Source organism: Psychromonas algicola (genome assembly GCF_004378355.1).
GTDB lineage: Bacteria > Pseudomonadota > Gammaproteobacteria > Enterobacterales > Psychromonadaceae > Psychromonas.
Genome location: NZ_SNUB01000008.1, coordinates 57,672 through 115,342, shown reverse-complemented (window position 1 = coordinate 115,342; position 57,671 = coordinate 57,672). Strand labels below are relative to the sequence as shown.

Below are 57,671 nucleotides of genomic sequence, written 5' to 3'. Positions count from 1 at the left end.
AAAACGAGAAACGCCACCAACCGAAATCGGCAAGTGGCGTTGATAAAAATGAAGTTACTGGTTTACAGTATTATCATTTTAGTTCACTTAAAGCTGTGTTTCTTCAGCGTCAGTCACATCACTTGTTGTTAGTGAAATACCGTATGCACCAGAAACAGTTACCATTTGGTCACCTAGGCGACGTAATTGGTTTTTAAGCGTGACAATATTTTGTACACTTGCTTCATTTTCAGGGCGGATTTGGTAATCAAAATGCATTGTTGTCGTTGCTAATGTGTTGATTTTAGCAATTCGCATTTCAATATCAGCCATTAAGTTTGTGATAACCGCTTGCTCTTCTGACGATAATTTATCAATAAAAGCAGGACCTACTTTTTTACCTTTGTATTCACCTAATAATACGTTTTTAATACCTTGATAATTTAAAGCAATATCACGGTGTGTATTATCAGAGAAACATGAATGCTCATCTTCTTCACTTGGCGTTAATACTGCAACAGCAATACGTTCGTTAGCTAATTCTGATTTAGAAAATACACCAACACCTGCAAAAATTTGTTTTAGAGAAGTCGCTTCGTCAATATTTTTAGATGCTTGCTCGCCCGTTAATTGGTCTAATAAAGCAGCGCGGTAAAGACCTTTATCGCCATCAACATCATCTGCCCAAGCACTAGATACTAGCGATAAATCATCAACTAATTTAACAGCAACAGCATTAAGGTAGTCAAGACGACGTTTAGCCAATTTATCTGTTGTAAAGTCTGTAAGTGGACGTTGACCCGCAGTCATTGCACCATTTGTTACAGAGTCTTCGATCATATTGTTGTAATCTTGATCTTGTCCCCACAGCATAAACTCAATAGCGTGGTAACCAGCAGCAACATTAGCATCACCACCATTTGTATTTAATGCGCTAATTGCATCCGGTGTAATTTCAGATACGTCAACAGCAGTTACATCTTCACCACCTGGTGTAAATAAACCTTTAGTATCAATGATGTTACCACTAGTGTGCTTGCTGTTTGCATCTGTAGTGTAATCAATCATGTTTTCATCTAACGGCCAAGAATTAAGTTCGCCTTCTACTGCGCCGTAAGTTTCAGCTACCCAACCTTCTTCAGCATCAATAGGACCATTTGAAAGACGGAAGATTTCAGTTGTTCCATAACTTTCGCGAGACACTAACCATGCAGATTTTGCAGCTTGTAATGTTGCTTTAGTTGGCTTATTTGAAAAAGCATCAATGGCAGCTTGTAACGCTTTTGCATCTTTAAGTGCATCTGCATAGTTAGCAGAAGCAATGGATGCATAAGTAGATAATGCAGTAGGATTGTCATAGTTAACTGTTGACTGTTGAGTTGAACAACCTACTAAACCCGCGATTACTGCGCCTGCAATAAGACTTCTTAACATTGTTTTTTTCACTTTGCCTTCCTTTGTATTCATTAAAAAATTAATTTGATTCGGCCAAACCTTATTAGTAATGATTTCAGCTATCATTTAGCCTGTTAATATGGCGAGTATAAATTATATAAACAGCACAATCAATAATAACTATCATTAAGGTTAAATGTTTTTAAAATAAACAGAAAGCAAACTTTTCTTAGCGAAAGCTATAATTATGAAGATATATTTAGCAGTAGATTGTTCAGCGTTCACTGATGTTCATCAGGATGAGTTTGGTATAAAAATGCTATGGAATTAAACATACAAAAAAGCCCTTTAACCATTTTTACGATTTGGTTAAAGGGCTTTTATTATTTAAGATTTATATTATAAAACTTAAATGTTAGTGTTTATTAAAATGCAAAGATAACTCTGCCTAAGAATTCTTGATCATGATTAACAGAAGCGCTTACGCCAAAAGTTTCAGATAATTTGATACCAGCATCAACTGTTCCTTGGAACTCTTCAATTTCAACACCATCCATACTATGAATATAAACAGGTGCAGCTCCAACCCAAATTTGATCATTCACATTAAATCGAACGGCGATTTCAAATGTAACAAAAGTACTGTCTACAATGTCATTTCCCCACATATATCCAACGCTCATTTTAGGATAAGCACTCAATCTATCGTCTGGGAATTTTAATTTTGAAAATAAGCCAAGTTCAACACTGTCTACATTTTTAAAAAATGCATCTGGACCTTCATCTCTGTCAAATTCAACATCTTCACTCCATGTGCTTTCAATAGTCACGCCTGAGTCAGAGGCACTATTTAATAATAAATAGTTAGCTTCATAATGTTCTAAATCTTGTTTAGCAGCCACTTCGATACGTTGTTGATAAACACCACCTAAATAGCCCCCGAAATTAGCTGAAATATCGATACCTTCGGTGCCACTGCCTAAGTTAACATTAGAATAAGTCGCAACCGGACTCCCCCAACTTTCAGTATTTACAGGGTCACCTTCTGCTGCATTAGCAGTGAATGAAAATAGGCCAATTAAAGAAACAATAGAGACTTTTAATACCGTATTTTTTGCGATGATATGTTTCATTTTTATTTCCAAATAAATAGATTAAATAAACGCTTGCCACGTTTAATTAATGTGTAACTTCCGAATAAAGCGTCTGATTTATTAATCACCGCTTCACTATCTGTTAATTTTTCTCCATTAACCATGACAGCACCATTATTTAAAAATTCGCGAGCCATTTTGTTTGAAGCAGCTAATTCACAACTTGTTAATAACTCTACAATTGAAGCAGATTCTGTGCCAACTTCTGTTGCTGGTAACCCATCCTGCGCAAGTTGTGCAAGGTCAGATTCACTTAAACTACTTAAATCGCCAGAAAATAACGCTTCAGTAATACGTTCAGCAGAAGCTAAACCTTGCTCGCCATGAACAAGTTTAGTGACTTCTTTGGCTAAAATAGTTTGTCCCTGAGGTCGACCTTTAACCATTTTATCTTTTTCTTCAATTTCTGCAATTTCTTCAACAGATAAGAAAGTAAAGTAACGTAAGAACTTATAAACATCTGCGTCTAATGTGGTGATCCAAAATTGGAAAAATGCATAAGGCGATGTCTTAGTCGGATCTAACCATATTGTACCAGACTCAGTTTTACCAAATTTAGTTCCGTCAGATTTTGTGACCAACGGCATAGTTAAACCAAATACTTTTTCTTGGTTCATGCGACGCGTTAAATCAATACCACCGGTAATGTTACCCCATTGATCTGATCCACCAATTTGTAAGGTACAGGCTTTTTCTTTATTTAATGCTGCAAAATCATAAGATTGTAATAACATGTAGCTAAATTCAGTGAATGAAATACCAGCACCTTCACGGTCAATACGTTGTTTTACCGATTCTTTTTGGATCATTGCATTAACGCTAAAGTGCTTACCTACATCACGCAAAAATGAAATGCTGTCCATTTTGCCAATCCAATCAAGATTGTTAACCACTTCAGCGGCATTTTCTTTATCGCCAAACTCAACAAAAGCACTCACTTGCTTTTTAATAGAATCAACCCAGCTTTCGACAACATCATCACTGTTTAACTTACGTTCAGCCGCTTTAAAACTTGGATCACCAATTAATCCCGTTGCGCCTCCCACTAAAGCTAAAGGTTTATGCCCAGCTTCTTGAAAACGTTTAAGAATTAATAACGGTACTAAACTACCGATATGTAAGCTATCAGCTGTTGGATCAAAACCACAATATAAGGTACGGCTTGCACTAGATAAATGTTCATGTAATTCTTCGTCCGCAGTTGTTTGTGCGATTAAACCACGTGCTTTTAGATCTTCGAGTAAGGCATTCATTTGCTTTTTCCTAGCTTGCTACCGATAACATAATAATTATGCGAGATTTTACACAGTTCAACACTATAAAAAAACCTTAGAGTGAAGATATCCCCAACAATATGATAGCATTACAGCATTATTAGTATATTTAAGAGAAAATAACATGAAAATAGGCATCATTGGCGCAATGGACGAAGAAGTTGCGATCCTAAAATCTGCGATGAATAACGTAATAACAACCAAAGTAGCTGGTTGTGAATTTTATCAAGGTGAGCTTAATGGCAAACAAGTTGTCTTAACAAAATCGGGAATAGGCAAAGTAGCAGCAGCCGTTGCAACCACTTTGTTATTAGAAAAATTCTCACCAGATACCATTATTAATACGGGTTCGGCAGGTGGTTTTGATACTAATTTAAATGTGGGTGATATTGTAATTTCAACTGAAGTTAGATTCCATGATGTCGATTTAACCGCATTTGGTTATGAAATTGGCCAAATGGCGCAACTACCTCCGGCTTTTGAAGCAACGCCTTCATTAATCGACATAGCAGAGCAATCAGCAAAAACCTTACCGGCTCTAAATATTGTTAAGGGACTTATTTGTACGGGCGACATTTTTATGGCGGCTCCCGCTAAAACAGAGATTGCACGTAATCACTTTCCAACTATGATGGCATGCGAAATGGAAGCAGCCGCTATCGCACAAGTATGTTATCAATTCTCAGTCCCTTTTGTGATTATCCGTTCACTATCAGATATCGCAGGTAAAAAGTCCGAGTTATCATTTGAAGAGTTTCTGCCTGTTGCTGCTAAAAATGCCTCAATATTAGTAGAAGCCATTGTTGATAGACTCAATTAATGGACGCAACACTTTTATTATTAGAGCAACACAGTGTTTATTTTAGCTTTATGCTAGTTGCACTGTGTTCCTTTTTCTTTTCATTACCTAAAGATCTTAACCCTCTTTCAGCTTTTGCTGTTATTTTTCAGCAAATATCAACAAAAGTAAATTTAGAAACCCGCAGCGATAGCTATAAACGTTTAGCGAGCATCCTGTCTTTTACTATTATATTCAGCCCGCTTGCTCTGATTATTAGCCAATTGTATATTGTTGCTTTTAAACCTGTTGCCATAGATATCATCGTTTTATATGTCTTATTGTCTTGGCATGATCGTATGCATGTTTATCAGCAAATCAATACTGAATTACAATCTAAAAACCTACCTAAAGCGAAGCTTTTATTAGCAGACTTAACGTTAAGAGATACTAAGCCACTTTCTTTAGTCGGCATTAATAAAGCGACCATTGAATCTCTGGTCTTACATATGTCAAATAGCTGGTTTGCTGTCGTTTTTTGGTATTTAACCACTGGGATTTACGGCGCTTTATTTTATCAGTTGATGAGCATTTGTTCCCAACAATGGAATTGTAAACAAGAAAAGCATCAAGCACTTGGTAAGATTCCATCGATTATTGTGCAAACTTTACAGCTGCCAGTACACATTCTATTGAGTTTCACATTTTCTTTCTACGATCGCCCTATTAAGACGCTTTTAGCTAAATTTAAACAAAGTGTTCATTGGCACCATTTTTCATCCGGATTGTTATTAAGTAGCTTTGCCTTAAGCCTGCAAATTCAGTTAGGTGGTGTGCGAATGTATGAATCAGAAAAAGTAACTTATAGTAATTTAGGTTTCAATAGACCGCCTCGAGTAGATGTCATTAATTTGGCGATACAACGTATTACCTTAACCGCTTGGTTCTGGTTAATTTGTATAACAGGCTATGAATTTTTACCAAGTATCTTGGCTTATTTTGGTGGCGCTTATAATTATTAGTGCCTAAGCAATCGTTTCTGTTCCTCAAAAAATCACAATAAAAAAGGCCGTTTACCTAATCAGATAAACGGCCTTTTTATTAAATTAATGCTAATTTAGTTATTTAACTTCTAATAACTCAACATCAAATACTAATGTTGCATGTGGACCAATTGCAGCACCTGCGCCACGTTCACCGTATGCAAGAGCAGCAGGGATAGTTAGTTTGTATTTAGCACCAGGAGACATTAATTGTAATGCTTCAGTCCAACCAGCAATCACACCACCAACTGGGAATTCAGCAGGTTGGCCACGTTCAACAGAACTATCAAAAACAGTACCGTCGATTAGTGAACCGTGGTAATGAACACTTACTGTAGATTCAGCAGTTGGTTTTTCACCAGCACCTTCAGCGATCACTTCATATTGAAGGCCTGATGCAGTAACAACAACCCCCTCTTTCTTAGCATTTTCAGCTAAGAATGCTTCACCAGCTGCACCTAATACTTTAGCTTGCTCTGCAGCTTCTGCTTGCATACGCTCAGAGATCACTTGGAAAGCAGCTTGTAGTTCTTGTTGAGAAACTTTACTTTCTGCGCCAGCAAATGCATCAGCAATACCAGCAGAAACTGCTGAAATATCTAGACCTTCGAAAGGATTAGAAGCAAGTTGCTCACCCATTTGTAAACCGATACCGTAACTTGCTTGTTGTTCTTGAGTAGTATATTCAGACATAAATTTCTCTTAATATTATTAAATTTCTGGGTTTCCCCACCATGGTTAAATAATTATATGGGGAATAAAAATTAAATTTAAAGGGAATTTCTAAAAAAAAGGGGAAAAAGTGAATATCTATGCTTAAGAGTATGAAAAATAGCTTAATACACACTTTTTATTATTTTAATTGTTGTTTAATACCTGCAGTCAATAAAAAAACATGTTCCGATAACGCAGCCACTTTTTGATTTAATTCTCCTAATTTATCCGCGTAGCGTCTTTGTAATTCTGTTTCACCAATTAAACCGCATCCAACTTCACCAGAGACAATAATCACCGAGCATTGAGCTTTTTCTAAAAAGGAGAGTAAGGTCGTTTGCTGTTTTTCGAATAAAATTAGGTTTTCTTGCAAACTATTGTTAGCTGATAAATACCAACCGACCCAAGTAGAAAGACATTCAATTAAAACAACTTGTTTGGGATTATTTAATGAATTAAGCACAGTTAATAAATCTGCTTCTTGATAATCTAACTCATAAGTCGCAATAGGTTGCGTAAAGCGAGATTGGCGAGTTTGTTGATGCTTTTGTATTCGCGCAATGGTTTCATCGCCCATTGCAACACTGGTCGCAATATACGCAGGCTTTAATTGGTCATCTGCTTTTATCATCTCATTTAAGACATTTTCTGCGGCATCACTTTTACCGCTACGAACGCCACCAATTAATAGTTGAATCATAATAAATACCTAGATTGTTCATCTTCCTTCGTCTATATGTAAACACATATTGGAAAGGCACATTCAAACGAAAAAAGGCTTTCCAATTGAAAGCCTTTAAAAATACATCAATCCAACGATTATCTATTGCCAGTATTATTCAGTCAATCAATACCCAAGCTATTTATCAAATAATGGCGCTAATTGTTTATCCCCAAGCCATTGATAACAATGTTTAGCAACATCACTTCGTTTCTTAATAATTTGCTCTTTTTTGGACCCTAACATAATAAAAGCAACAGGCTCTTGTTGTTTGGTTAAACCAAATAATTCGTGTACTTGCGGCAATTCAGCTGCATCAGTGCTGTACCAAATCGCAGCCACTTCTTCTTGTTCTGCTGCCAACAAAATATTTTGACATGCCGCTGCAGCCGCTAATACTTGATCACGACGCGAAACCGCATGAGGTTCAACAACATTAGCTGAAACTAATACAACCATAGGTGCATCTTTCAAATAACTCGTTAAGCGACGAATTCGTCCGGGTTCAATATGTGCGGCATTTTCAAGCCAAGCATTACACATTGATTCACACATAGCGGGCACATGTTCAGTATCTACAACGACAATATGCCAAGGTTTAATATTCCCGTGATCGGGTGCACTCATCACCGCCTGTAAAATACGTTTTAGCTTCACGTTATCAGGTGCTGGATGTTCCATTTCATGTACATGACATGAACTACGTTGATAAATAAGATCTAATGCTGACATCCCTACTTCCTTCTATAACCTAATAAAATTAAACCAATAAAATACAAACCACCGATAATTGACACTAATATTCCACTGGCAATTTCAAAAGGAGCAATCAAGGTTCTACCTAAGCCATCGGCGAGTAATAATAACCAAGCACCGACTAAGCCACTACCTAATAGCAATACCCAATGACGAGTTTGTCCTAACAAACGTAAAATATGAGGTGATAACAATCCAACAAAAGCAATCGCTCCGACAGCAGCAACAGCGGCTGCAGTTAATAACACCACCAGCAAAATAATCAGCAAACGTAACTTCATTAAAGGCTGACCAAGGTGTAACCCCCAATCTTCACCTAATGTAAATAAATCGAGATTTCTAGCCAATGCTAATAAAGCTAAACAGCAAGGCACAGTAACTGCCATTAACAACCAACCAATTTGCGCATCGGCGCCATAAGTGGTGCCTGTTAACCAGAGCACAGTCACCGAAGCCGCACCGGCACCAAAAGTTAATACCATGGAAGCAATGGTTCCGCACCAAGCTGAAATCGCAATGCCTAACAAAGCTAATTGAGAAACACGTAATTGATAGCGCATAGCGATAAATAAAATGCATACCACAATCCCAGCGCCGACTAATGCCCATAAAAATAAATCAACGCGTGATGAATCAGGCCAAATTTGTAATGCCCCAATAATGCATAAAACAGAAGCGGAGGTTGCACCAGAAATATCAGGACTCGCCATTGGGTTTCTAAATAAAGCTTGTAACGCACAACCCGCCATGCCTAATCCAATTCCAGCCATTACAGCAACAGCCATTCGCCATGCAGTAAATTCAAAACCCACTTCACTTGGCCAAAACTTCATCGCAGTTAATACAACTAAGGTTGCAGGAATCGCAATGGCAAAAAACTTGGGTAACTTAATTAACGCCGCTAAACCAAAACCACTTTCCTGCATCGCCATTCCCATCGCGCCTTTTTTACGGGTCAATAAATAAAGGAAAAATGGCATCCCCAACAACACAGTTAAAACACCTGTTGGTAAACGAAAACCTGAAATAGGCAATGAGCGAGAAAATAACTCAGCGGCAATCACTAATAATGCGCCAAATACACTCGCGCAGATAAGTTGTTGTTTGGTTTTATTAAAACCTAACATGCGTGCTATATGTGGTGCCATTAAACCGACAAAACCTAACACACCGACCATGGCCGTGACTAAAGACGCTTGTAAGACAGCAATCAGTAATAAAATGGCACGCCAACGACGCACTGATAATCCCACCACATTGGCAGTATCATCACCTAAACTCAACATATCTAATTGACGATGACAGAATAAAGGTAAAGCTAGTAGTAACAGCGATGGCAATAAAATAATACTCACTAACTGACCATCAGTTTGACCAATATTCCCGCTACCCCATAAAAATAACCCATCCATCCGTTGTTCAGCGTAAATCATAATTGCAGATGATAAGGATCCCACCGCTAAACTCATCGCCATACCAATCAAAATAAGTTGTAACTTTCCACCACCAATGACTTGAGATAGCAATAAAATCAACATTGAAATGACCAATGCAAAAACAAAAGCAGCCATCCAAACTTGCCAAATACTTGGGTCATCCAATACCAGGTTGATCACCATTGCACCTAATAAAGCGCCTGCGCTAATCCCAATAGTAGAAGGAGAAGCAAAAGCATTACCTAAAGATGTTTGTACTACTGCGCCCGATTGAGCCAACAAAGATCCACACAATAAAGCCATTAATAAAGTGGGTAATAATAACTGATAGAAATAAGTGATTTCATAACTATTGGTTAGTACTGTTTCTTGATAGATATTCCAACCAGCAAGACAAAGAGTAAAGCCTATCACAGCAGTAATAGCGTAAATAACACGACGACAAGGTAGTGGCCTAGATCCTTTAAATAAGCTTGATAAATTAGTTAACATTCTGTCTCTCCAATAATACAGCGGTAAAAGCTTGCGCCATTCGGATCACAGAAACAGGACCGCCAAAACTCCATAATGGCGAGACCGTGTAAATATCATTTTTTTGCACAAATTCATGTTCAGACCAAAGAGGAGAAGTCATCATTCGCTCACCTTTACCCGAACTTTCTTGTACTAGAATCAAACCAGTATCTTGCAACATTCTCACTTGCTCTAATTGTAAATGGGTAAAATCTTTACCTGGCAGCGAAATATCCCATTGATAATTCAAGCCTAATGCTTTGATCACTGAAGCCGCTAGGCTTTGCTGTGAAAAAACACGTAAACCGTATCCCATGCCAACAAATTTTCCGTAAGCTAAATTTTTACCTTGGAGGTTGGCAGAGGCTAACACTAAACGTAAGCGCTCTAACTCCTTATCCATTTCAAGTAATTGCTGTTTGGCTAATTCACTTTTACCCACTCGATCAGCGAGTGTTTGATAATTCTCTCGCATCTGCTCCATATAGCGGTAATCTACTTGCTCAAAACGAGCAAATTGCTGTAATAATAAAGTAGGCGCAATGGCACTTAACTCATTAAATAAGCGAGCGTGGCGAAACGGATAACCAACAATAAGGTCAGGATTTTGCTTTAAAACAGCAGGTAAACTAGGAAAAGCACGATTACCAATTTCAGCAACACCATCAGGAAGCATAGGATGGTTGGATTGCCATTTTCGATAACCATTTTTAGAGGTCACCGCCACAGGTTTAATACCTAATGACAATAGCATTTCAGCTGCAGACCAATTTAAAGCAACAACGCGGGGTTGTTCAATTAAGTTAGCAGGAATGGATAAAGGCAACTTTAAAACATCGGCTTGTGTAGATTCTGCTGCTGTTAATGTATTAGACGCTAAAAGACATAGCAGAATGGCAAAAGAGGAAAACCAATGTTTCATCAACCTTCCCTCTTACAGTCAGTTGTTGATGCTACATTTGCCGAAGTTCTAGGCCATAATAATGTTTGCCCTTCTACTTCAACTCGTGCAACAGAGGTATTGTAAACCTTAGAAACACGCTCTGCGGTTAACACTGAATCAACTTCACCAGCAGCAACCACTTTACCTTTTTCAAGCATAATGGCGTGGTGACTAAATTCTTGAGCATGGTTTAAATCATGTAACACCCAAATGATAGTTTTGCCGTATTGTTCATTAAGACGTTTCACAATATGTAACAATTCAACTTGGTGACCAATATCTAGCCATGAGGTAGGTTCATCTAATAAAACAATATCGGTATCTTGTGCCAATACCATAGCTAACCAACAACGTTGAGCCTCACCGCCAGAGAGAGTTTCAATCGGTAAATCAGCAAATTCAAGTACACCGGCTTCTTGCATTGCCCAATGCATTTTTTGTTTGTCTGTTTTGGTTAGAGGTGCAAACCAACGACGATGAGGGTGACGACCAAACTCCACTAAATCAGCAACGGTCAAACCTACAGGCGTGGTATGACGTTGTGGCAACATGGCTAATTTCAGCGCGAGATCGGCTCGGGAATACTGCATTATCCCTTTTCCAGATAATTGAATATCCCCTGCGCTACTTTTTTCCAAACCAGCAATGAGTTTTAATAACGTACTTTTACCTGAACCGTTAGGACCAATTAAAGCGGTTATTTTGCCTTGTTGAAATTCACAGGAAATATTATCTAGAATTAACTTGCCGCCTAAGCGACAAGTTAATTTATTCACAGTTAATAAAGCGCTCAAAGTTAGAAGTCGACACTGTAGTTCAGTGAGTAAGTGCGGCCTTGGCCTTCCATTTCAAAAAGACTATCACTATCATAAGCAGAATATAAACTAACAGCTCGTTGTGACCATAACGTATAGTAATCCGTATTCAGTAAATTAGTAATACCAATTTGCAATTTACCAACAGGTAACTCAACACTTGATAATAAATCGATTGTATTATAGCCTTCAAGCTTTTCGCCATCAGCATCTTTATAGTCAAGCATTTGGGTTGTCTGTAAACGGGTATTAACCTTATTAGCTTCCCAATTCCAATTTACATAAGCAGTTACTTTCGATGGGCTTGCACTTTGAATTGTTGTATTTCCCCAATCCCCGTTCTCTTTAGACTCTGTTTTAACAAAATTAAAGTTACCACCGACACTAACAGCTTGTGTTATGAAATAAGATGCTTGCCCTTCAATACCATAAATGCGTTTATCATCACTTGTAATGTCAATTGAATAATCCGTTTTATCGATTTCTATTTGCTTATCTGAATAAGAGAAATATGCTGCTAATTGGGCTAAAAAGGCATCATCTGTGACGCGCCACCCTAACTCAATGGAATTTGTTAAAATTGCTTCTAAAGGATTATCAGAAACACTTACACTACCTGTTAACTCCCCCGTATCGTAGTCATATGCCGCTGAACTATAATATTTAGCGCTATCAGGAATTTCATAACCTTGTGATAAATTAGCCCATACTTGCTGCTCTTTAGTTAAATCAAACATCAAGCTAGTATTAGCTGAAAAAGTATTATAATGATTCGTTCCACCTTCAACTTCGTCAAAAAAACCATCAGAGTAATAACCAGCTAACTCTAAATACTGCTGTGTTGCACCAACATAATCACCAACATCAATTTTTGAATATTGATAACGAAGACCTGAATTTAACACTAAATCAGGTGAAAAATCATAGCGACCCTGTATAAAAGCAGATATTGATGCGGTATCAATATCTGGATAACGCCCACCTTCACCAACATAATCTAAATCTAAAGAACCTGAACCATAAGCAGTATCTATATCATAATAGGTTTGGGTTGCAGTAAACTGTTCATAATTTGTATCAAGACCATAAACTAGATTGAGCTGTTCAATTGGTTCAGAAGAAAGCACTAACTTACTTCCTATATGTTGTGTATCTTGTTGAGATGCGGAAACATTCGGCATATAAGCATAATATTGATTGCCATAAGCAGCTACATAAGCCTCTACTACAGAAGAAGAATAACCCAAATAATTAGTAAATGGGTTGTTTCCTATTTTTTCTGAACGAAAATAAAATTGTAAATTTAAATTTTGTTCATAAAAACTATTATCACTATATTCGGCAATCATTAATAGTCTTTCAGTAGATGCTTGATCACCCTCAAGGCTATAGCTATCATCCATTTCAGCATCATCATCATCAACACTAAAAATGGAAAAACTATCGCCATAGTCAACTCCGTAGTCACTATCTTGGCTACTATCATAGTATTGCGCCATTACATTTATACGCTTATTTTCAGAAAGTTCGAAACCAGCGTTTGCCATGATATCAACCTGTGACACATATTGAGCCGTTGATTGAGTTGTATCTTGCAATATCATCTCACCATCGGCATCATACATTGCACCCGTTTGGTTATAAGAAACGGCAAAACGCGCATCCATATTTTCTTTTTTCATTGAAACAGATTGAGCTACTTGATATTCCAAATCTTCACTAGAGTTACCACCAGATGATAAACCTACCCATGTTTCACCGCTTAATTCACCAGCATCTGCACCTTTTTTAGTAATGATATTAATAATACCGCCAGAACTACCACCACCAAAAATAGCAGAAGCCCCAGAAACCACTTCAATACGTGCAATATTAAAGGGATTAATTGCATCAAATTGGCGGCTAATAGCCCTCGACGAGTTTAACGTAACACCATCAATCATAACTAAGATTGTACGGCCTCGCATATATTGTCTGGCATTAGTACGAGATGAATTACTACCTACATCTAAACTTGGAATTAGATTTGCAAGCATTGCTTTAAATTCAACACCAGACTTTGCTTGCTCAGCAATTTCTTCGCCTTCAATAACCAATACCGTTGCGGCAATATCACTGATACTTTGCGAAGTACGGTTTGCAGTAACGATTGTTGTGTCCGTGTCATTTTCTGCTTGTGCAGCTAGTGGTAACCCCAACATAGCCACTAAAATGGGATTTAAAATAAATTTCAGTTTATTTGAAGTTTTCACTCTCATTTCCTTGCGTATTTTATAGTAAAGTTATGCGCCTTTATTTTGTGCGCCTGTTTTTAATTGTTTGCGGCTTCAGTTATCCATTAACCAAAACAGCAAATAGCTTATTACTCTTAATCTCCGTTAAGATTCTGTAATAAGTGATTTTTGGTTTTGGTTAAAAGAGCTTGATCGACTGAAAATCGTCAACCAAGCCAATAAAATCAACACCATAAATAAGATAAAACTCAATAGGAGTAATTGCTGCCCAAGCACTAAAAATAAACCGCCCAGTAGACCTCCGAACGCATTGCCCAACGTATGACCCTGAGATATCGTCGCCGATGTACGTGCTTTATTGTGTTTACTTGCGTGTATAGCTAGTGCGGAATACCACGCTGGCGCCATAGATAAAGCTGCACTAATTAAAGTGACGGCAATGATGAGTTCTTGTTGCATCACAAATAGGCAACCACCAGTGATAAAACTAACAGCGATAACACTTAGGAATATTTTGGGTGAGCGACTAAGTGGACGATATAAAATAAATAATGAAATAAGCGCACTTGCACTTGCAGCAAATAAAAGTTTAGCGGTCATCTCACTTGCCAAATTTGCATCAGAAAAAGTGCCTAACAACAAAGGCCCTAAGCTAAATTGAAGTTGCGATGAAAATAGGGAAATTAATACAGCGGCTGTACAAATAGAAAGTAATAATGGATTCTTTAATAAACTGAAAACTTCGATTGATTCATTTTCAGATAAAGTTTTTATAGAAGAGAGAATACCGTTAATAGGTTGCGGTTTATCTTTATTGAACCATGCCAATATAAAGGCAGTAAATGTAATAGCCGCAATAAACCATAAACTGAAGTAATTCAAATCTACAGGTACAAAAGTTAATAGTGGCGCAGTCACTCTACCTACGTTTGTAGCAATACTTGACCAAACGAGCTTCTCACCTTTTTTATCGTTTCGAGATAATGCTAATTGCGCACTTGGAATAATTGCACTGCAAAATACCCCGTGAATAACTCGACTTAAACACAAAGCAAAAACTAAAAATAAACCTTTAAAGTCAGAGAATTGCATAAACGCAATAAAACTTAGTTGAGAAATTAAAAAGCCTAATAAGACCCAGCGAATCACTAAAACAAGGGATTTGTTTTTAATATGGTGTGCATCTAATAACTTTCCCCAATGTCCAGAAAAGCACATAAAAACAAAAGTGCCTAAAGATAAAGGTAACGCTAATTGCAATGCTGAAAGCTGACCTTGTAACATCATTTCGGGTACTAAAATGAGGATAGCACCTTGCAGCGCTCCCATTACCCAACATGATAAAACCGCCATACTTTGCATTTTTAACCCCAATAAAATTAAAGAATCGCCCCACCAAATGGTAATGGATATCATTACCATGAATGTTAATCTAAATAATAATAATTGTCATTAAGATCTTTATTTTATTTGTAAAAAATTTTAAGAATTGAAAAAGGTATTGTTAGAAAGGTAAATACATCTATTAGTATTTGTTTAATAAGGAAGAATTAATTAATGTTAAATTATTAATAGCGAAAAGAATTGAATGAAAGTTTAACGCGAATAAAAAATTATTTACTTTTATTCGCGTTAAAAATATACCGCAAGTACTTCGAAGGCAATATCAGCACGTATATAAAAACTTATTTTAACCCCCTATATTTAAGCAACAGAAATTAAACTGGCCGTAGAGAAAGGCATGATAGTTTCTTCAGTTCCCCAGTTCATCACATTACAACTTTCGGTAATATCAAAACAAGATTCGGAAGCCAAATCATTAATAATTTTAGCCGATCTCCACGCAGCTAAACTCAATTGAGGATCTGCGATTCCATGGCTACCTAATCCAGCATTTACGGCATAAATACTATTTTCTGGATTTCCTTTCCAATGTACTTTAAAGTTTTGGTCAAGTTGTAACAATCCATCGTCGCATAAACTTAATTTATCCATGATAGGCGCTAAACAGGCAGGTAGTTTAGTTTCAAAGCCAGTCGCTAATATAACAACGGTACCTGTATGCTTTTCCTCAAAACCAGTTAAATTATTTTTAACTTCTATATTAAAGCCATCAAAATTTTGCGTCATCGAGGTCACAGTACGATGCGGTAATAAGCGAACCCATTTATCTTGTTTTTGCACTTCAAACTTATCATATAGTTCTTGATATATTGCTTTTAATGCTTCGCTAGTAATACCATCACTAGTTAACTTTTGCGCATCCACTTCGCGCTTTTTTACACTAGGGTCAAGATGATAAAATTGTTCAACGTATTGCGGAACAAAAAATTCATTAGCAAAAGCAGCTTCATCTAATGCTTGAAAGTTAGCTCTTCGAGAAACCCAGTCTAATTGCAAGGGTTGACCCCAATGTCCACGCAGTGCATTTAAAAATATATCCGCGCCTGTTTGCCCTCCACCAACTAACACTACTTTTTTATCTGTTAAGTCAATATTACGCACCCCCATTTCACTTGCATGAAAGCAGTTATCTCCCAAGTTAGCTTTTAAATAGTCAGGAACATAAGCAGACTTTCCAGTACCTAGACATAAGTTCTTAGCTTCAAAATCACCTTGGCTAGTCGTCACAACAAAGCGATCGTTAACGTGATTTATTTCTTTCACTGCATGTGAAAAATGAATGCCATTAATTTGCTTTGCAGTCCATGCCAAATAATCAGAAAACTCAGCTCGAGTTATAGTTTGCATTTCAGTATTTAAAAAACGATAAAACTTTTTGTTTTTGACTAAATAAGACATAAAGCTATAAGGGCTTTCAGGTGCCACAGCAGTCACCAAGTCTTTCAAATATGACGTTTGCATATAAGTGTTAGGTAGCATTAATCCTTCATGCCAAACGAATTCTTTTTTATTATCGAAAAACTGACTCGATAAATGAGGTACTTGCTCAAGTAACGCTGCAACACTTAGATTAAAAGGACCAACACCTACTCCTATCAAATCAGTTAATTGTTTCATATTATTTCCCTACCTAAATGAATGAATTAAAAAATGATGCTCGACTGCAGCACATTAACGCTGAACGTTTATGTGGAAAATCAAACTCTTTTAACTTTTTCATACCAATATTTTTAGTAATACGAGCAACATGAAGGTTATCTGCCCGTGGCTCTCCCATAATATTCAAAGTAGCTTGTTCATCCACAAAAATCGCATGCATAACCGCTCGTGACCAGTTGAAAAAGCTCTTATGACCAAGAAATAGCTCGTTACCTACAAGCATATGCACACCACGGTCATAATCTTGACAATCATAATAAGGTCCAAGGCGATCTTCAGGAGCCCAATACACTTCAAAGTAGCCAAAAGGAACGTCATCAAAATAACCAATCACAGCCATACTATGTTTATCATTAGTTTGTTTAGTTAAATACTCTCGATGAGTAGATAGATCACCAGCTAGTTCCCACATACGAGCAACATTAGGCTTATTATGCCAATGGCTAAAAATAGCAGTATCATTTAGTACATCAGCACATCGAAGAGTAATAACGCGTTGTAATGGATAAACATAACGCTGAAAGAAAACGCCTTCAGGCTGTTCAGGCCTAACTGGGTGATCAATACCATTAGCAGCTTTCACTCTTTGTGGATCTTTTAATACTGTGCGAGGTAAGGTCCAAATATCAGAAAATTGGAAAAACTGACTACGCGTTAAAATTACGTTGCCTGCTTCTAATTCAACCCAACTAGGAATCGGCCAATCCGTAAATTGTGACCAAATACTTGTACTGACAGACAGTGATTTAACAAAGTCTTGCTCAACGCCTTCAAGTTCAATCAAACCTTCAAAACAATATTCAAGAACATTAAGCCATTGTTTAGGAGACATTTTAGTGCCAATCAATAAACTAAAAGGATTATTTTGGGTCGATAGTATTCCCTCTTCACCCTGGGATAATACATAGCAGCCATTATTATTAACAAACCATTTAAAGTCCCATTTTTCTCGACTTGATTCAACACTAAATTGTTGTTTTTGCTTAGTAAATATTAATTTTAACCCTGTCTTTTTTTCTTGTGAGTCAGCTTTATCAAACAATATTGGCTTATAAGTAACGCGATCTGATTCAAGAGTCGTTAATTGGTAAGGGTTTGTTGTACCAACATAAATTTTACTGGAATCCTTTAATTCAGTTTCATTTTCGACATCTAAAAAACAAAAGAAATTACCTTTAATGGTTAGGTTTTCAGCTTGAAACAAATAGTGATAAAAAGAAGTGTCGTAAAAACTATGCTGTGCAAGTTGACGCCATAAGTTTTGACTCATACGTATTAAGCTAAAGCTCTCTTTTTCATCTAATTGAATAGACAGCGCAGCAATGACACTATTTAATGAATTAAGAATTAAGTAATAACTAAAATAGGGATTAACAGCTTCATTTTCTAAAAAAAGAGCAGGCTTATTTTTCTTCAATAATGGAAAACGAATAAGTGCTGTATCTGTATATCCTGTGCCTTGGCAATCTCTAAAAGCCCCTCCAACAGGTAAACTATCTTTCAAGGTAACCAATAAATTTTGTTGGTGAGCAAGCATCACGATGCCATAATCACCTCGTGCAACCGTAACGGGTTTAATCACATTTTCTAAGAAGTGTTCAAACCAAATACTACTTGCCACTGGGATTGATATGTTACGTGTCGTCGCTAATTCATTAACAAGTCGCGCAATTGGATTACTGCCTTCTTCATCTTCCTGCGTCATTGTTGCTAAGGTAACGGTTGGCTCTTTTCCTGTTAAATACAGATTTTCTCGCCAACAAAATAAGCTATCTAAAATTAACTCACCATCAATGCCTTTTAATCCACACCACGCAGGTTCTTGCAACACATTAAAACGAGGAAAACGTTGATTAAATTCTGCGCCAGCTAATTCACTGCTTACTTGTTTAAATAACACACCACGAGATAATTCGGTTGTTGATAAATGACGAATAGAATTAGTTAGTTTTACCGCTAAAGAAAACTTCAACATCCAACGACTACCTTGCTGCCATAAAGCACGAGTTGAAGACGTTGCACGCCAAGCTCGTCCTTGAGAGCCAATTTCTACAATCAAGCCATCATTAATATATTTTTGAATATCATTATGTTTAGCTAACACTTCTGCTTGAAATGGATGTACTGGGTAAGGAATAAAGCCGTTGGGTATTTTTTTGCTAATACCAGCGTCTTGATAACTTTGTAATAACAATTCATTTAAAGGGGTAATCAGCCCTTCAGCTTCACTAACAGCGCTTTCACCAGCGATCAATTCGCTCTTAATAAAATACCAATGTAATGAAAATTCATCAGCATAATCTGGACTGAACTGCTTTGCTTGCTGTTGATCCCAACCTTTATGCGTTTTACTTGCGGGATGTAAGTTATGTCCTCCAACTAAGCTTTGTTCTGCAGCTATAAAACCATCAATGCTAATTGGTGTTTTACGATATTTAACCACATCAGACATGTGTGATTCACTAGCAAAAACTTGTTCTTTAAATTGTGCTATTTTATCTTCGCTATAGTTCTCGCGAATACTCGAATGATTGCAAATAAATGAAATCACATCCTGAAAACCCATTACTTTATCTTGTCCTTCATTACGAATATGAGCAGGCCATTCAAAACTAAATCGCTGTACTAAAGAGTCATGCAATAATGGTAATACTAAGATTGTATTTTCACTACTTATCAAGATTTCATTGTTATTTTTTTCATACCCTTTCCACTCATTTAATAAAGCATTAAGAAAACCAGTTAACGCTAATCGTTCTGTATAGCTGTAAAGCATTATTTAAACCCTTTTGTTCTTCTAAAAAACATATCCAATATTGAATGCATTAAATCCAAAAATTATTTTTTATAACCTGCAGAAATATATTTGAATGCTCTCAGTACAGGTTTTGATATTAATTATCATTTGCATTAAATGATATTACAATTGATAATAGTTGTCATTAAGATTTAAAAGATATTTTTTAAAAGTTTAAAATCTCCTATTTCATTCATTAAAAAGGTCACAAATGCTAGAAATAAATCAACAACAATGGCAGCAAGTTAATAATCAACTCAACGCTAAAATCATTAGTGAATTACATTATGAAGAGCTACTTATTATTGAATTGAAAAAAACAATTTCTAAGAACGAATTAAATAATAAAAGTGGTTACCAGCAATCTTATCAATGGATTTCAAGCACAGCGATTTGGGAATTTAATGCACAAGAGCATATATGGGGAAATATCTTAATTGATGAAATATCTCTTATTAGAAATGGCGAAAAAAATATTAACACATCTGAATTAATTAAAGATATTGCTAAGGAAATAGGATTAGATGAAATTATTTTAGGTAATCTCATTGAAGAAATTCAGCAAACTTTGTATTCAGATTTACAATCAATGCAATCATTACAGACACATTCTGAATCCACATTGCTTAATTTATCGGGTGTCGCATTACAAGCAGTATTAAGAGGACATCCAAAAGCATTAGCCAATAAAGGTCGTCTTGGGTGGGGAACAAAAGAATTACAGCGATATGCGCCAGAGTTTGCAAATCGTTTTCAATTACATTTTATAGCTATTAAAAAAACAATGACGACCGTGGGTATCGAAAATAACAACCAAGAAAGTCACGAGCAACTTGTCATTCATATGTTGAATGAGATGATGTCAGAACAGCAAATAAATGCGCTCTTTAAAACATTAAGTACTCTTAATGCAGAAATTGACGAATATTGGATCATCCCTACTCATCCTTGGCAATTTGAACATTTTATCGTTTCTCAATTTACTGCTTTATTTGCAGATAACAGCATTATCGATTTAGGTATTACGGGCGATTTTTATCAAGCACAACAATCTATTCGAACATTATCCAATGTAAGCAGGCCTAATAATAACGATGTTAAATTACCGATCACTATCTTAAATACATCTTGTTATCGTGGTATTCCAGGTAAATACATTACTTCCGGCGCTGAGTTATCAAACTTTATCCAACAACGATGTGACCAAGATACTTTTCTTCGAAAGGCTAACTTTAAGGTATTAAAAGAATGGGCAGGAATTCATGTAACTAACCCAAACCAACAGGATATTAATGAAACACCTTACCGTTACAATGAAATGCTAGGCGTCATATTAAGAGAAAGTCCTGCAGCTATTTTAATAGGCAATCAACAAGATAAATTAGCAGCAGTATTAATGCAAAGCGATACAAAAGGTAATAGCTTGATCTCGAAATATATTCAAGCAAGTGGACTTGATGTGGAAAGCTGGTTAACTAAGTTGTTTGATACGACTGTGGTTCCGCTTTATCATTTAATGTGTCGATATGGTATTGCCTTAGTTTCTCATGGACAGAATCTAACATTGTTAATGGAAAACCATATCCCTTCAGGATTAGCGATCAAAGATTTTCATGGAGATTTACGTATTGTGGATCAGGATTTTCCAGAACATGCGGAATTACCAGAGCACATTGCGCAGCAACTTACAAAGTTACCACCTCAATATTTACTGCATGATTTATATACTGGACATTTTGTCACTGTATTACGTTTTGTATCACCTCATTTAAAAAATGAACTTAACTATAGTGAAGAAAGCTTTTATCAATTACTCACGCAAAGAATTATTAATTATCAAGCACAATTCCCAGAACTAGCTTCTCGCTTTAAAATCTTTGATTTATTAGCTAAATCGGTAGAAAAAATATGCGTCAACAGAGTTCGTTTTAACATTGGCTACCAAGATACCAGTGAACGTTTGCTGCCTGTTTTAGGAGAGCCAATCAAAAATCCATTATTTCCTAAACGATAATATCTAAATATGGCAATGAACGCTGAATAGATTTGAACACGCGAAAAGCTAATAGCAAAAGGCAGATGACGTAGGAAAGATTGAATTTTTTAAACTACCAGAAAGCAAAAAGGCTCATCACCTTTCAGTAATGAGCCTTTTCAAATATGGCAGTCGATGTAGGAGAGATTGAATCTTCATTAAATCTATAAAAGCAAAAATTCCGAATATCTTTCGATATACGGACTTTTCTAAATGTGGCGGAGGAGGAGAGATTTGAACTCTCGGAGAGCTATTAACCCTCGCTGGTTTTCAAGACCAGTGCATTCAGCCGCTCTGCCACCCCTCCGCAGAACGAGGTGAATAATACAGACTTTGATCCTTGCTTGTAAAGTATATTTTAATAAAAAAAAATCACTTGCCGAATAAACAAACAAAAAGTTCAAATAAACAACATCAAGATTAAGTTTTATACAAAACAATTACTTAAATCTATTCAAGCCTTCTACCATGTTGTTCTGCATGGCATTCAAATAAATACTCAGTTAAGCAATCTAATACGTCATCTTCAGTTGAGTCTTCCAATGAATAAGCCATGGTTTGCTCGTCAACTCGACGAATCTTAGATCCTGAAATAGCAAGACGCTTTCGATTAGGTAACTGTAAATAAGTATCCTGCAAGGTCAGAGGGAACTCTTTAGCTTGTTGCTTATCAATTAATAAAGAAATACCTGAAGCAGACAAATCTTTAATACAATAAGGTAATTTTTCACCTTTATTATTTACGATACTCATTTTTTGATTCGCGGGTAAACGCCAAGAACGTAGATGTTCACCAGTTTCAAAAATATTAGGTGATTTTACAGTTAAGCTAAAGTTCGAAAAATCCCCTCTTTCAATTTGCACAGGAAAAACTAAATAATGATCAGCATAATTTGCAACTAGTTGTAAATCATCTGCGAATGCAAGTTGAAATAATAATTTATCTTTACCACTTTGACCCGATATATCGTACTTAAGGCCCTTATCATTGGTAGTTTCTGTATCTAATAACATTTCAGATAACATTGCATATTCATCATCATTTATTAAAACGTTTTTATATGCCCCATGCATGTAACCTCCGGTAATTAAACTTAAATAACGTTAATTCTGTTTGCTAATACATTTGATATTTAAGGACAAAAAACACTAATTCATAACAAAAAATGTATCAACATTGACTGTTGGGCTATAAATAACCGAAAAAGTTTAAATTTTTTAGCTTCATTGATCATAAATATTGTTGCAAAGACTCCCCTGCTGTATCCTATCGCTCATTATTATTTCATTTTTCATTGCAGGCAGACTTAACATGCAAGAGTTATATAACCCTAAAGAGATTGAAGCTAAATTCCAAAAACATTGGGATGACAATCAATCGTTTAAAGCGACAGAAGATCCATCAAAAGAAAAATACTACTGCCTCTCAATGTTCCCTTATCCAAGCGGAAAATTGCATATGGGACACGTTCGAAATTACACCATTGGTGATGTAGTTTCACGCTTCCAACGTATGCAAGGTAAAAATGTAATGCAACCTATGGGTTGGGATGCTTTTGGTCTTCCAGCTGAAAATGCAGCACTTAAAAATAATACAGCACCAGCAGGTTGGACTTACGAAAATATCGCTTACATGAAAACTCAGCTTAAACAGTTAGGCTTTGGGTATGATTGGGATCGAGAGCTAGCAACTTGTCAGCCAGAATATTACCGTTGGGAACAATGGTTCTTCACTAAATTGCTAGAGAAAGATTTAGTTTACAAAAAAATGGCAACCGTCAACTGGGATCCCGTTGATCAAACTGTATTAGCCAATGAGCAAGTAATCGATGGGCGCGGATGGCGTTCAGGTGCAATCGTAGAGCAAAAAGAAATTCCACAATGGTTTATTAAAATCTCTGCCTACGCACAAGAATTATTAGACGATTTAGACCAACTAGACGAATGGCCAGAGCAAGTACGTACCATGCAACGTAACTGGATCGGTCGTTCTGAAGGTATTGAGATGGACTTTAAAGTAGCAAACAGCGAAGAAACTTTCTCTGTTTATACAACACGTCCAGATACTGTAATGGGCGTAACTTACGTTGCCGTTGCAGCACAGCATCCTTTAGCATTAGAAGCGGCAAAAACAAATCCTAAATTAGCGGCATTCTGTGAAAACTGTAAAAACGTTAAATTAGCAGAAGCAGACTTAGCCACTATGCCTAAAGAAGGTGTAGATACAGGCCTTAAAGCGATTCACCCAATTACTGGTAAAGAAGTGCCAATTTGGACAGCTAACTTTGTATTAATGGGTTACGGCTCTGGCGCGGTGATGTCGGTTCCTGCACATGACCAACGTGATTACGAATTTGCTAAAGAATACGGTTTAGAAATCAAAGCAGTTATTAAACCTGCTGATGCTGACGTTGATGTATCTGCGGAAGCTTACACTGAAAAAGGCGTTTGTTTTAATTCAGGTGACTTTACTGCACTTGAAGGCTTAGACTTTGAAGCGGCTTTCGATGCAGTAGAAGCAAGATTAGTAGCTGAAAACAAAGGTAAACGTCAAGTTAACTTCCGTTTACGTGATTGGGGTGTTTCTCGTCAACGTTACTGGGGTGCACCAATTCCAACGTTAACGTTAGAAGACGGCACTGTTGTTCCAGTACCAGAAGATCAATTACCAGTTGTATTACCTGAAGATGTCACCATGAATGGCATTGTGTCGCCAATTAAAGCAGATCTTGAATGGGCAAAAACAACTTATAACGGTCAACCAGCAAACCATGAAACAGATACCTTTGATACCTTCATGGAATCAAGCTGGTATTACGCACGTTATTGTTCGCCACAAAGTGACGACAAAATGCTAGATCCTGCTAAAGCTAATTACTGGTTACCTGTTGATCAATACATTGGTGGTATCGAACACGCTATTTTACATCTTTTATATTCTCGTTTTTTCCATAAATTGTTACGCGACTTTGGATTAGTGGATTGTGATGAACCTTACAAAAAACTATTAACGCAAGGAATGGTATTAGCTGACGCTTATTACTATGAAGATGAGAAAGGCGGTAAAGTGTGGGTTGCACCAACGGATGCAATCACAGAGAAAGACGCCAAAGGCAAAATCATTTCAGCTAAAACGGCTGATGGCCAAACGCTTATTCACGATGGCATGATCAAAATGTCTAAATCAAAGAATAACGGTATTGACCCACAGGAAATGATTGATAAATACGGCGCCGATAGTGTACGTCTATTTATTATGTTTGCAGCACCTGCAGAGCAATCATTAGAATGGTCTGATTCCGCATTAGAGGGTTCACTACGTTTCCTTAAACGTTTATGGAGACTGGCATACGAACATGTTGCATTGGGTGATGTTGCTGCGTTAGATATAAAAGCATTTAATGAAGATCAAAAAACATTACGCCGTGAACTACATAAAACCATCGCGAAAGTAAGTGATGATGTGGGTCGTCGTCAAACATTCAATACCGCAATCGCAGCAGTAATGGAATTAATGAACAAGCTCACTAAAGCGCCGACAGAAGATGCACAAGATCGTGCTATTTTGCAAGAAGCATTAGAAGCAGTAACAAGACTGTTAGCTCCTATTACACCGCATATATGTGCTGAGTTATATACGCTACTAGGTTTAGGTGATGATATTTTATCTTCAACGTGGCCAGCAGTCGATGAGTCGGCATTAGTTGAAGACTCAAAACTTATTATTGTGCAAGTTAATGGTAAATTACGAGCTAAATTAACTGTGCCAGCCGATGCATCGCAAGATGATGTTGAAGCAATGGCAAATGCTGAAGAGAATGTCGCTAAATTCACTGAAGGTAAAACGGTTCGAAAAGTTATCTACGTTCCCGGCAAGTTGCTTAACATTGTTGCCAATTAAGTTATTAATTAATTTAAGCACGAAGTAACGCTCTATTAATAATAAATCATTATTAACTAAAACCTCTTATCTTTGCAGATAAGAGGTTTATTTTTAATGAGAGCTTGTCATAATACTTCTTATAACCCGATCCAACTCAAACAGGCTTTTTATGCATTCATCTTATTCTCGAGTTTTTTATCGTAACATTCTGCTTACAGCGACTTTAGTATTTTCAGTATTATTAAGCGGATGTGGATTTCACTTAAAACATAACGATGGTTTAGTAGAAAAATTTCCTGAAATATATATTAAAACCAGTCAACCTAATGGTGAATTAACGCGTTTAGTTAAGCTTCGTTTACGAGGGGCCGGCATTAAAATTCTTGAGCAACCCAACGAGAATGCAACAGTACTCACACTAAAACCAGAACAACGCTCTTCACGTACTATCTCTTTATATGCCACAGCATTAAGTGCTGAAACTGAAATTGGTTTTACAATGAAATATTCATTAAAAATGCCTAATTTCACTGCAAAAGATTTTACAGTAAATATTTATCGAGATTTTTTAAATGATTCATCTGAAGCATTGGCAAAATCACGTGAAACAGAGTTAATCACCAGAGAATTAAGAACCATAGCAGCTGATCACGTTATCTCTACTATGTTAAGCATACAAAATGAAGCGAAAGAGTAAGCTTTAATGCGTATTTATCCTGAACAATTACTGCAACATATTCAAAAAAAACTACCAAGCTGCTGTTTAATCTTTGGTGATGAAGCTCTATTAACTATTGAAGCTTTTGAACAAGTTCAACAGCAAGCAAAGCAACATGGTTTTTTAGAGCGTTTTAGTTATAGTTTAGATGGAAGCTTTGATAAAGACCAAATATTTAGCCAATTTAATACGCTTTCACTCTTTTCAGAAAAACAAATCATTGAGCTAACTTTAAGTAAAACAACCAAAGAAAATACCGATTTTATTCGTGAAATAACTCCCCTTTTAAATCCAGATATTCTCTTAATTTTAAAAGGCCCAAAACTTAATAACCAACAATTAAAGAGCGTTTGGTTTAGTCAATTAGAACAGCAAGGTTTATTTGTTTCAACAAATGCCCTTTTACCACAACGTTTTCCACAATGGTTATTTCAACGCCTTAAGTTTGTTGGCTTAACTGCAAGCGCTGATGTAATTGATTTTTTAGTACTGCATTTTGAAGGCAACCTCTTAGCGGCAAAACAAGAAATAGAAAAGTTATCTATTTTGTTTCCAAAGCAACACTTACAATTAATTCAAGTAGAGCAAAGCATTACCACACATAATCACTTCAGTTTATTTCAATGGATTGATAGCTTAATGGCCGGTGATAAAGCGCGTACAACTCGTATTATCAAGCAATTGCACGCAGAAGGCACAGAGCTATTATTATTAAGTGCAACACTTGCCAGTGAAATACAAAAACTATTAGCACTTTCTTATCAACTTAAACAACAGCCACTGTCTATGTTGTTAGCACAACAAAAACCAAAATTGTGGCCAGCAAAACAAGCGTTATTAACTTCAGCCTTAAATCGTTTGAAAACATCACAATTAGAAAAAATGTTAATTGAATGTGCACAACTAGAAGTTTCTATAAAAGTAGAGAATAAAACAGATACTTGGCTACAACTAGATACCATTTGCTATCAGTTTTTAAAATAAGGAAATCTATGATTCACTCTTATAACAAAGCGATAGGATTTTTAGGCGGGACTTTTGATCCTATTCATTTTGGCCATTTACGTCCTGCATTGGAAATACAACAAGCCCTTAATTTACAAACGCTTTATTTAATGCCCAATTATATTGCACCACATAAAAGTAAAAGCTTAGCAACCACAGAACAACGTATTAAAATGGTAGAACTTGCTATTCAACCAACGTCTAGTTTAAAAATTAACACACAGGAATTATTAAGAGAAAGCCCAAGCTACACAATAGATACTCTCAAGCTACTCAGAGAGCAATACGCTGATACACCGATCTGTTTTATTATGGGGATGGATTCGCTTATTCAGTTTGATACTTGGTACCAATATCAAGATATTTTAAAGTATTGCCATATAGTCGTAAGTCACCGCCCTGGTTGGTCACCTAATTTTAATGAGACTATCAACGCCCTTTTAGATAAACATCAAGTTCAAGATCCTACGCAACTTCACCAAAAACTATTTGGTGCCATCTATTTCCAGAAAACCACGCAACTAGATATATCGTCATCTCAGATTCGACAACTTATTGCATCGAATCAAAGCATTGATTTTTTAACACCACAATCCGTTTGTTCGTATATTAAAAGTGAAAACTGTTATTAATTAAAAATGATAAGTAACAGTAATATCACCCCAACGAGTCTCATCGCTTTGCGTTTCATACTGATCCGTTGAATGAATCATAGTATAAATAATATTCCAATCATATAAATTCAATTGTATACCGGCAGCTAAGCCCGCCTGCCAGTGAATTAAATCCACACTATGACTATCTTCAAAAGTATTACCATCAATAAAAATATCATTAAGTACCAAGCTAGTTGATAAGTTAGCAAACACATACCAACCATTTGGATTCGGTTTCAATCCATTTAGTTTTTGTATCATAAAGGGGGAACTTGATGAAAAATTAGCTGAAAGCGCTTTACCCCAACGGAGTCCAATACCGACATTGACATCAGAGAGTAAATTACCAAAACCTGCATTAATACCTGTTACAAGATCCATTTCAGTCTGTTTAAATGAAGCGATAGAATGACGCCATAAACGCTCGCCTTCAATTCTAAATACAACTTCATTATTAATCTGATTATCCCAACCTAAAGGTCTATTTGCGCGGATCACGTCATGTAAATTCTTTTGAATAGTTTCTCCGCCAGTTGCAGGACCAACCGCTCCTAAAGTAAGGCTTAACTCATCGGAGATATTATCGTTATATGCCATGATATTCGCTTTCCATGCTATCAAGCCAACATAAGGGGCATCCTTTTCAGTTAACTCTGAAATTTTTATATCTGTTGCAGTTTGAATGAATTGACCAAAGGTATAATTTACTTGGTATTGACGATCATCAAAATGGTTAATATAAGATTGCTTAGCCAAAAATGACAGCCAAGTAGGTAAACTGCTTTCATTTAAATGAGAGACATCGTAATAGCCCCAGTTAAACGTAAATCCATTGCTATAACCATCATCCTCACGAAAAAACACATCGTTTTCAAAGCTAAGACTCAAATAATCTACATCTTGCTCCGAAGCAAAAACAGGCAAACAAAAAAGACACAAAATAATTAATTTAATCCGGTGCATCGACATCCTTAATTATAAATAGATAGAAAACTAAACAGAAAAAGAGAAGAGCTGTTTATAAACCATTCTTAATCTGCCTCACAGAAATAAAAATGCATATCCTATAATGCCATAAAACAATCAATACAGAAGAAGATGGCAACCAAACTCTCTCTAAGCTATGATTTGCTTATTAATATAACCAAATGAGAGATCTATGACTCAGCCTATTGTCACTAAACAACAACTTATTGAAATACTTACCCAATGGCAGCAAAAAAAAGTTAATAATGAACAATTACAAGATTGGATGGTAACGCATTTCGATCCACCTGAAACACTCATTGGTGAAGATGAAGCTGAATTAGTCCAAGAAGCCATGCACATCATTATGAACGAATTTGAACTAGCCAAACTTGATAAGTTTAAAATAGAAAGTTACGACTATGCAATGAAATTTCTAGCTTGTGATGAAAATAATTTTGTACAGTTAAGACATCAATTTATCCATCAAGGTTTTAGTGATTAACATTCATTGTAAGAGCTAGATTTAGTTAAATTTAGCTTGTCATCGTTTTTCTATCAACAACCTTCCATATTCTTCCTCTTAAACTAAAATTCTATTGATCTATCTGTTATAAATTGTATTTTTTAAAGCGTAATATCCTGTTTATTCATTAATAAAAAGCTATTGGATATAATAAGTAGATGAATAAAAAGCCCGATAGAATCACTGCGATGCAAAACATCATCGATGCCGTCAAAGCAGAATTTCCAATATACCAAGAAGACACCTTTAAATGCGGTCCAGATAATAGTTGTACAGGCTGCCCTAAAAAATTAATGGAATTAGTCGATACTGAGTTAAGTTATTGGCAACATGAGATTAATGGCGGTAATCCCCCTACCTTCGACGAACTTTATCGATTTGGAAAAATGTGTAAAAACATTCGACGAGCATTAGTCAAAAATAACAGGATTATTTGACTCATAAAAAAGCCCCACTAATTTGAGGCTTAAAAAACAATAATGAACAATTAATTTATGGTTCGTAGCTACTTTGCACAATAGTGGTATTGGTTTTTAACACTGCTTGGTATAAGGTTTCAATTTCAGCATCAGTGGCTACATAACCATTTAAATCATTATAAAAATCAGTTTCTGCGGAATCATCACTACCGTTAGTTCCAAATTCAGCTACACTTTCTAAATCAATATTTTGTGTCATTAGGTACTCAACTGCATCTAAATCTTCATCATCGGTGTTCATTAAGTTTAATTCAATACGCGTTAATGTAGGAGATGTTCCAAGATCCACTTCACTACTACTTAATACTACAGGCTCTGTATTCGCCTCTGAAATAATAGTTTGATTAGTAAAGTTCTCTCCGCTTGTATCTTCTAAACGAATATGAAGACGTTGATAAGTAAATTCATCGGGATCAAAATTACTACTTAAATCAATACAGTAACTAGGCTCTGCAAGTCCATCATCCTCTGAACTCAATTCAGTACATGCACCTATACTACTTGTATTATCAATAACCGTTGTTCCATCTAATGAAGCAATAATGGGTGTTGTAAAATCAAACAATTCCAAATTATCATCATCAATTACATTATCATCAGTTAAATCATTAAAGCTAGTAAATGTCCAGTCTCCATCTGATAATGTAACCGTTCCAGAGAAGTAACTATTCCATGTGTCGACTTCATCTGTATCATAAGCGATACTTAATTCAGTATTTTCATCATAGATAGGTTGCCATAAATAGGTTGTATCATTGTGGTTCACAATCACTCCACTATCATCATCTAAAGAAACGGTATCTGATGTAGTCCAACTTACACCAGTTAAACTAGCATTAAGCTCTGTACTCTCAATGCCATCATTTTCATATTGCTTCTTGTCATCATCAAGATCAAAATCACCATCTTCATCAAATATGGCATCATAAACCGAACTTGAATCTACAAATGCCCAATATATCAAGTCTTCCCTGTCTTCAGCAATCGTTTCTGTAGTCGTTTCAGTCGTTTCAGAGCTGTCACTAACAGCTGTGTAATCGTCAAAAACAGTCACTAAAACATCACGACTTTCACCTTCAATATAAGCGACTGGAATATGTGAAGAAAACTCACTTCCTGCAAGTGAGTCCACATCAAAACTTGTTTGGTAATAAACCGAATTAACTTTTTGCTCAACACTAACAAATTTAGTAATGGCATCACCTTCTCGGTGATCTGAGCCTGTCACGCAACTACTGCTTGCACTTCTCTCGGCAGTAATATTCAATACCATATCATCCAATAACGATTTTTGAACACTAAACATAAAGCTACCAAGATAATCAATACGAGAACTACCATCTAGCTCTTCTAATGTCACATAGCCGTTATCGGGCACATCAGAAAGAGTAATAGTCACAGAGCCATTATTAATATCGCTTGCTTCGATCGTTTCAGCAATGGTCCCATCTTGATAATGATAAAGAATATTGTAATCATCATCAGCTTGGTAAGCTGTTATAACCTGATATTCAGGATCATCTACGGTACTATCATCAGTTTCAATTTCAGAATCAGCATAAATAACACAGCTAGCTCCTAAATCATCTTCATCTACAGATTCTAAATGCACAATTTGCCACGTATAAGTAGCACTAGAGCTACTTCCATTAGAAGAACTTGAAGAACTACTCGTAGAATCACTACAACCTGCAAGTAAGATGGGAACAAGCAAAGAAGCTAATATGGACTTTTTCATTATTGGCACCTTAAAAATCAAATGATGATTTAACTATACAATTAAATAAAATAATTTAGCGATATGCTTTAACTCACATGCCAATCTAACTTTCGGCTTTCAATGTTATATCGAGATTATTGTAATAAGCTGTCATTTTAATGACATTCTATGTTTAATTGCGAAACAAAAAAATAAAAATGCATTAAAAAATCAGTGCATCATTAACATTAATTACAAGCAATGCAGATACTGTGCCATAAAATAAAAAATAAATTCGCATCTGTTTTGATCAAGTCAATGATGGACTACTCAGCATATAAGCGTGTTGATATTGTCTAATTAATGCGTTTTTTCTAAAATTGATACCACTTCTTTTAATGACGTTTGATACTCATCTTCATTTGAATTTTTAAACAGTAATAAGTCATCAATCACTTCTGGATTGTCAACACTTGAAGGAATAGAAAAATCAACGCTTTGGATGTATTCATCCCAATTCGCTAACTTCCACGTATCTCTTGAGGAGTTTCTATCAATCATTCGCTGTTTAACAACCTCAATATCGGTCATCACCCACACTACTGTTAGACGGGCATCTTTTTCAATCAGCTGATTTTTTAAGTTATCAATAAAATCTGTATCTCTAATTTCACGGGTAAAAGGCGCATTAATTAAAACAATATCGTCATATTCTAATGCTTCCATCGCTAACGCTAAAACGGCATCGTATTCATAGTTACGAATATGCTCTTCAAAGAAGTCTGAGCTTCGATTTACTTCTTCATTCATCACTTTAAAAATCTGATGAGATAGCACAATTAACGTATCTTTATCTAAATACACAACATGCTTAAGTGCTTTCGCTAATTTTTTTGAAATATAGGTTTTTCCACTTGCAGGAGGCGATGCAACCAAAATAAGTCTTTTCATTATGTTTCCTTAGTAAAATAATACTGATTAAAGCATTAATTTACAGGATAAAAAACACTTAGTTCTTAGTACTTTTTAATAATTAATAAAAATAAAAGCAGAAGTCGTTAGCAGAAAAATAATGAATAAATTGAGCAAAAAATACGAAGTTAATTTACTAACACTTTTATTCCAATTAATAAGTATCAAGCTTGCTTACAATATTCAATAAGAGAAGGGAAATCTAACGGTTTGCTGTAATAGTACCCCTGTAGATAATCACAATGCATTGAGATTAATTCGTCAATGACTTCTTTAGTTTCAACCCCTTCGGCTACAACGGAACAGTTAAGGTTATGGGCCATAAAAATAATCGACTTAACGATTTGATATCCAATCTCTTCCTGTTGCATGGACATAACAAAAGAGCGGTCAATTTTGATTTGATGAATAGGCAGCTCTAATAGCATTGATAATGATGAATAACCTGTACCAAAGTCATCTAAACTGACCACAAAACCTTGGTCAGATAACTTTTGCAGTACTTTCTTAGCATTCGATAAATCTTTCATTATTGCAGTTTCAGTCACCTCTAAAATAAGTTCATGAGGTAAAAGAACACCAGCTGCAATTAATTTAGCAAGTTGTTCTGAAACGAGATCGTCTTGGAGATCTCGTGCAGATAAATTGATATGAATACAGGCTTTCATTCCCGCTTGTTTAAGCGCCAATAAATCATTACAAATACTGTCTAAAACAAAAAACGTAATTTGCCTGATCAAGTTATTTTGTTCCGCAATAGGGATAAATTGGTCTGGCGGAATAAAACCACCTTCTTTTTGCGGCCATCGAATAAGCGCTTCAAGATGATGACCATCATCAGATTGCACTTTATTCATTGGTTGGTAATAAACTTCAAACTCTTTATTACTTAATGCATTGTGTAATTTACTAGAGATTTCTAAACGAGATTTAGCGTCATTATCCAGCTTATCGTTATAGATAACATAACCACTTTGTTTTTGTTTTGCAGCTCTTAACGCAATATCAGCCTGCTGTAATAATACGCCAACTGATTCCCCATTTTTTGGAAACAAAGCTCCACCGCAAGAGATATCGACTTTAAGATTATAATTATTAACATTAAACGGAATTTTAAATGAAGAATAAATAGCAGTCATTAACTGGCTGATCTCCTCATCAGTCACCGCACAGCAAATCAGCGTATATTGATCCCCACCTATTCTGGATAAAAAACACTCTTCACTCACTTGCTTTTTTATATTATTACCGATTCTAATTAATAATTGATCAGCAAAGTAATGTCCCAACATATCATTGATTTGCTTAAAACGATTAATATCAATAACAAACAATGAAAAAGGTTTAGATAGCTTCACTTTTTCATTAAGTCTTTTTAAAAAATATTTTCGATTAGCGAGCCCAGTTAATGAATCATGCAGAGAGCTATGTTCTTCTTTGAGTGCAATTTTTTGTATTTTATTAATACTTTTAAGGCTGAAATGAATAACCAACTTAACAAAAAGACTTCCGCCAAAAAGAATAATGGTGAGAATATCTTCAATAAAGACATCTCCAGAATGATCATGTGTAATAAGATGGAACAAAAAAGATATGTAACCCAATAAGAATAAACTTATTAGCCCTAGTAAAATTTTCCAACCAAACTCACCACTTTGCTTACAGATAGTACAGGCAGGCTTCAAGCTTAAAACTAAAAAAAGAATCCCCATCAAAATCAAAGGCAATGAAAACATATTATTTTCCTAATATAGAAATAGTTGCTGTTATAGTTTAGTATAAATTGATTAAAAAACTATTATTCACCTCCCCCAAAAGACATATATTATTTAAATTACTGACATTAATATATATATAGATGCTATTCATGTTTTAATAAAAAACACTTTACTAACAAATATTTATCAAAATCTATGATACTGTAAGCTAATTGAATATTTTCCAGCACTTAACCACTTAAAACGGTGATTGTTCTGAACGTTGAATTACATCAATACATCAGAAATAAGGCTATTTTTTTAATAGTGAATCAATTAGTAAATAATAATGAAAACGCATTATAAAAAAAGTACCTACAAAAAAGGCCAATCATTGCTGATTGGCCTTTTAAATTAGTAAAGCAGAGTGAGGTTTAAACGTTCACTAGATCCAATGTATCTCGTGCAATAACCCATTCTTCGTTAGTTTGAACAACCATTGCAATGGTACTGTTTTCTTCAGTAATAATGCCTTGATTAGAAGACTTACCAAAGCGGTTTGCTAGGTTTTCTTGTTCGTTAACTTTAAAGCCTAATAACGCTAAACGCTCTAGTGTTAGCTTACGAATTGGTGCAGAGTTTTCACCAATACCGCCAGTGAAGATTACCGCATCTAAACGTCCATCTAACGCAGCAGTGTAGCTTGCGATGTATTTAGCTAAACGGTAGCAATATAAATCCATTGCACGTTTTGCAGCTGACTCTGTTTCGTAATTATCTTCAACAAAACGACAATCAGATGTTTCTTCAGTTAAGCCTAATAGACCAGACTCTTTAGTTAGCATGTTATTGATTTCATCCATGCTGTAACCTAGTTCATCATGGAGATGGAAAATGATAGCAGGATCGATGTCACCGCAACGTGTTCCCATCACTAATCCTTCTAATGGAGTCATCCCCATTGAAGTATCCACTGATACGCCATTTTTAATCGCACAAACAGAACCACCATTACCTAAGTGACAGTTGATAATATTTAATTCGTTAACTGGTTTTTGTAATACATCGGCCACTTGTAGGCTGATGTAATAATGACTTGTACCGTGCATACCGTAACGACGAATACCATTATCGCGATAAAGCTTGTAAGGTAGTGCGTATAAGTAAGCTTCTTCAGGCATTGTTTGATGAAATGCAGTATCAAACACAGCAACATTTTCTAACCCTGGTAATGCTTTTTGAGCCGCACGAATACCGATAATATGAGCTGGATTATGTAATGGTGCTAATGAAATACAATCTTCAATGCCTTTCATTACTTGATCAGTAATAACAGCAGATTGAGTAAATTGCTCACCACCATGAACAACACGATGACCAATAGCAAATAGATTTGCTTTTAATTCAGGGTTTAGAGAAAGGATTTCATTTACGATATACGTTAATGCTTCTTCATGTGCAGCACCTGCGCCTAAGTCAGCCTTTCCTTTTACGCCTTCTAAGTTCCATTTAATGCTTGCGTTATCTAATTGCAAACATTCAGAAAGACCAGAAAGTTTTTCATCACCACTTACGGCATCGATGATGGCGAACTTCAATGAAGAACTACCACAGTTAAGTACAAGTATAAGCTTGCTGTCCATTTTTAAATCCTATTTATCACGAAAATAAAGAGTTAGAGATAAAAATAAGCCCAACTCTATAAAAGTTATATTTTGTGGCATCGTAAAAAAACAATAACAAATAAAGCCCTTGTATTTACCATCACCAATTCAGAAGTGCGCAAGCATACACATGAAGCGAATAGATCGCAAAAATACTTTTAAACGCCTTATTAACCATTATTTATTAATGGTTATAAAGACTTGGTTTTAAAAAGAGCTTGAAACATATATTTATAACAATTCCATTATTTTTTGGTATATGGTTTATAAAAACAACTTCATAGGAGTGACACTAAATATGCGCTTAAATTATACCAATTGTATTAAATAACTGATCTAAATTTTGCGCAGGAAAAATAGCTTAGTTTGAGGCGTAAGTTGATGTAAATGGTTGTTCCCTTTACGAAACTTACAACGAAAAAATAAGTTATTTTAACAAGTAAAATAGATCAGTTACTTACTATGATTGGTATTAAATAAGAACTGATACTTAATTTAGGTAATTAACAAGTTAGAGATAGCGATACCATCATGATTCAATTTATTCTCGCCAATAAAAAAGCCACTCAAAGAGTGGCTTCTAATTATTAAAGGTGCTTGTCACGAACTAATGAACAAACCCAATAGCGAGTAGTAGTTAGCTACCGATGCGTTTATGTAACTCTTGCAAAGAATTAACCGTTGCTTCAGGTGCTGTTGGATTAGCAGTATGCGCCTGACAAGTTGCAAATGCACCGTTCAGTGTCGTTGTGTAATCCACTTTATAGCGTAATGCTGCACGGCGTAGTTGACGAGAGTCTTCAATCGCAATTCGACCTTCTGTTGTATTAACAATGTATTTATATTCATCATTTTTAATACGGTCAAGAATATGCGGACGACCTTCTTGCACTTTATTAACAAGGCGAGCGTTGATACCAGCATCTTGTAAAATAATCATAGTGCCGTGTGTTGCATCTAATTCGAAACCAAGGTCAAGAAGCTGCTGTGCCAGTTTAGCAACACGTTTTTTATCGCTGTTACGAACAGATACGAGTGCTCGACCAACTTCAGGCACTTCTTTGGTTGAGCCAAGCTCAGCTTTTGCATAAGCTTCAGCAAACGTTGCCCCTGCTCCCATCACTTCACCTGTTGAACGCATTTCAGGACCTAAGATTGGATCAGAACCAGGGAATTTATTAAACGGTAACACCACTTCTTTCACTGAGTAATATGGTGGAATCACTTCTTCAGTAATACCTAATTCTTTTAGTGTTTTACCCGCCATCACACTTGCACCAATTTTAGCAATTGGCACACTTGTCGCTTTAGAGACAAATGGGACTGTGCGTGCTGCACGAGGATTTACTTCAATCATGTAAACTTCGTTATCTTTAACAGCAAGTTGCGTATTCATTAAACCAACAACACCTAGCTCTAATGCTAATGCTTTGATATAACCACGCATTTCGTCTTGAATCTCTTTGCTTAATGTATAAGCTGGTAATGAACATGCAGAGTCACCAGAGTGAACGCCCGCTTGTTCGATATGCTCCATGATGCCACCGATAACTACATCTGTACCATCACAAATAGCATCAATATCAACTTCAATCGCATCATCTAAGAAACGGTCAAGAAGAACAGGGGATTCATTAGAAACACTAACCGCTTCTTTAAAGTAACGGCGTAAGTCTTGCTCGTCATATACGATTTCCATCGCACGTCCACCTAGTACATACGAAGGACGAACAACTAATGGATAACCAATACGTGTTGCTGAAGTAACGGCTTGTTCAAGCGTTGTTACTGTATCATTTTCTGGTTGTTTTAAACCTAGGCGCTCAACAACTTGCTGGAAACGTTCACGGTCTTCTGCACGGTCAATCGCTTCAGGTGAAGTACCAATAATTGGCACACCAGCGGCTTCAAGTGCACGTGCTAATTTAAGTGGCGTTTGACCACCATATTGCACGATAACGCCTTTAGGATTTTCAACTCGTACGATTTCAAGCACATCTTCTAATGTAATTGATTCGAAGTATAAACGATCCGAGGTATCGTAATCCGTTGAAACCGTTTCAGGATTACAGTTAACCATAATCGTTTCATAACCGTCTGCACGCATTGCCATCGCAGCGTGTACACAACAGTAATCAAATTCAATACCTTGACCGATACGGTTAGGCCCACCACCAATAATCATGATTTTTTCATTAGCAGTTGGGTTAGCTTCACATTCTTCATCGTAAGTTGAGTACATGTAAGCAGTATCAGATGAAAATTCAGCGGCACACGTATCTACGCGTTTGTACACTGGATGTAGCTTGAATTTTTCACGTAATTTACGTACTTCTGCTTCTGATATACCTACCACAGAAGCGATACGGCTATCGGCAAAACCTTTACGTTTAAGACGTTTCAGTAAGGCTTCATCAAGCGAGCGTAAACCACCTTCAGCGAGTTTCTTTTCTTCTAAGATAAGATCTTCGATTTGCACTAGGAACCAGTTATCGATCATAGTGATGTTATGAATTTCTTCCATGGTCATACCAAGGCGGAATGCATCACCGATATACCAAATACGCTCTGCACCTGCTTCACGTAATTCGTATAATACTTTTTCTTTTGCGCCTTCATCATTTAAGTCAACCATTGGGCTGAAACCATCAGCGCCAACTTCTAAACCACGAAGTGCTTTTTGTAATGATTCTTGTTGGTTACGGCCAATTGCCATCACTTCACCAACTGATTTCATTTGTGTTGTTAAACGAGAGTTTGAGTTAGCGAATTTTTCAAAATTAAAACGCGGGATCTTAGTTACAACGTAATCGATCGTTGGTTCAAATGATGCAGGAGTTTTACCGCCAGTGATATCATTTTGTAATTCATCAAGCGTGTAACCGATTGCTAATTTTGCTGCTATTTTAGCAATTGGGAAACCCGTTGCTTTTGATGCTAATGCAGATGAACGTGATACACGAGGGTTCATCTCAATCAATACCATACGGCCGTCAGCAGGGTTAATACCGAACTGAACGTTTGAACCACCTGTTTCAACACCAATTTCACGCAGTACTGCTAAAGAAGCATTACGCATTAATTGGTATTCTTTGTCTGTTAGTGTTTGTGCTGGTGCAACGGTAATTGAGTCACCCGTATGAATGCCCATTGGGTCAAAGTTTTCAATCGCACACACAATGATACAGTTATCATTTTTATCGCGAACCACTTCCATTTCATATTCTTTCCAACCGATTAATGATTCATCAATCAATAACTCGCTTGTTGGAGAAAGATCTAACCCGTTTGAACAAATATCGTCAAACTCTTCTTTGTTATAAGCGATACCACCGCCCGTTCCACCCATGGTGAAAGAAGGACGAACAATACAAGGAAAGCCAACCATATCTAATACTTCGTAGGCTTCTTCCATTGAGTGTGCGATACCTGCACGTGGACATTCAAGTCCAATTTTCTTCATTGCTGTATCAAAACGACTACGGTCTTCAGCTTTATCAATCGCATCCGCTGTCGCACCAATCATTTCAACATTGTATTTCGCTAATACACCTTTTTCTTCAAGCTCTAATGCACAGTTAAGTGCCGTTTGGCCACCCATTGTTGGTAATACTGCACATGGACGCTCTTTAGCGATAATTTTTTCTACCACTTCCCAATGAATAGGTTCGATGTAAGTGGCATCGGCCATTTCTGGGTCGGTCATGATAGTCGCGGGGTTAGAGTTCACTAACACAACACGGTAGCCTTCTTCTCTTAATGCTTTACAAGCTTGTGCACCTGAATAATCAAATTCACAGGCTTGGCCGATCACTATCGGACCTGCACCAATAATTAAGATGGTTTTTAAGTCATTACGTTTTGGCATCTGAAATTACCTTTCTATATTTGTTCTATGTATTCGATTAACTAGGCGTTTTTGTACTGTTCAATCAATTCAATGAAATGATCAAATAATGGTGCTGCATCATGTGGCCCCGGGCTTGCTTCTGGGTGACCTTGGAAACTAAATGCGGCTTTATCCGTACGGTGAATGCCTTGTAGTGAACCATCAAACAATGACACATGCGTTGCACGTAAGTTTGCCGGTAATGTTTTTTCGTCAGCAGCAAAACCATGGTTTTGACTAGTGATCATCACTACGTCACGCTGCAAATCTTTTACTGGGTGGTTAGCGCCGTGATGGCCAAATTTCATTTTCACAGTTTTTGCGCCACTTGCTAAAGCAAGGAGTTGATGCCCTAAACAAATACCGAATACTGGAATATCGGTTTTTAGGATTTCTTGAATAGCTTCAATCGCATAAGTACATGGCTCTGGGTCGCCAGGTCCATTAGACAAGAAAATACCATCTGGATTCATTGCCAAGACTTCAGAAGCAGGTGTTTGAGCAGGTACCACTGTCAATTTACAGTCACGGTCAGCTAACATGCGTAAGATATTACGTTTAACACCGTAGTCATAAGCGACAACATGGTATTTACAATCTGTTTTTGGCTCAGGTAAACCGCCCGTTAACGTCCAGCTTCCTTCTGACCATTCAAATGATTTTTGAGTCGTGACTTCTTTTGCTAAGTCCATTCCTTTTAAACCAGGAAATGCTTTTGCTTGAGTCAAAGCAGTCGCCTCGTCTATATTTTCGCCAGCAATGATACAACCGGCTTGCGCGCCCTTTTCACGTAATATACGTGTCAGTTTACGTGTATCGATATCAGCAATACCTACAACATTACGCGCTTTTAGATAATCGCTTAATGATGCTTGGTTTCGGAAGTTACTTGCTAGAAGGGGTAAATCTCGGATAACGAGGCCACATGCATGAATGGATGATGATTCTTCATCTTCATCATTAGTGCCTGTGTTGCCGATATGGGGATAAGTGAGTGTAACGATTTGTCGTGCGTATGATGGATCAGTCAGAATTTCTTGGTAGCCGGTCATTGATGTATTAAAAACGACCTCTCCAACAGAACTTCCGTCAGCGCCGATTGACACGCCTTTAAATACAGTCCCATCTTCCAATACCAGTATGGCAGAATGACTCAAGTTAACCTCCATGAATAACAAATAAATAGAAATTTATATAATCTGAGTGAGGCCATGCAGAGCATTTTTTCACCAGAAATAATAAAATTTGGCAAATTCCGCGTATTTTATAGATATTCTTTCTAATTAACCATTCAAATTTTCATTTATTAACAAATAAATTTTAAAAATTGAAAATGAATCCTTTTAATAGAAAAAAGTCAAAAAGAGTAAAGTCAGGCTGTAACAAGGATTTAGATCAAAGTTAACAAAATAATATGAAATATTTGAGAAGATTTAATGACAAGAAAAAGTAAAAGGCGTAGTTTTAAAAGAGAAAAATATGGTTACTAAAAACAACACTAATATTCAGTAACCAATTGATTTTTAAGAAAGCACTTTAATTAAAGTTAAAGTGGCTGGTAAAGTTGGAATTAAAAATACAACTAATAAACCTAGAAAATGACGTAGGCTGTATGGGTCTTTAAAATTTTCTTCTGACACTGTGTTTTCCTTAAAGGTTTATCTGATTAATTGATTTAGATCAAAAAGATAATAACGTAAAAGTCAGGTAGTAAAAACCAAGTAAAACTGGGGTTATTCCCCTAATCCGAGATAAAAGGTCTGTTTATGCAAGAATTACAATCAACTAAAGCCGCACCAGTATGGGCATTTTTTGAAAAAATATGCGAAATCCCTCATCCTTCCAAACATGAACAAGCATTATCGAATTGGATCATTAATTGGGCAGCTTCAAAAAATATATCCTGTATTCAAGATAAAATAGGCAACTTAATACTTAAAAAACCAGCCTCCGTTGGTTTTGAAAATAAAACTCCTGTTATTTTACAATGTCACCTAGATATGGTGCCTCAAAAAAACGCAGATAAAGAGCATGACTTTTTAGTCGATCCAATTAACTTAGTGCTTGATGACGATGGAGAATGGTTGCGTGCCGATGGTACAACGTTAGGGGCGGATAACGGTGTAGGCATGGCATCATGTTTAGCTATTTTGGATGATGACAATATTGAACATGGCCCGATTGAAGTACTAATTACTACAGATGAAGAAACAGGCATGACTGGCGCCTTTGGTTTAGAGCCAGATGTGTTAGAAGGGAAAATATTAATTAACACCGATTCGGAACAGGAAGGTGAACTTTATGTAGGCTGTGCTGGCGGGATTAATGTCAACGTCCTGCTACCTTATGAGAAGATGGAGCCAGATATTGAAGATAGAGCCTATGAAATTTCTATTTCAGGTTTACGTGGAGGTCACTCTGGTGTTGATATCGATTTAGGCCGAGCCAATGCAATTGAAGAATTAGCGACGGTTTTATCTAACCTTGACGCAGCACCTTTCTTAATTTCTTCATTTACTGGAGGCAGTCTACGTAATGCAATTCCTCGTGAAGCAAGTGCGGTCATTGTATGTGCAGAGCAGTATAAAAATAGCCTTGAAATGGTGATCAGCACTTTACAAGTGAACCTTAATAGAAAATACAAAGACTCAGAAAATATAATAAGCCTGAGTATAAAACCCTGTGCATTACCCTCATCGGTATTAACCCATTCAAGCCATGAAAACCTATTAGCAGCACTATTAGGTTGCTCGAATGGTGTATATGCAATGGATGACAACTTCTCCGATGTCGTTGAGACATCAAGTAACTTTGGTGTCATCAAGCAACAAAGCGATCCTATCAGTCAGTTTTCAATGCAAATATTAGTTCGATCTCAAGTTGAAAAAGATAAACAAGAGCGCGCAACATTAATTGCAGAACACTTTGAAAAGTTTAACGCGCGCGTTGCTAAAGAAGGTAACTATCCAGGTTGGACACCTAATAAAAACTCTGCAATTTACCAAACCATGGAAACTCAATACAAAACGCTATTTAATACAAAACCAAAGGCAATGGTTATTCATGCAGGCTTAGAGTGTGGATTATTCAGTGATAAGTATCCGCATTGGGATATGATTTCATTTGGACCTACTATTAATTTTCCGCATAGCCCTGATGAAAAAGTCGAAATAGCCTCTGTGGATAAATATTGGGCTTTATTAAAAGCAACATTAAAAGCAATCGACTAACCTTCAATTAAGGCGATAATCTGTAAAACAAGGTTATCGCTTTAATATTCACATTCTCTACAAGAATTCCCCCATTAATACCAATAACATTAAAAATTTAATGTCTTTACGGTTGTAAAAAATATGACTTAGTTCATACTTTCCGTTTAATTTTAAAAAAGCATTAAGGAACATAAGATTATGTTTAAAACGGGACTCTTCATCGCATTATTTACACTTGTTTCTTCTTTAAGTTATGCTGCCTCAGAAGCATCTGCCAAGACGCAAGAAACCACTCCAAATGAAATATCCCAAAAACCTTTAATTGAACGTTATATTTTAGATGAATTGAAATCCACAAGACATGACTTACAGGATTTAGAACGTCGCTTAATTATTGAAATCACCGATAGAGAGCTAAGTGTGGCCGATAAATCATTAGGTTATGCAGAGCAAACCGTTAACTACTTCTTTTATATTATTGCGGGAGTCGCTTCGCTAGTCGCCTTATTTGGTTGGAAGTCATTACATGAAATACGTGTGAATACGACTAAAAAAGCCAATACGCAAATTAAACAAATTGCCGAATCATACGAGCAGAAATTTAAAACATTAGAAACAGACCTACGCCGTAAAACAAGACGAATTTCAGATAACCATATTGAAATTGAAAAGATCAATGAGATCCATAACTATTGGTTACGCGCCCAAAAGAGCCAAACACCAGAGCAAAAAATGGAAGCTTACGATGCCATTTTACAAATTCGTCCAGGTGATTTAGAAGCATTAACCTCTAAAGCCGATGCAGCAATGGAATTAAAAGAATTCCATTGGGCGTTAAGTATTTGTAATCGAGTATTAGACATGGACAACACCAATCAAGATGCATTTTATCAACGCGCTTGTGCTTACGCTTGTTTAGGTGTGGAGGACCAAGCAATCGACGATTTAGAAAAAGCGATTGATGGACGCTCTGCATTAAGAGAACTAGCAGCCGATGAAGCTGACTTTGAAAACTTACGCGGTAATGAAAGCTTTGATACTTTATTAACGAGCACAGACTAACCCAATGTTGATTCTATCTTCTATAAATACTAACAGATTGTTAATCTGAATTTCATATTGTCATTGCTATATGCATTAAATATACTGCGCGCGCATTTTAGAATAGGAAGACAAGATGATCATTGATAAAAGTTGGCGAGTATTAACGGTAGGTGATGGTGATCTATCATTTTCAGCTTCATTGTTAACACACCACCAGCCGATGAGTTTAACAGCAACCGTATTAGATTCCGAAGCAACGTTATTAGCCAAATATGCGCATAATGATTATCAAACATTGTTACAACAAAACTGTTCGGTTTTATGTGAGTTTGATGTCATGGATTCTAGATCATGGACAGCATTAGACAAACAAAGCTTTGACCTTGTTATTTTCCAGTTTCCTTTAATTCCCGCTTTTAAATCACATGAAGAATTTAAAGAAAAATGTAAAGAAGTTCATATCAACACTTTAAATCGTCAACTATTACGTACTTTTTTAATTCATTCTTTTAAACACTTTTTAGATCCTAAAGGTGCTCGCCTTTGCTACATCACTTCTAAAGATGTTAAGCCTTATAAAGAATGGAATATTGAAAATGCATTGAATATGAACACTGATATTGATTACTTAGGTTGGCATCATTTTAATATCGACGCATTTCCTGGATACAAGGTACGAAATGTCGATCGAGACAAACACGTCAAAGACACTAAAGGCATTACCTACGTATGGAGTGACAATCAACAACATCCATTACGAGAGCAATTAAATGAAGCGCTCTACCAAGGTGAAGAATATTGCCAGTTATGCGCCACTGGACCTTATAATAACCAGCAAGACAAACTCAAACACCAAAACACCAAAAAGCACCTGAATATGATTAACTATGAACAGATGTGGCAACTCTTACTCGACCGAGAAAATAGATAAAAGAAAAGCCATATTAAAGTGGTATTAATATGGCCTATTCAATTTAACTTATTTTTCTTTTTTATTTTGTAGCGATTCAAAAATAGCCATTTGCTCAGGTGTTGCTGGTAGTTGATGATTGGCTCTCCATTCACTATATGGCATGCCGTAAATATGTTCACGCGCTTGGTCATAATCCATTTCTATATTACGCTCTTCAGCTTCTGCAAGCATCCATTTAGATAAACAGTTACGACAAAATCCCGATACATTCATGAGTTCAATATTTTGCACGTCTTTGCGGCTGTCTAAATGTTTTAATAATCGACGAAAGGCAGCAGCTTCTAATTCGGTTTGTTGAGGTTTATCCATTTTTATTTCCATTTTATTTTTAGTTTAAACGCTTAATTCAATATACCTGTTATCAACATCACTTAATACTAATCCGGCTTAATGTTATTCGGCTTTAATCGTATTTAAGCTTTTTAAAATTTCGCAATCTGTCGAATCAGTGTTATCGCATGTGTTGATTATTTTTAATAATGTTTTTTCTAAGCTTTTTAATTCTTTAATTTTATTTCTTACGTCCACTAAATGCTCTTGTGCAATTTGATGAGCAAGATGCGGTGCATTAGGTTCACAATGATGTGCTTGATGTGGTTCATCGTATTTACAATCCTGTAAATGGATCAGCTGTTTAATTTCATCAAGACTAAAACCTAACGCCCTGCTATGACGGATAAAATGCAACCGTTGGCATTGTTGACTTGTATATTGGCGTTGATTGCCTTCGCTGCGATTTGCTTTATCAAGCAAGCCAATTTCTTCGTAATAACGAATAGTAGGTATTTTACATTGCGTTTCTTTACTCAGCTGGCCAATTGAATAAATCATTACTTACCTATTAATAATATATAAAGAAAAAACTTGAAGCTCTAGTCACTAGAGGTTTTATATTATAAGTATATTAAAGAATAACATGTTAATAGGAGTATTTCATGGCGGGATGTTGTAACAATAAAGCTGACTTTACGGGACTTAGCCCAGCGTATAAACGTATCTTGTTAATCGTTATCGCTATTAATGCCGTGATGTTTTTAGTTGAAATGTTTGCAGGTGTAAAAGCAAATTCACAAGCATTACAAGCAGATGCTTTAGACTTTTTAGGCGACACCTTAACTTACGGCATTAGTTTATGGGCTATCGGTAAATCTTTGCAATTAAGAAGCCGCGTCGCTTTATTAAAAGGATTTAGTTTACTGTTAATGGCAATTTGGATACTTTCTTCAACGTTATACAAGTTTTGGTTTATACAAACACCTGATGCCACCATGATGGGTAGTATTGCGATATTAGCGTTTATCGCCAACGTTATCAGTGTTTTATTATTAGTAAAATATAAAGACGGTGATGCCAATATTCGTTCAGTATGGTTATGTAGTCGTAATGATGCCATTGGTAACTTGGTTGTACTCATTGCTGCATCTGGGGTTTGGGTTACAGATAGCGGGTTACCAGACTTAATTGTCGCCGCATTTTTAGCAAGTTTATTCTTAAGCTCAGCTAAACAAATCATTCAACAAGCCAATGCTGAGCGAAAAAAAATTCATCACCATTAATTTATCAACCCTATTCGAGTCTTTGGCTCGAATAGGGTTACCATACTTACCTAACCGACTTTAGTTATCATTTTACAAAAATTTAACATGCACTTTATATATTAATTTGCCACAATCAAATCAGTCACTTGGTAAAGAGATTATTTATGTTGCCTATTCTATATTCATTCCGACGCTGTCCTTATGCTATGCGAGCTCGTTTAGCCATTGCGGTTAGCGGACAAAAAGTATTATTAAGAGAAATAGTCCTTAAGCATAAACCGGCTGAGTTATTAGCGATTTCCCCCAATAAAACCATTCCTGTTTTACAGCTTAATCCAAGTTTAAATAAAGATGATGCTCAACAAGATGTATTATCGGAGAGCTTAGAAATAATGGTCTGGGCGTTAACTAATAACGATCCAGAGAAATGGTTAACGGCACAATTACCCGATATGTTGGCACTCATTGATAGCAATGACTATGAGTTCAAACCTTGGTTAGATAAATATAAATATGCGGATAGATTTCCTGCTCATAGTGAAGCCTATTACCGAGAACAAGCCGATGATTTTTTAATGTTATTAGAAAATCGTCTAACCATTCAACCTTATTTATTTGCCAAGCGCCCTACCTTAGCTGATATGGCCATTTTTCCTTTTATTCGTCAATTTGCCAGTGTCGATAAAAATTGGTTTGAACAAAGTCATTATTTGCATGTCAAAAAATGGTTGGAAACCTTAATGGGTGATCCACTGTTTAAGTCTTGTATGCATAAATACCCTACATGGTTAGAGTCTGGTGAAGAAATACCATTCCCTGAATGCCTATGAATTATTAAGTTAATTAGATAAAAATAGTTTGAAATTAACGCTTTATTCGTTAATCAACCACATTATTAAGGTTTTAAACATGACAGAGTCAAAGATTGGATATAACAAAATAGCTAAATCATTACACTGGATCTCAGCAATCACCATTATTGGATTATTTGCAGCAGGTTTCTGGATGGTTGGGTTAGATTATTACAGTGAATGGTACACCACAGCGCCTCATTGGCATAAATCAGTGGGCATCATGCTTTTTATACTCTCTTTATTTCGCTTATTTTGGAAATTTATTTCGACTTCTCCCGGTCTAATAGGGAGTCAGTTTGAGAAAAAAGCAGCGGCAGCGGCGCACCATTTATTATATGTCCTGTTATTTACTCTGTTCATATCAGGTTACCTTATTTCTACCGCAGATGGACGCGGCATTGAAATATTTAACTGGTTTACCGTACCAGGCTTAGGGTCATTCATAGAAAATCAAGAAGATCTTGCTGGTTTGGTACACGAATATGTTGCTTATACATTGATTGGTTTAGCGTCTTTACATGCGCTTGCTGCTTTGAAGCATCATTTTATTAATAAAGATAATACGCTTAAAAAAATGCTTTAATTATTTTAGAGTCAACAAGGAAAATACCATGAAAAAAGTACTACTAGCTTCAACATTAGCAGCATCAATGGCTTTACCAATGGACGCAGTAGCGGCGGACTATAATGTTGATACAACGCACGCGTTTGTTAATTTTAAAGTAAGCCATTTAGGTTATAGCTTTATCCAAGGTCGTTTTAATAAATTTGATGGGCAATTTAGCTACGATGAAAATAACGTAGAAGCATCTACAGTTACTGTAAATGTTGATACAACCAGTTTAGATTCGAACCATGCTGAGCGTGATAAGCACCTTAAAGGCAGCAAATATATCAATGCAGACAAATATTCGACTGCAAAATTTGTAAGTACAAAAGTCACTAAAAAAGCAGATGGTGGTTTATCTGTTGCGGGTGATATGACATTTTACGGTGTGACTAAACCAATCGTTGTTGATGCTAACTTTATTGGTGGCGGTAAGGATCCATGGGGCGGTACGCGTGCAGGATTTGAAGGCACAACTCGTTTAGAACTTGCTGACTTTGGCATGAAAGTAAAAGGTCCTTCAAGCTACGTGGATCTTGATATCGTATTAGAAGGCATTAAAAAATAAGACTAATGAGTTAATTAATCAATTAGGCTAAACAGTTAAACTTGTACCATAGATACAAAACTCTGTTTAGCCTAATAATCACCACCTTTAGCTTATACAGTCTTTTATATTTAGTCATACATATCCAATTATCAATTGAATTACTTATCCCTCTATTTATAATCACATACTAGTGTTTTTAACACACTAAACACGCTACACTTTTCATTGTCTTAGTCAAAGAGGTGAATATATGAGTTCAGAAAGCACCAACGCAACAACAAATGTTCGTCATAAAACAGACAAAACATTCAAGCAAACTACATTACCTTTTGTTATTTCTGAAGCATGGTTAGAGCGTTTATCCGATGAACCTAATAAAAAAAGAAGACTAGACCAACGTAATCCTTTTCAGCGTGATAAAGCACGCGTATTGCATTCAGCAGCCTTTCGTCGTTTACAATCTAAGACTCAAATTCATAACAATGGCCTAAGCGACTTTTACCGTACACGCTTAACGCATTCCCTAGAAGTAGCACAAATAGGAACAGGCATTGTATCTAACTTAAAACATATCCAACCTGAGTTTTTACCTTTATTACCAGATAATTATCTGATTGAAACGATTTGCTTAAGCCATGATATCGGCCACCCTCCTTTTGGACATGGTGGCGAAACCGCATTAAATTATATGATGATTGATCACGGCGGATTCGAAGGCAACGGACAGACTTTTAGAATACTCACTCAACTTGAACAATATACTGAGCATAACGGCATGAACCTGACACGTCGTAGTTTATTGGGATTACTAAAGTATCCAATCTGTTTAAGTGAATTAAGTACGCCTTACCCTGAAGATAATAGCCGTAGCTTTCGTGAACTAAAAACTGAAGAGTGGATGCCAGCAAAAGGTATTTATGACCATGATAAAAGCTTATTAGACACAGTATTAGCACCTTTATGTAACAGTGATAAAGAATTATTTAAAAGCACTCGCACACCACTTAACAATTCGAAACAACATTTAAAATCTAAATATAAATCTTTAGATTGTTCAATCATGGAAATTGCCGATGATATTGCCTACGGTGTGCATGATCTTGAAGATGCGATTGCCATGGGTATTATCACCAAAAATTTATGGCAAGATAAAGTAGTCTCGCAATTATCAACCATTGAAGATTTTTGCTTACATGACCAATTACAAGAACTCACCGATAACCTTTTCTCATCGCGTCATTTCAAACGCAAAGATGCCATTGGTTCCTTAGTGAATGCATTAATTACTTCAATCACCATCCAACAAGTTAATAAGAATTTCGTTGAGCCATTACTAGCCTATAATGCCTATCTTGCACCAGCAATGTTTCAAGCATTAGACATTTTAAAAAACTTTGTTTTAAATTATGTGATTAAAAGTCCGGATCTACAAATACTAGAATACCGTGGCCAACAAATTGTAATGGAATTATTTGAAGCTTTTAGAGCCGGTCCAATGCGTTTTTTACCTGAAGGTGCTAAACAATTATGGAAAGCGCAAAATGGAGATACGTCACGTGAACAACGCGTGATTGCCGATTACATATCAAGCTTAACCGATAACCACGCATTACGTTTACATGCGAGTTTATTTAGTAGTAATCAAACCTCACCCATGATTGGCGAGCATGCGTTCTAATCGACTTAATAACAAATAAAAACAGCTGAATAGTGACCTATTCAGCTTGCTTAAAGCGAGTTATTATTTTTTAATATTGATAAGTATCAAAGACTATTTTGTATTTTAAAGTAAATTTTATTCTTTTTATACAATCACTTATAATCTTATCAGTTTCATTAATTACACCTATTTAGTTAATAAATAAAAATTGGATATCCACAATGACAATAACAACTTGCCCAGCATTCAGCGATTTAGACCAAGAAATTATCAAGGACTTCTCAGAGTGCCTACGTGAGAACATTGACGCGATTGAAAACTGTATTAATTTGCTAGATACAGAGAATGATCCTGAACTTATTCATCGTTTATTTCGCGACATGCACTCATTCAAAGGCAACTGTCGCATGGTGGAATTAGATCCCGTCGCTAAACCGATTCATGCACTCGAAGAGCTTGTATCTGAAATGCGCCAAGGAACAAGAAAATATGACAGCCTTTATGGCGATTTTTTCATGTCAGTTATTTTACGTATCGAGGCAATGATCCAAGCGCTTTCTAGCACCGGAGAAGTAACAGGTGAACCGCAAGTACATATGTTACAAGTCATTAATGATGTTCTAGCCTGTGAACCGGGGCAAGATAATGAAGCCGTGAACCAAGCGTTAAATTCACTCGTTGGCGCATCCAAAGTCGCAAAGGAAACCATTCGAACTCAGGGTAAAGATCTTAAAGTCCAAGAGGCTCCACAAGGTCACTTAAGTGACTTAGCTTACTTCAAAACGCTATCGCTACAATTGGATGAATTAGGTATTTATAAAACTGGCCGTACAGAAGCATTATTAGATCTCTCCTTAAGAACCAATAAGGAACTCGGCGAACCAGTTTGTTCGACACAGCTTACCGCAGCAGTTTACATTCATGATATCGGTATGGCATTTGTACCGCACCAGATCCTTGAAAAACCAAGTAAGCTCACACAAGAAGAATTTAAAATCATCCAAAACCACATTAAAGTGGGTACGCAAATGCTTGAAAGAATTCCAGGCTGGGAAGTTGCCGCAGAAATAGTGAAGCAGCACCATGAAAAATACAATGGCAGTGGTTACCCACAAGGTTTAAGCGGAGAAGAAATTAATCCAGGAGCGATGATCCTGGCACTTGCGGATACTTTTTATGCAGTCACACATGAACGCGCAGACCGCAGCTTTAAAAAGTCACTATTTAGTGCAACGTCTATGATCAATGGAGAAACAGGTCGATTATTCAACCCTAGTTTTATAGAAGCTTTTAACAATACAATTCGAAATCGATACTTAAAACGTTAAAGTAAAATATAAACTAAGCTTGCTTTATATTTTGCAACAATGCAGAAAAGAGCAAGCCCATAAAAGATCTAACTGTCTTCGCTAAGTGTGTCTTAGGGTATTCACTTATAAGCTTTAGCACCATCATTGACTTATTCAATAACTCATTGAAACTGCTAAAAGCGATATATGAATATCCTGTCACTTCACCTACTAAATATCATTTATTGCACTCAATAAGTGCAATATCTATCAATAAGTGCTTCAAAGATGGGCTTTAATGCTTTATTAAGGAGCATCATAAAAACCAGTATATAAACACAACCATCTAATTTTTCGAATACCAAATAGCGTTTATTAATTATAACCTTTAATGAATTCTTCCGTGACGATCTCTGCGACATGAGTCTCATATGCAGGTTCAACGCGATGTTGAGAGATGTTTTTGTCTAGATGTGTTTCCTTGAGCTGGAAAGCAATATGGTTAGTACAATCATTTAATAGAGATGTTTTGGCAGTAGTTATTTTGGTTTTTTTATCCATAATTTGATACTCCTATATAAGAATGATTCTTTTAATATAATTTAAACACAGTCTCAAATATGAAAGCACTTTGTATGCCAAATTAAACAATAATGGTTAATAACGCCCCAATTTAAAATGGTAACTGATAGTAAATGCTAAATGATGGGTATTTAACATAGCTGATTGATATATCTAAATTTAGCAGTTGAGAGTTCGCCTCCTATTGATTTGGAGATTCTTTGGTTTCAATTCATCAACTAAAAAGCATATTATCAGTTACTTTATCACATTGTTTTATTGCAAGTTATTGGATATTCTAAAATGACTTAATTAGCTTTATGGAAGGATATTGAACAATGAAAACTATTCTGTGCTTTGGTGACTCCAACACTTGGGGGTACTCCCCTTCTTTAGAGCGTCGTTATAATGAATCTGAGCGGTGGACGATGTTGTTACAGTCACAATTGCCTGATGGATATCGAATTATTGAAGAAGGCTTAAATAGCCGTACAACCGTATTTGAAGACCCATTTGAAGTAGGTAAAAAAGGGTTAGATTATTTACTCCCTTGTTTAGGAAGCCATCATCCAGACTTAGTGATCATTATGCTGGGCACCAACGATTTAAAATCGAGATATCATGTCACCGCTAGCGATATTTCCAAAGGTGCAGCACGCTTGGTTGACGTTGTTAAAAACTTCAATCCAGGCTTTATGAAAAAGACGCCAGAGGTGTTATTAATTTCTCCAGCACATGTATTGGAACTGGATAATGGTAAGGAAGGATGGAATGGCGCTCAAGCTAAATCCGAACAGTTTGCTCAGTATTATGAGTTACGTGCAAAGGAATTAGGCTGTCACTTTTTAGATGCCGCTAACATTGTCAAACCTTGTCCAAAAGAAGGAATACATTGGCAGCAAGAAGAGCATGTTAAATTGGCTGATAAATTGAGCGAATTGATTCCTAGGATTTTGCCATTGGACGAATAAAATTAGATATTCAATGGAAGATTTAACATTGCCACATGAGTTTTGAGCGCATACACACAAAAGAGATTGGAAAGTGCTGTCTTTAGTGGTGGATTTAGGAGAAGCTAGCTTTTCTCAAAGCGGTTTCTTATATTTTAATGATGATGGTGAACCATTTACAGCTATCTCAAGACAACGACGTAGATTATCAAACCTATGCAAGGAACTTAAAGATTTAATGTGGTGTGAATTCTCTATAAAAGTTACTCAAATGCTGATACAGCTCGAACGAGATACTACTAAAATAAATATAGAGTTTGATAATAGTGCGAATGGTAAATGGACTATTACTCCATCTAATATTGATGACATAAAAAATCAAATCAGACCAAATTTTCAATAAATGCACTCTTAAAAATGTTCTTACCTATGGTAACTACAACTTCTCAGTTCTATTTAACTAGAAATTACATCTCCAGCTAGAAAATTAGCTCTTCTACTCTAGTCACGTCACTTTGATATTTAATATCAAAGAGACTTAATGGCGCAGTATGAACTGGTTTGTTAAAAAACATGCACCTAAAACACGACCTAATATGAGAATAAATTGTGGCTCAATAGAGCCACAATTTATTGCAATTTAATATGATGCTAGGTAAAAATAAGCATGAATCAAAGATAGCTGTTAAATTACCTCCGATACCTTAGCCTCAATAGACTCCTTATTTGCTTTGATTTTTTCATCCATTTCTATCTTACTTTCCATTTTCGACTGATCACATCTTAATGAGAAATGCTCAATTTGCTCTTTTAGTGCCATCGATAATGTCGCCAACTCTTCAGAGGTAACTGACACTCTCGCTGATGACGCCACTGTGACCTCTGTTAAATCATGAATTTTTATCGTATTTTCAGAAAGATCTTTAGAAGTACAAGATTGTTCCTCGGCGGCTGTCGCTATTTGCTGATTCATATCGTTAACATGCTCCATTGATGATTGAATTTCTTCAACTCTTTTACTTGATTCAATGGCTGTGGTTCTGCTGGATTCTCCAAAGGCTGAACATTCTTGCATAGAGCGAACAGCTTCACTAGTACCTTGGATAAATTTACCGATCATCCCTTCAATTTCTACTGTAGAACTTTGAGTTCGCTGTGCTAAGTTTCTCACTTCATCTGCTACAACGGCAAAACCTCGTCCTTGTTCTCCGGCACGTGCAGCTTCAATCGCAGCATTTAAAGCTAATAAATTGGTTTGGTCAGCAATACTTTTAATGACGTCGAGCACTGAACTAATATTCGAACTATGCTCTTCTAATTCGGCGATATTTTCACTAGTTTGCTTAAGGCTTTCAGTAAGGTTTGATATAGATTGCATTGACTCTAATGTACTTTCTTTGCTCTCTAATGCTTTTTCTGTCACGCTTTTCGTTGCACTCTGAGTATCACTTGTATTCTTAGCAACTTCCTCAGAAGTCGCTTCCATTTCAGTAATCGCTGCAGAGACCAATTCGATTTGTTCTGATTGTTCATTGATTGTTTCAGAAACTTCAACACTAATTGAAGCAAGATCTGAACTAGCAGCTAACATTTCGGTAGCACTATCTTCAACTGAGACTAAAATAACACGTAGTTTTTCGGCCATATCATCGACGCCAAACTCAAGGCCAAATTTAGACAATACTGGAGTACATAAATCACCTTCAGATATTAATCTAATATTTTCTTTCAGCTCTTTTAAATCTTTATTCAGATTACGCACTATATACGCGGTAATTAAAAAGATAATAAGTATAAACGCAATAACTATCGTAATACCTAAGATCAATAAACCTTCTTCTTCAACTTTAAGTGAATGAACGGCCTCTTCAGTGAGTAATTCAACTTCTTCTAATATTTCCGTTATACTTTTGGCAACTAGCACCCCTTCATCGTGAACACTTTCCGATTCTTTTTCTGCTTTATCAAAGTCGCTTTGAACTAACATTGCAAACACTTTATCAGAATGTGCGACCCAGCTTTTATGCCCTTCACGAAGCTCTACAACTTTATGCTCGATAGTTTCTAGCCCAGTTTTATCTGTATTTTCATCTAAATTATGTAAAGCATGAAGTAATAATTCATCGGCTTCCGCCAACTCTTTACTTACTTTATCCGATAAAGAATTGAATTTTTTTATAGCTTCTTCATAGTGTTTATCAGCACTTTTAATAGTCCCCATCTGTAATGCAAAACGAAATGCACGCTCAAATTCAATTTCTTGTTCAAGTATATGCTCTGTCGCTATCGTAACTATTTTAGTTATTGGGATATATTCACTTTCGATTTGCCCTATGTGTGCGCCCATTTGATTAACTTTAACATTGGATATCAATCCATATGCTAATTGTAAAACGATCATAATTAATGAATAAAGCATGATCAATTTGGTTATTGGTATCTTTTTCATCTTAAGTCCTTAAATGATGAGGGAAAATTTAAAGTAAAATTAAATCTATTTCTATATGAAATTAGCCTAGTACATTTTTTATAATTGGCAGAAAAATAAAGAAAAATATCTAAAAAGTGTTAATTACAACAACTTGATAACATGAATTATCAAGCACTTAGCTAAAATATTGCAATATGCAATTAAGGAATAAAGGAATAAAGGAATAAAAACAAAAAACAGTAGATAGGTGAAGTTTAAATTGAGGGTTTATCTAAACTGAAAAGTATCGGACTATCGTAAAGAAAAGAAAATCTATTAGTTAGTCATACAATGAAAATATGCAAGACTGTTAGGCGGAAGTTTTTTAACTAATATCAGAATTCCCTATAAACACAGATGAGCCGATATTCATAGCTACTACTCATAACCATCAAAATCAGCTCTTTTAAATAAACAATTATTGTTTCGAATGGCTATTATCAAACTGTAAATCACACAGTTTTTTATACAATGGCGAACTCGTTAACAACGACTGATGATCACCCGTATCAACGATCCTGCCTTTATCCATCACTACAATTAAATCAGCATCGTTCACTGTGGATAAACGATGCGCAATAATCAAGGTGGTTCTATCTTGCATTAGTTTGTTTAGCGCGGCTTGTACATGATTTTCACTTTGCGCATCTAATGCACTGGTTGCTTCATCTAATAATAAAACCTTAGGATCCTTTAAAATTGCTCTTGCTAGGGCGATGCGTTGTTTTTGTCCGCCCGATAAGCGTACGCCCTGCTCACCTAAAAAACTGCCGTAACCTTGCGGCAATTGATTAATAAATTCATTGGCATGGGCGCGCTTTGCAGCTGCGATGACTTGCGCATCGGTCGCCTGAGGGTTGCCGTAACGAATGTTGTGCCAAACGTCAGAGCTAAATAAAATAGGCTGTTGCGGCACCATTCCCATGGCATCGCGTAAATCGCTTAATGCTAGCTGCGTAATATCCGTATCGTTAAATTTTATTTGCCCTTGCTGTGGGTCATAAAAGCGTTGCAACAGTTCAAAGAGTGTTGTTTTCCCTGCACCTGAAGGCCCCACTAAGGCGACGGTTTTTCCCGTTGGGATCACTAAATTAATATCGTGTAGCGCGGGAATATCTGGTCGAGAAGGATAAGAGAAATCCACCTTTTCAAACGTGATTGCCGATGAGGATGGTGCTTTCATCACACTCGGTTGGCTAGGTTGTTTTATATCACTTTCTACTTTTAATAAATCGAGTAAACGCGTTGCTGAACCAGCAGCACGTTGCAGTTCACCATAAACCTCTGCAATGGTGGCTACTGATGTCGCGACTATAATGGCGTAAAAAACAAAGGCGCCTAATTCACCACCGGTCATTTTACCTGATAGCACATCCATTCCACCGATCCATAACATGCTGCTAATGGCAGCAAAGGTTAGGAAGATAACAATGGCAATTAAAAACGAGCGTTGTTTGACTCTACGTTTTGCGACCACAAAAGCTTTCTCAACTTCATGACCAAAAGCGACCTGCTCTTTGGCTTCATGGGTATAGCTTTGTACGACTTTAATATTTTGAATAATTTCGCCTGCATAGGTGCCAATATCCGCAATCGCTCCCTGTGAACTTTCAGCTAAGGTTCTCACTTTACGGCCGTAAACAAGCATGGGTATGAGGATGAAAGGTACTGCAACAATAACCACTAAAGACAATTTTAAGTTGGTGACAAACAACATGACCAATCCACCAATCAACATAAACAAACTACGTAACGACATAGAGAATGAAGAGCCAATAATAGATTGTAATAACGCGGTATCCGTCGTTAAGCGCGACATGAGTTCACCACTTCTATTTTCTTCAAAGTAACTTGGGTGCAAAGTGACGATGCGATTAAACACAGCCTTTCTAATATCAGCGCTGACACGTTCACCTAACCACGACATTAAATAAAAACGGCTAAAAGTGCCTACTGCCAATAAAGCAACTAGGAAAACCAAGCCTAAAATTGTCGCTTGTAATTGTTGAGCTGAGCCAGCAATAAAACCATTGTCGATAACCGATTTCACCGCTTGCCCTAAAGAAAGGTTGATAATGGCAGTGACTAACAAAGCAAGCAATGCTAATGAAAGCATTAATTTATAAGGTTTTATAAAAGCTAATATTGGTAATAAGCTA

46 protein-coding genes and 1 tRNA gene are annotated in these 57,671 nt (G+C 36.3%); 20 read left to right on the top strand and 27 right to left on the bottom strand.

Features of this window, described 5'->3' with window-relative positions:
* Window positions 1–87: 87 nt before the first annotated feature.
* The 3 genes from E2R67_RS06160 to tyrS all read right to left on the bottom strand — a co-directional run bounded on the left by E2R67_RS06160 (window position 88) and on the right by tyrS (window position 3,781).
* Entirely contained in the window at window positions 88–1,425 is a 1,338-nt protein-coding gene (locus E2R67_RS06160) for an imelysin family protein (RefSeq protein ID WP_208379477.1), read from the bottom strand.
* A 374-nt stretch (window positions 1,426–1,799) separates the two neighbouring features.
* Entirely contained in the window at window positions 1,800–2,507 is a 708-nt protein-coding gene (locus tag E2R67_RS06155) for a hypothetical protein (RefSeq protein ID WP_134290050.1), read from the bottom strand.
* Window positions 2,508–2,509: 2 nt separating this feature from the next.
* Window positions 2,510–3,781 (bottom strand): tyrosine--tRNA ligase, encoded by a 1,272-nt coding sequence (tyrS, locus tag E2R67_RS06150; protein WP_134290049.1) that lies wholly within the window; start codon window positions 3,779–3,781, stop codon window positions 2,510–2,512.
* Between the two features lie 145 nt (window positions 3,782–3,926).
* Here tyrS and mtnN point away from each other — a divergent pair, with 145 nt between their 5' ends.
* Together mtnN and E2R67_RS06140 are read left to right on the top strand one after the other, a co-directional pair.
* The gene (gene mtnN / locus E2R67_RS06145; protein WP_134290048.1) at window positions 3,927–4,622 is read left to right on the top strand and encodes a 5'-methylthioadenosine/S-adenosylhomocysteine nucleosidase; all 696 of its coding nucleotides are present in this window, start codon (window positions 3,927–3,929) and stop codon (window positions 4,620–4,622) included.
* Window positions 4,622–5,602, top strand: coding sequence for a cobalamin biosynthesis protein (locus tag E2R67_RS06140; RefSeq protein ID WP_134290047.1), 981 nt, complete (start codon window positions 4,622–4,624; stop codon window positions 5,600–5,602). Before mtnN ends, E2R67_RS06140 begins: the two co-directional genes overlap by 1 nt.
* 99 nt (window positions 5,603–5,701) lie before the next feature.
* On the opposite strand, the gene bamJ is transcribed toward E2R67_RS06140, so the two are convergent.
* The 10 genes from bamJ to E2R67_RS06090 form a co-directional block, all read right to left on the bottom strand.
* The gene (gene bamJ, locus E2R67_RS06135) at window positions 5,702–6,316 is read right to left on the bottom strand and encodes a BamJ family beta-barrel-assembly machinery protein (RefSeq protein WP_134290046.1); all 615 of its coding nucleotides are present in this window, start codon (window positions 6,314–6,316) and stop codon (window positions 5,702–5,704) included.
* A 160-nt stretch (window positions 6,317–6,476) separates the two neighbouring features.
* Window positions 6,477–7,037 carry a bifunctional adenosylcobinamide kinase/adenosylcobinamide-phosphate guanylyltransferase gene (locus tag E2R67_RS06130; protein WP_134290045.1) on the bottom strand — a complete coding sequence of 187 codons (561 nt, stop codon included), beginning with the start codon at window positions 7,035–7,037 and terminating at the stop codon, window positions 6,477–6,479.
* Window positions 7,038–7,196: 159 nt separating this feature from the next.
* Window positions 7,197–7,790: a nitroreductase family protein gene (locus E2R67_RS06125; RefSeq protein ID WP_134290044.1), complete on the bottom strand. Its 594-nt coding sequence runs from the start codon at window positions 7,788–7,790 to the stop codon at window positions 7,197–7,199.
* 2 nt (window positions 7,791–7,792) lie between these two features.
* A complete protein-coding gene (locus tag E2R67_RS06120; RefSeq protein ID WP_134290043.1) occupies window positions 7,793–9,742 on the bottom strand; it encodes an iron ABC transporter permease in 1,950 nt (649 codons plus the stop codon).
* Complete coding sequence (locus tag E2R67_RS06115) at window positions 9,732–10,685, bottom strand: ABC transporter substrate-binding protein (protein ID WP_134290042.1); 954 nt, start codon at window positions 10,683–10,685, stop codon at window positions 9,732–9,734. Before E2R67_RS06115 ends, E2R67_RS06120 begins: the two co-directional genes overlap by 11 nt.
* Window positions 10,685–11,482 carry an ABC transporter ATP-binding protein gene (locus E2R67_RS06110; RefSeq protein ID WP_208379476.1) on the bottom strand — a complete coding sequence of 266 codons (798 nt, stop codon included), beginning with the start codon at window positions 11,480–11,482 and terminating at the stop codon, window positions 10,685–10,687. Before E2R67_RS06110 ends, E2R67_RS06115 begins: the two co-directional genes overlap by 1 nt.
* Before the next feature lie 20 nt (window positions 11,483–11,502).
* Window positions 11,503–13,779 carry a TonB-dependent receptor gene (locus E2R67_RS06105; protein WP_134290040.1) on the bottom strand — a complete coding sequence of 759 codons (2,277 nt, stop codon included), beginning with the start codon at window positions 13,777–13,779 and terminating at the stop codon, window positions 11,503–11,505.
* A gap of 120 nt (window positions 13,780–13,899) precedes the next feature.
* On the bottom strand, window positions 13,900–15,177 hold the full coding sequence (locus tag E2R67_RS06100) for an MFS transporter (RefSeq protein ID WP_243836965.1): 1,278 nt from the start codon (window positions 15,175–15,177) through the stop codon (window positions 13,900–13,902).
* A gap of 282 nt (window positions 15,178–15,459) precedes the next feature.
* On the bottom strand, window positions 15,460–16,776 hold the full coding sequence (locus tag E2R67_RS06095) for a lysine N(6)-hydroxylase/L-ornithine N(5)-oxygenase family protein (protein WP_134290039.1): 1,317 nt from the start codon (window positions 16,774–16,776) through the stop codon (window positions 15,460–15,462).
* Between the two features lie 13 nt (window positions 16,777–16,789).
* Window positions 16,790–19,594, bottom strand: coding sequence for a GNAT family N-acetyltransferase (locus E2R67_RS06090; protein WP_134290038.1), 2,805 nt, complete (start codon window positions 19,592–19,594; stop codon window positions 16,790–16,792).
* 232 nt (window positions 19,595–19,826) lie between these two features.
* Here E2R67_RS06090 and E2R67_RS06085 point away from each other — a divergent pair, with 232 nt between their 5' ends.
* Window positions 19,827–21,629, top strand: coding sequence for an IucA/IucC family protein (locus tag E2R67_RS06085; RefSeq protein ID WP_134290037.1), 1,803 nt, complete (start codon window positions 19,827–19,829; stop codon window positions 21,627–21,629).
* 237 nt (window positions 21,630–21,866) lie between these two features.
* Here E2R67_RS06085 and E2R67_RS06080 read toward each other — a convergent pair.
* Window positions 21,867–21,957: transfer RNA gene (locus tag E2R67_RS06080), tRNA-Ser, on the bottom strand.
* Window positions 21,958–22,100: 143 nt separating this feature from the next.
* On the bottom strand, window positions 22,101–22,724 hold the full coding sequence (locus E2R67_RS06075; protein ID WP_134290036.1) for a PilZ domain-containing protein: 624 nt from the start codon (window positions 22,722–22,724) through the stop codon (window positions 22,101–22,103).
* Window positions 22,725–22,962: 238 nt separating this feature from the next.
* On the opposite strand from E2R67_RS06075, the gene leuS reads away from it, so the two are divergent.
* From leuS to nadD, 4 genes are all read left to right on the top strand, one after another.
* Window positions 22,963–25,551: a leucine--tRNA ligase gene (leuS, locus tag E2R67_RS06070; RefSeq protein WP_134290035.1), complete on the top strand. Its 2,589-nt coding sequence runs from the start codon at window positions 22,963–22,965 to the stop codon at window positions 25,549–25,551.
* A gap of 151 nt (window positions 25,552–25,702) precedes the next feature.
* Window positions 25,703–26,230 (top strand): LPS-assembly lipoprotein LptE, encoded by a 528-nt coding sequence (locus E2R67_RS06065; RefSeq protein WP_134290034.1) that lies wholly within the window; start codon window positions 25,703–25,705, stop codon window positions 26,228–26,230.
* A gap of 6 nt (window positions 26,231–26,236) precedes the next feature.
* The gene (holA, locus tag E2R67_RS06060; RefSeq protein ID WP_134290033.1) at window positions 26,237–27,235 is read left to right on the top strand and encodes a DNA polymerase III subunit delta; all 999 of its coding nucleotides are present in this window, start codon (window positions 26,237–26,239) and stop codon (window positions 27,233–27,235) included.
* Between the two features lie 8 nt (window positions 27,236–27,243).
* Window positions 27,244–27,888 (top strand): nicotinate-nucleotide adenylyltransferase, encoded by a 645-nt coding sequence (gene nadD, locus E2R67_RS06055; RefSeq protein WP_134290032.1) that lies wholly within the window; start codon window positions 27,244–27,246, stop codon window positions 27,886–27,888.
* Here nadD and E2R67_RS06050 read toward each other — a convergent pair whose 3' ends face one another.
* The gene (locus E2R67_RS06050; protein ID WP_166739327.1) at window positions 27,889–28,875 is read right to left on the bottom strand and encodes a lipid A deacylase LpxR family protein; all 987 of its coding nucleotides are present in this window, start codon (window positions 28,873–28,875) and stop codon (window positions 27,889–27,891) included.
* A gap of 196 nt (window positions 28,876–29,071) precedes the next feature.
* Between E2R67_RS06050 and E2R67_RS06045 the strand changes: the two genes are divergently transcribed.
* Entirely contained in the window at window positions 29,072–29,383 is a 312-nt protein-coding gene (locus tag E2R67_RS06045; protein WP_134290030.1) for a hypothetical protein, read from the top strand.
* Between the two features lie 179 nt (window positions 29,384–29,562).
* Window positions 29,563–29,841, top strand: a complete 279-nt coding sequence (locus tag E2R67_RS06040) for a hypothetical protein (RefSeq protein WP_134290029.1) — start codon at window positions 29,563–29,565, stop codon at window positions 29,839–29,841.
* Between the two features lie 55 nt (window positions 29,842–29,896).
* On the opposite strand, the gene E2R67_RS06035 is transcribed toward E2R67_RS06040, so the two are convergent.
* From E2R67_RS06035 to carA, 6 genes are all read right to left on the bottom strand, one after another.
* Window positions 29,897–31,621, bottom strand: a complete 1,725-nt coding sequence (locus E2R67_RS06035; protein ID WP_134290028.1) for a hypothetical protein — start codon at window positions 31,619–31,621, stop codon at window positions 29,897–29,899.
* A gap of 321 nt (window positions 31,622–31,942) precedes the next feature.
* On the bottom strand, window positions 31,943–32,533 hold the full coding sequence (locus E2R67_RS06030; protein ID WP_134290027.1) for a P-loop nucleotide/nucleoside kinase family protein: 591 nt from the start codon (window positions 32,531–32,533) through the stop codon (window positions 31,943–31,945).
* A 185-nt stretch (window positions 32,534–32,718) separates the two neighbouring features.
* Window positions 32,719–34,290 carry a putative bifunctional diguanylate cyclase/phosphodiesterase gene (locus E2R67_RS06025; RefSeq protein WP_134290026.1) on the bottom strand — a complete coding sequence of 524 codons (1,572 nt, stop codon included), beginning with the start codon at window positions 34,288–34,290 and terminating at the stop codon, window positions 32,719–32,721.
* Between the two features lie 395 nt (window positions 34,291–34,685).
* Window positions 34,686–35,894 (bottom strand): acetate kinase, encoded by a 1,209-nt coding sequence (locus tag E2R67_RS06020; protein ID WP_134290025.1) that lies wholly within the window; start codon window positions 35,892–35,894, stop codon window positions 34,686–34,688.
* Window positions 35,895–36,552: 658 nt separating this feature from the next.
* Window positions 36,553–39,783, bottom strand: coding sequence for a carbamoyl-phosphate synthase large subunit (gene carB / locus E2R67_RS06015; protein WP_134290024.1), 3,231 nt, complete (start codon window positions 39,781–39,783; stop codon window positions 36,553–36,555).
* A gap of 41 nt (window positions 39,784–39,824) precedes the next feature.
* Window positions 39,825–40,973, bottom strand: a complete 1,149-nt coding sequence (gene carA / locus E2R67_RS06010; protein WP_208379475.1) for a glutamine-hydrolyzing carbamoyl-phosphate synthase small subunit — start codon at window positions 40,971–40,973, stop codon at window positions 39,825–39,827.
* Between the two features lie 597 nt (window positions 40,974–41,570).
* Here carA and E2R67_RS06005 point away from each other — a divergent pair.
* From E2R67_RS06005 to E2R67_RS05995, 3 genes are all read left to right on the top strand, one after another.
* On the top strand, window positions 41,571–43,034 hold the full coding sequence (locus E2R67_RS06005; RefSeq protein WP_134290022.1) for an aminoacyl-histidine dipeptidase: 1,464 nt from the start codon (window positions 41,571–41,573) through the stop codon (window positions 43,032–43,034).
* 180 nt (window positions 43,035–43,214) lie between these two features.
* On the top strand, window positions 43,215–44,078 hold the full coding sequence (locus tag E2R67_RS06000; protein WP_134290021.1) for a tetratricopeptide repeat protein: 864 nt from the start codon (window positions 43,215–43,217) through the stop codon (window positions 44,076–44,078).
* 115 nt (window positions 44,079–44,193) lie between these two features.
* Window positions 44,194–44,991, top strand: coding sequence for a class I SAM-dependent methyltransferase (locus E2R67_RS05995; protein ID WP_134290020.1), 798 nt, complete (start codon window positions 44,194–44,196; stop codon window positions 44,989–44,991).
* 48 nt (window positions 44,992–45,039) lie between these two features.
* On the opposite strand, the gene E2R67_RS05990 is transcribed toward E2R67_RS05995, so the two are convergent.
* Both E2R67_RS05990 and E2R67_RS05985 read right to left on the bottom strand, forming a co-directional pair.
* On the bottom strand, window positions 45,040–45,342 hold the full coding sequence (locus E2R67_RS05990; protein WP_134290019.1) for a DUF1244 domain-containing protein: 303 nt from the start codon (window positions 45,340–45,342) through the stop codon (window positions 45,040–45,042).
* An 84-nt stretch (window positions 45,343–45,426) separates the two neighbouring features.
* A complete protein-coding gene (locus E2R67_RS05985) occupies window positions 45,427–45,864 on the bottom strand; it encodes a MerR family transcriptional regulator (protein WP_208379474.1) in 438 nt (145 codons plus the stop codon).
* 104 nt (window positions 45,865–45,968) lie between these two features.
* On the opposite strand from E2R67_RS05985, the gene E2R67_RS05980 reads away from it, so the two are divergent.
* From E2R67_RS05980 to E2R67_RS05955, 6 genes are all read left to right on the top strand, one after another.
* Entirely contained in the window at window positions 45,969–46,589 is a 621-nt protein-coding gene (locus E2R67_RS05980; RefSeq protein ID WP_134290018.1) for a cation efflux transmembrane domain-containing protein, read from the top strand.
* A gap of 146 nt (window positions 46,590–46,735) precedes the next feature.
* A complete protein-coding gene (locus E2R67_RS05975; RefSeq protein ID WP_134290017.1) occupies window positions 46,736–47,401 on the top strand; it encodes a glutathione S-transferase in 666 nt (221 codons plus the stop codon).
* 79 nt (window positions 47,402–47,480) lie between these two features.
* Complete coding sequence (locus E2R67_RS05970; protein ID WP_134290016.1) at window positions 47,481–48,008, top strand: cytochrome b; 528 nt, start codon at window positions 47,481–47,483, stop codon at window positions 48,006–48,008.
* Between the two features lie 28 nt (window positions 48,009–48,036).
* Window positions 48,037–48,600, top strand: coding sequence for a YceI family protein (locus E2R67_RS05965; RefSeq protein WP_134290015.1), 564 nt, complete (start codon window positions 48,037–48,039; stop codon window positions 48,598–48,600).
* A 232-nt stretch (window positions 48,601–48,832) separates the two neighbouring features.
* A complete protein-coding gene (locus tag E2R67_RS05960; protein ID WP_134290014.1) occupies window positions 48,833–50,260 on the top strand; it encodes an anti-phage deoxyguanosine triphosphatase in 1,428 nt (475 codons plus the stop codon).
* Between the two features lie 203 nt (window positions 50,261–50,463).
* Window positions 50,464–51,570 (top strand): HD-GYP domain-containing protein, encoded by a 1,107-nt coding sequence (locus tag E2R67_RS05955; protein ID WP_134290013.1) that lies wholly within the window; start codon window positions 50,464–50,466, stop codon window positions 51,568–51,570.
* Between the two features lie 336 nt (window positions 51,571–51,906).
* Here the strand turns inward: E2R67_RS05955 and E2R67_RS05950 are convergent, their stop codons facing one another.
* On the bottom strand, window positions 51,907–52,092 hold the full coding sequence (locus tag E2R67_RS05950; protein WP_134290012.1) for a hypothetical protein: 186 nt from the start codon (window positions 52,090–52,092) through the stop codon (window positions 51,907–51,909).
* Between the two features lie 338 nt (window positions 52,093–52,430).
* On the opposite strand from E2R67_RS05950, the gene E2R67_RS05945 reads away from it, so the two are divergent.
* Both E2R67_RS05945 and E2R67_RS05940 read left to right on the top strand, forming a co-directional pair.
* Complete coding sequence (locus E2R67_RS05945) at window positions 52,431–53,063, top strand: SGNH/GDSL hydrolase family protein (protein ID WP_134290011.1); 633 nt, start codon at window positions 52,431–52,433, stop codon at window positions 53,061–53,063.
* A gap of 73 nt (window positions 53,064–53,136) precedes the next feature.
* Window positions 53,137–53,445: a hypothetical protein gene (locus E2R67_RS05940; RefSeq protein WP_134290010.1), complete on the top strand. Its 309-nt coding sequence runs from the start codon at window positions 53,137–53,139 to the stop codon at window positions 53,443–53,445.
* 282 nt (window positions 53,446–53,727) lie between these two features.
* On the opposite strand, the gene E2R67_RS05935 is transcribed toward E2R67_RS05940, so the two are convergent.
* Together E2R67_RS05935 and E2R67_RS05930 are read right to left on the bottom strand one after the other, a co-directional pair.
* A complete protein-coding gene (locus E2R67_RS05935; RefSeq protein WP_134290009.1) occupies window positions 53,728–55,491 on the bottom strand; it encodes a methyl-accepting chemotaxis protein in 1,764 nt (587 codons plus the stop codon).
* Window positions 55,492–55,930: 439 nt separating this feature from the next.
* Window positions 55,931–57,658, bottom strand: coding sequence for an ABC transporter transmembrane domain-containing protein (locus E2R67_RS05930; RefSeq protein ID WP_243836967.1), 1,728 nt, complete (start codon window positions 57,656–57,658; stop codon window positions 55,931–55,933).
* Window positions 57,659–57,671: the final 13 nt, after the last annotated feature.

Bases quoted from the DNA above. Each gene is read 5' to 3' on its own strand.
- E2R67_RS06155 (WP_134290050.1), bottom strand. From the start codon at position 2,507: ATGAAACATATCATCGCAAAAAATACGGTATTAAAAGTCTCTATTGTT.
- tyrS (WP_134290049.1), bottom strand. From the start codon at position 3,781: ATGAATGCCTTACTCGAAGATCTAAAAGCACGTGGTTTAATCGCACAA.
- mtnN (WP_134290048.1), top strand. From the start codon at position 3,927: ATGAAAATAGGCATCATTGGCGCAATGGACGAAGAAGTTGCGATCCTA.
- E2R67_RS06140 (WP_134290047.1), top strand. From the start codon at position 4,622: ATGGACGCAACACTTTTATTATTAGAGCAACACAGTGTTTATTTTAGC.
- bamJ (WP_134290046.1), bottom strand. From the start codon at position 6,316: ATGTCTGAATATACTACTCAAGAACAACAAGCAAGTTACGGTATCGGT.
- E2R67_RS06130 (WP_134290045.1), bottom strand. From the start codon at position 7,037: ATGATTCAACTATTAATTGGTGGCGTTCGTAGCGGTAAAAGTGATGCC.
- E2R67_RS06125 (WP_134290044.1), bottom strand. From the start codon at position 7,790: ATGTCAGCATTAGATCTTATTTATCAACGTAGTTCATGTCATGTACAT.
- E2R67_RS06120 (WP_134290043.1), bottom strand. From the start codon at position 9,742: ATGTTAACTAATTTATCAAGCTTATTTAAAGGATCTAGGCCACTACCT.
- E2R67_RS06115 (WP_134290042.1), bottom strand. From the start codon at position 10,685: ATGAAACATTGGTTTTCCTCTTTTGCCATTCTGCTATGTCTTTTAGCG.
- E2R67_RS06105 (WP_134290040.1), bottom strand. From the start codon at position 13,779: ATGAGAGTGAAAACTTCAAATAAACTGAAATTTATTTTAAATCCCATT.
- E2R67_RS06100 (WP_243836965.1), bottom strand. From the start codon at position 15,177: ATGGTAATGATATCCATTACCATTTGGTGGGGCGATTCTTTAATTTTA.
- E2R67_RS06095 (WP_134290039.1), bottom strand. From the start codon at position 16,776: ATGAAACAATTAACTGATTTGATAGGAGTAGGTGTTGGTCCTTTTAAT.
- E2R67_RS06090 (WP_134290038.1), bottom strand. From the start codon at position 19,594: ATGCTTTACAGCTATACAGAACGATTAGCGTTAACTGGTTTTCTTAAT.
- E2R67_RS06085 (WP_134290037.1), top strand. From the start codon at position 19,827: ATGCTAGAAATAAATCAACAACAATGGCAGCAAGTTAATAATCAACTC.
- E2R67_RS06075 (WP_134290036.1), bottom strand. From the start codon at position 22,724: ATGCATGGGGCATATAAAAACGTTTTAATAAATGATGATGAATATGCA.
- leuS (WP_134290035.1), top strand. From the start codon at position 22,963: ATGCAAGAGTTATATAACCCTAAAGAGATTGAAGCTAAATTCCAAAAA.
- E2R67_RS06065 (WP_134290034.1), top strand. From the start codon at position 25,703: ATGCATTCATCTTATTCTCGAGTTTTTTATCGTAACATTCTGCTTACA.
- holA (WP_134290033.1), top strand. From the start codon at position 26,237: ATGCGTATTTATCCTGAACAATTACTGCAACATATTCAAAAAAAACTA.
- nadD (WP_134290032.1), top strand. From the start codon at position 27,244: ATGATTCACTCTTATAACAAAGCGATAGGATTTTTAGGCGGGACTTTT.
- E2R67_RS06050 (WP_166739327.1), bottom strand. From the start codon at position 28,875: ATGCACCGGATTAAATTAATTATTTTGTGTCTTTTTTGTTTGCCTGTT.
- E2R67_RS06045 (WP_134290030.1), top strand. From the start codon at position 29,072: ATGACTCAGCCTATTGTCACTAAACAACAACTTATTGAAATACTTACC.
- E2R67_RS06040 (WP_134290029.1), top strand. From the start codon at position 29,563: ATGAATAAAAAGCCCGATAGAATCACTGCGATGCAAAACATCATCGAT.
- E2R67_RS06035 (WP_134290028.1), bottom strand. From the start codon at position 31,621: ATGAAAAAGTCCATATTAGCTTCTTTGCTTGTTCCCATCTTACTTGCA.
- E2R67_RS06030 (WP_134290027.1), bottom strand. From the start codon at position 32,533: ATGAAAAGACTTATTTTGGTTGCATCGCCTCCTGCAAGTGGAAAAACC.
- E2R67_RS06025 (WP_134290026.1), bottom strand. From the start codon at position 34,290: ATGTTTTCATTGCCTTTGATTTTGATGGGGATTCTTTTTTTAGTTTTA.
- E2R67_RS06020 (WP_134290025.1), bottom strand. From the start codon at position 35,894: ATGGACAGCAAGCTTATACTTGTACTTAACTGTGGTAGTTCTTCATTG.
- carB (WP_134290024.1), bottom strand. From the start codon at position 39,783: ATGCCAAAACGTAATGACTTAAAAACCATCTTAATTATTGGTGCAGGT.
- carA (WP_208379475.1), bottom strand. From the start codon at position 40,973: ATGGAGGTTAACTTGAGTCATTCTGCCATACTGGTATTGGAAGATGGG.
- E2R67_RS06005 (WP_134290022.1), top strand. From the start codon at position 41,571: ATGCAAGAATTACAATCAACTAAAGCCGCACCAGTATGGGCATTTTTT.
- E2R67_RS06000 (WP_134290021.1), top strand. From the start codon at position 43,215: ATGTTTAAAACGGGACTCTTCATCGCATTATTTACACTTGTTTCTTCT.
- E2R67_RS05995 (WP_134290020.1), top strand. From the start codon at position 44,194: ATGATCATTGATAAAAGTTGGCGAGTATTAACGGTAGGTGATGGTGAT.
- E2R67_RS05990 (WP_134290019.1), bottom strand. From the start codon at position 45,342: ATGGATAAACCTCAACAAACCGAATTAGAAGCTGCTGCCTTTCGTCGA.
- E2R67_RS05985 (WP_208379474.1), bottom strand. From the start codon at position 45,864: ATGATTTATTCAATTGGCCAGCTGAGTAAAGAAACGCAATGTAAAATA.
- E2R67_RS05980 (WP_134290018.1), top strand. From the start codon at position 45,969: ATGGCGGGATGTTGTAACAATAAAGCTGACTTTACGGGACTTAGCCCA.
- E2R67_RS05975 (WP_134290017.1), top strand. From the start codon at position 46,736: ATGTTGCCTATTCTATATTCATTCCGACGCTGTCCTTATGCTATGCGA.
- E2R67_RS05970 (WP_134290016.1), top strand. From the start codon at position 47,481: ATGACAGAGTCAAAGATTGGATATAACAAAATAGCTAAATCATTACAC.
- E2R67_RS05965 (WP_134290015.1), top strand. From the start codon at position 48,037: ATGAAAAAAGTACTACTAGCTTCAACATTAGCAGCATCAATGGCTTTA.
- E2R67_RS05960 (WP_134290014.1), top strand. From the start codon at position 48,833: ATGAGTTCAGAAAGCACCAACGCAACAACAAATGTTCGTCATAAAACA.
- E2R67_RS05955 (WP_134290013.1), top strand. From the start codon at position 50,464: ATGACAATAACAACTTGCCCAGCATTCAGCGATTTAGACCAAGAAATT.
- E2R67_RS05950 (WP_134290012.1), bottom strand. From the start codon at position 52,092: ATGGATAAAAAAACCAAAATAACTACTGCCAAAACATCTCTATTAAAT.
- E2R67_RS05945 (WP_134290011.1), top strand. From the start codon at position 52,431: ATGAAAACTATTCTGTGCTTTGGTGACTCCAACACTTGGGGGTACTCC.
- E2R67_RS05935 (WP_134290009.1), bottom strand. From the start codon at position 55,491: ATGAAAAAGATACCAATAACCAAATTGATCATGCTTTATTCATTAATT.